The sequence below is a fragment of the Pseudomonas faucium genome, assembly GCF_021602585.1.
In the GTDB taxonomy this organism is placed as follows: domain Bacteria; phylum Pseudomonadota; class Gammaproteobacteria; order Pseudomonadales; family Pseudomonadaceae; genus Aquipseudomonas; species Aquipseudomonas faucium.
The window spans coordinates 1-56030 of the sequence record NZ_BQIP01000001.1 but is presented as its reverse complement, the minus strand read 5'-3'; the positions used below and the strand labels follow the sequence as shown (position 1 = coordinate 56030).

Sequence of the window (56030 nt, the reverse complement as noted above, 5' to 3'; positions counted from 1 at the left end):
GCCAGCCCAGGTGCTCGATGGCCAGCGCAACGAGCGGCCAGGACAAGGTCGAGGCGAAACCGGCGATCAGGGTGATGCCGGTGATGGCCTTGCCGGCGCCCTCCCCGTACAGCCCGCCGAGGGTGGCGAAGAGGGCTTCGTAGAGCCCCATGGCCATGCCCACGCCGATCACCGCCCAGGCCAGCAGGAACAGCGCCAGGTTGTGGCTGGCCGCCATGATCAGCAGGCCCACGGCAACCACGGCGCCGCTGGCGGCCATTTGCGGGCGGCCGCCGTAGCGCGCGGTCAGGCGGCTGCTCAAGGGGGCCAGCAGGGCCGAGACCATCAGGCTCAGCGACAGGGCGCCGTAGACCCATTGGCTGGGCCAGCCGGTGTCGCGGCTGATGGGGTCGGCCATGACGGCCATGAGGAAGAACGAACCGCCCCAGACCAGGATCTGCAGCACGCCCAGGGCGACGATGGCGAGGGGGCTGGGGAATTTTGCGGTGGGGGTCACGGGTGCGGCCTTAGGTCACTTGGGGTGTCTGTGCCGGCCCTTTCGCGGGGCAAGCCCGCTCCCAAAGGTTCAGCTCAGCCTGAAGGGGTGGAGAAACCTGTGGGAGGCGGCTTGCCGGCGATCGGGCCCAGGCAGGCACCCTACCATGCCCGCCATCGATGAAAAATCCCGACATATCATTGCCCGTGATAATAACCTTCGCTGCGTTCGATTCGTGCGTCACGCGCAAGACACTCACACTCCGCCCACTACTAATATCTTGGCGGAGTTCTCCATGGACCACTCACTCAAACCCTTGCGCTTTCCCCTCGCTGCCCTGGCAGTGGTGGTGCTCAGCGCTTGCGGCCGAACCCCAGACGCTGTGCAGGCTCCCGCCGCGCCAAAGGTCAGCGTGGCCAAGGTGATCGAGCAGCCGATCAATGAATGGGACGAGTTCACCGGCCGCCTCGAAGCCCCGGAAACCGTCGAAGTGCGCCCGCGGGTCTCCGGCCAGATCGACCTGGTGGGCTTCACCGAAGGCGCCCAGGTCAAGAAAGGCGACCTGCTGTTCCAGATCGACCCGCGCCCGTTCCAGGCTGAAGTGCGCCGCCTCGAAGCCCAGCTGCAACAAGCCAAGGCCACCGCCGTGCGCAGCGCCAACGAAGCCCGCCGTGGCGAGCGCCTGCGCGACAGCAACGCGATCTCCGCCGAGCTTGCCGAGTCGCGCAGCAGCGCCGCCGCCGAGGCCCGTGCCGGGGTCGATGCGATCCAGGCGCAGCTCGACCTGGCCCGCCTGAACCTCAGCTTCACCCGCGTCACCTCGCCCATCAGCGGCCGTGTCAGCCGCGCCGAGTACACCGCCGGCAACATCGTCAGCGCCGATGTCACGCCGCTGACCAGCGTGGTTTCCACCGACAAGGTCTACGCCTACTTCGACGCCGACGAGCGCGTGTACCTCAAGTACACCCAGCTGGCGCGCGACGGCCAGCGCGGCCAGAGCACCCCGGTGTACCTGGGCCTGACCAGCGAAACCGGCAACCCGCACCTGGGCCAGATGAACTTCGTCGACAACCAGGTCAACCCGCGCACCGGCACCATCCGTGGCCGCGCCGTGTTCGACAACCGCGACGGCCAGTTCACCCCCGGCCTGTACGCGCGCCTGAAACTGGTCGGCAGCGCCCAGTACGACGCCATGCTGATCAACGATGAAGCGGTCGGCACCGACCTTGGCAAGAAGTTCGTGCTGGTGATGGACAAGGACAACAAGGCGACCTACCGCGCCGTGGAACTGGGGCCGAAACTCGAAGGCCTGCGCATCGTGCGCAGCGGCCTGGCCAAGGACGACCGCATCGTGGTCAAGGGCCTGCAGCGGGTTCGCCCAGGCTCGCCGGTGACCCCGGAAGAAACGCCGATGGCCAGCGAACAGACCCTCGCCGCGCTTGCCCAGCAGCGCCAGGCCCTGGAAGCCAGCAACAGCGCGCAGAACGTAGCGGGCTCCACTGAGAAAGTCGCCAGCGCCCAGGCGCCACGCGGTTAAGGGATCACACCGATGAACTTTTCGAAATTCTTCATTACCCGGCCGATCTTCGCCGCCGTGCTGTCGCTGGTGCTGCTGATCGCAGGCTCGATCTCGCTGTTCCAGCTGCCGATCAGCGAATACCCGGAAGTCGTGCCACCCACCGTGGTGGTGCGCGCCAACTTCCCCGGCGCCAACCCCAAGGTCATCGGCGAAACCGTCGCCGCGCCCCTGGAGCAGGCCATCACCGGGGTCGAGAACATGCTCTACATGTCCTCGCAGTCCACCGCCGACGGCAAGCTGACCCTGACCATCACCTTCGCCCTGGGCACTGACCTGGACAACGCGCAGGTGCAGGTGCAAAACCGCGTCACCCGCACCCAGCCCAAGCTGCCCGAAGAAGTGACGCGCATCGGTATCACCGTCGACAAGGCCTCGCCCGACCTGACCATGGTCGTGCACCTGACCTCGCCGGACAACCGCTACGACATGCTCTACCTGTCCAACTACGCCATCCTCAACATCAAGGATGAGCTGGCGCGCCTGGGCGGCGTGGGCGATGTGCAGCTGTTCGGCATGGGCGACTACTCGCTGCGCGTGTGGCTCGACCCGAACAAGACCGCTTCGCGCAACCTCACCGCCAGTGACGTGGTCGCCGCCATCCGCGAGCAGAACCGCCAGGTTGCCGCCGGCCAGCTGGGCGCCCCGCCCGCCCCGGGTTCGACCAGCTTCCAGCTGTCGATCAACACCCAGGGCCGCCTGGTCAACGAGGAAGAGTTCGAGAACATCATCATCCGTGCCGGTGCCGATGGCGAAATCACCCGCCTCAAGGACATCGCCCGGGTCGAGCTGGGCTCCAGCCAGTACGCCCTGCGTTCGCTGCTGAACAACCAGCCGGCGGTCGCCATCCCGATCTTCCAGCGCCCAGGCTCCAATGCCATCGAGATCTCCGACGAAGTGCGGGCGAAGATGGCCGAGCTGAAGAAGGACTTCCCTGAAGGGATGGACTACAGCATCGTCTACGACCCGACCATCTTCGTGCGTGGCTCCATCGAAGCGGTGGTGCACACCCTGTTCGAAGCCCTGGTGCTGGTGGTGCTGGTGGTGATCCTGTTCCTGCAGACCTGGCGTGCCTCGATCATCCCGCTGCTGGCGGTGCCGGTGTCGCTGATCGGTACCTTTGCGGTAATGCACCTGTTCGGCTTCTCGCTCAACGCGCTGTCGCTGTTCGGGCTGGTACTGGCCATCGGTATCGTGGTGGACGACGCCATCGTGGTGGTGGAGAACGTCGAGCGCAACATCGGGCTGGGCCTGAAGCCGCTGGAGGCCACGCAAAAGGCCATGAGCGAGGTGACCGGGCCGATCATCGCCACGGCGCTGGTGCTGTGCGCCGTGTTCGTGCCGGCGGCGTTCATTTCCGGCCTGACCGGGCAGTTCTACAAGCAGTTCGCCCTGACCATCGCCATCTCCACCGTGATCTCGGCGTTCAACTCGCTGACCCTGTCGCCGGCCCTGGCTGCCGTGCTGCTCAAGGACCACCATGCGCCCAAGGACCGTTTCTCGCGGTTCCTCGACAAGCTGCTGGGCAGCTGGCTGTTCGCCCCGTTCAACCGCTTCTTCGACCGTGCCAGCCACCGTTATGTGGGCGGCGTGCGCCGGGTCATCCGCTCCAGCGGCATTGCCCTGTTCGTCTATGCCGGGCTGATGGGCCTGACCTACCTGGGCTTCTCGTCCACCCCGACCGGTTTCGTGCCGGCCCAGGACAAGCAGTACCTGGTGGCCTTCGCCCAGCTGCCTGACGCGGCCAGCCTCGACCGTACCGAGGCGGTGATCAAGCGCATGAGCGAAATTGCCCTGAAGCAGCCTGGCGTTGCCGACTCGGTGGCCTTCCCGGGCCTGTCGATCAACGGCTTCACCAACAGCCCCAACAGCGGCATCGTGTTCACCCCGCTCAAGCCGTTCGACGAACGCAAGGACCCAAGCCAGTCGGCTGCCGCCATTGCCGCCGCGCTCAATGCCCAGTTCGCCGACATCCAGGACGCCTACATCGCGATCTTCCCACCGCCGCCGGTACAGGGCCTGGGCACCATCGGCGGCTTCCGCCTGCAGATCGAGGACCGCGGCAACCTGGGCTACGAAGCGCTGTACAAGGAAACCCAGAACATCATCGCCAAGAGCCACAACGTGCCGGAGCTGGCGGGCCTGTTCACCAGCTATCAGGTCAACGTGCCGCAGGTCGATGCCGCCATCGACCGGGAGAAAGCCAAGACCCACGGCGTGGCCATCACCGATATCTTCGACACCCTGCAGGTCTACCTGGGCTCGCTGTACACCAACGACTTCAACCGCTTTGGCCGCACCTACCAGGTCAACGTCCAGGCCGAGCAGCAGTTCCGCCTCGATGCCGAGCAGATCGGCCAGCTGAAGGTGCGCAACAACCAGGGCGAGATGATCCCGCTGGCAACCTTCCTCAAGGTCAGCGACACCTCCGGGCCTGACCGGGTGATGCACTACAACGGCTTCATCACCGCGGAAATCAATGGCGCGGCGGCACCGGGCTACAGCTCAGGGCAGGCCGAGGCGGCCATCGAGAAACTGCTCAAGGAGGAACTGCCCAACGGCATGACCTTCGAATGGACCGACCTGACCTACCAGCAGATCCTCTCCGGCAACACCGCCCTGCTGGTGTTCCCGCTCTGCGTGCTGCTGGCGTTCCTGGTGCTGGCGGCCCAGTACGAGAGCTGGAGCCTGCCGCTGGCGGTGATCCTGATCGTGCCGATGACCCTGCTGTCGGCCATTACCGGGGTGATCGTCTCCGGTGGCGACAACAACATCTTCACCCAGATCGGCCTGATCGTGCTGGTGGGCCTGGCGTGCAAGAACGCGATCCTGATCGTCGAGTTCGCCAAGGACGAGCAAGCCAAGGGCCTCGACCCGCTGGCTGCGGTGCTGGAAGCCTGCCGCCTGCGCCTGCGGCCGATCCTGATGACCTCGATCGCCTTCATCATGGGTGTGGTACCGCTGGTGTTCTCCTCCGGTGCAGGCTCTGAAATGCGCCATGCCATGGGTGTGGCGGTGTTCTCGGGGATGATCGGCGTGACCGTGTTCGGGCTGTTCCTGACCCCTGTGTTCTTCTTCCTGATCCGCCGTTTCGTCGAGCGTCGCCAGGCCCGCAAGGCCGAACGCGTTCAATCGCTGGAGAGCCATGCATGAACCTGCTCAAACCCCTGACCCCGAGCCTGCTGGCCCTGGCCTTGGCGGCCTGTGCGGTGGGCCCTGACTACCAGGCGCCGGCCACCGAGCATGCCCAGGTGGACACCGCGCTGCAGGCCAAGGCCTTCGACCGCAGCCGCTTCGAGAGCGTGTGGTGGAAGCAGTTCGACGACCCGGTACTGAACCAGCTGGTGCAGGCATCGCTGGAGGGCAACCGCGACCTGCGCGTGGCCTTTGCCCGGCTCAAGTCGGCGCGGGCGATCCGCGATGACGCCGCCAACGACCAGTTGCCGGTGGTCACCAGCCGCGCCAGCAGCGAAATCGGCAAGGGCCAGGTCCCGGGCCAGACCGACCAGCGGGTCAACAGCGAGCGCTACGACCTGGGCCTGGACATGGCCTGGGAGCTCGACCTGTTCGGCCGCATCCAGCGCCAGATCGAAGCCAGCGACGCCCAGGCGGCGGCGGCCCAGGCGGACCTGCAGCAGCTGCAGGTGAGCCTGATCGCCGAGCTGGTCGATGCCTACGGCCAGCTGCGCGGGGCGCAGTTGCGCGAGAAGATCGCCGTGGCCAACCTCAAGACCCAGCAAGAGTCGCGCACCATCACCGTGACCCTGCGCGATGCAGGGGTCGGCAACGAACTCGACGTGGTGCGCGCCGATGCGCGCCTGGCCGGGGTCGAAGCCACCGTGCCGCAACTGCAGGCCGAACAGGCGCGGGCGCGCCATCGCATCGCCACCCTGCTCGGCCAGCGCCCGGACGCGCTGAGCGTGGACCTATCGCCCAAGGCCCTGCCGGCAATTGCCAAGGCCCTGCCGGTGGGCGACCCCGGCGAGCTGCTGCGCCGCCGCCCGGACATCCGCAGCGCCGAGCGCCAGCTGGCAGCGGCCACCGCCAACGTTGGCGTGGCCACCGCCGACCTGTTCCCGCGGGTGAGCCTCAGCGGCTTCCTCGGCTTTACCGCCGCACGCGGCTCGCAGATCGGCTCCTCGGCCGCCAATGCCTGGGCCCTCGGCCCGAGCATCACCTGGGCAGCCTTCGACCTGGGCAGCGTGCGCGCCCGCCTGCGCGGCGCCAAGGCCGATGCCGAAGGGGCGCTGGCCAACTATGAACAGCAGGTGCTGCTGGCCCTGGAAGAATCGGCCAACGCCTTCAGCGACTACGACAAGACCCAGCAGCGGCTGTTGTCGCTGATGCGCCAGAGCGACGCCAGCCGCAAGGCCGCGGAGCTGGCCTCGGTGCGCTACCGCGAAGGCACGGTGGACTACCTGGTGCTGCTCGATGCCGAACGCGAACGCCTGAGCGCCGAAGACGCCCAGGCGGTGGGTGAAGTGGAGCTGTATCGCGGCATCGTGTCGATCTACAAGGCACTGGGTGGCGGCTGGCAGCCCGAGACGGTTGCCAGCGTGCGCTGAACCTTTAACTAGCAACGACTCCTTTGGTTGGTCTCTCCCAACCCTTTGCCCCGCAGGCCTTGGCCCGCGGGGCTTTTTTTATGGGGACCGCGCCGGCGACAAGACCGGTGCAGACACGCCAACGGTGCTTGCAGCCCACGGCATTCTGCCCCAAGCTCTCCCTTCCCACCGCCATGGACCGCACGATGCCCAGACGCCACCGCTACCTGATCGCCTTGCTGCTGCTGATCCTGGTATCGGGCACCATCGGCTACCTGCGCCGGGACACGCCACCGGCCCCCCAGGCGCTGCCGCCGCACAGTTATGGCAAGGCCCTGCGCATGGCCCACGAAGGCCAGCCGGGCGCTGCGCGGGTGCTGTACCAGCAATTGCAACGCGACGACCTGGCGCCGATCCGCCGCGCCGCACTGTTCGCCGAACTTCCCGACTACCCTTCCCCGCAAGCGCTGAAGCTGGCCCGTGCCGGGCTGGAAGACGACGAGCCGCTGGTGCGCCGCGCGGCCATCGCCAGCATCCAGCGCCTGGTCCCGGCGCCGCAGCGCAGCCTGGTGCTGGGGCCGCTGCTGGACGATGACGAACAAAGCGTGCGCTTCGCTGCGGTCGATGCCCTGCTGGGCCTGGACCCCGACGCCATCGGCCTGTACTTCGGCCCGCTGCAGGCCGCGCTCGAGCAATATCAGCAGGTGCTCGAGCAGCAGCCCGACGATGCCGAGGCGCAGGTGCACCTGGCGCGCCTGTACCTGCACGAGAACGACTACACCCAAGCCGCCACGGCCCTGCAGCGTGCCCTGGCGCTGGCACCGGACAGCCCCGACGCGCTGGCGACCCAGGTGCGCCTGCTCGAGCGCCAGGGCCAGCACGACCCATCCCGGCAGGTCCTCGCCAAAGCCCTGGCCTTGCGCCCCGATTCGGCGTTTCTGCAAAACCAGCTGGGCCTCTGGCTGATCCGCCACGACCAGCGCGAGTACGCCCTGCTGGCGCTGTCGCGGGCGGTCGAGCTGGAGCCGGACAACGCCGATTATCGCTACACCCTGGCGGTGACCCTGCACGACCTGGAGCAGACCGATGCGGCGCAAAAGCAGCTGGAAACCCTGCTCAGCCGGCAACCGGCCAACCGCGCGGCGCGGGTGCTGCTGATCCAGTACTGGAAGGAGACCGGGCAGTTGCAGAACGTGCAGGTGCTGCTGGCGGAACTGGAGCGTTTGAACCCGGATGATCCGTTCCTGCAACAAGGCCTGTAGTTTGCGTTGAACCCTTGGCAAGGGGCTGTGGTCCAGTGGGTATCGGACACCTGGTGGCATGACCCGGATCGGCCCTGCCCATTAGTCAAAGGAGATACGCATTGGCCAGTTCTGTGTCACTGGACGAACGTGCCGTGATCCTGGCGCCCACGCAGCTCGCCACGGATACCTCGCGGCTGCTGGCGGCCGCCGGCGTGCAGAGCCAGTGCGCACAGGACATGGCCAACCTGCAGAGCTGCCTGGCTGAAGGTGCGGGGCTGGCAATCATCGCGGAAAACACGCTGGGCGACGGCCCCGGCGCGCTGCTGCAGCGGTTCATCGAGCAGCAGCCCAAATGGTCGGACCTGCCGATCGTGATGCTCACCGCCACCGCCACCACTGCTACCACGCCCGCCAACCACCCGCTGGGCAACCTCACCTTGCTGGTCATGCCGTTCGCCGAAGCGCAACTGCTGCAACTGGCCCAGACCGCCCTGCGCATGCGCCGGCGCCAGTACCTGGCGCGCGACCAGCTGGCTGACCTGCAGCAGCGCCTGGACCAGCACGACGATGCCGAGCAACGCGAAACCCAGGCACGGCATCAGGCTCGCAAGATGGATGCAATCGGCCAGTTGGCAGGCGGCGTGGCGCACGATTTCAACAACCTGCTCACCAGCATTGGCGGCAGTTTCGAGCTGATCGACCGGCGCTTGAAACAGGGGCGCAGCGAGGGCCTGGAAGGCGTGCTGGGCATGGGCCAGCAGGCGGTGTCACGCGCCGCCCGGCTCACCCACCGGCTGCTGGCGTTTTCTGCCCGCCAGTCGTTGAACAGCCAATGCATCGATCTGCCTGAACTGCTGCAGACGCCGCACCTGGAGGCGGTGCTGGCGGGCAAGGCGACCCTGCAATTGAAGCTGGCACGCGATCTCTGGCCGGTGCAGGCCGACCAGGTGCAATTGCAGGAGGCCATCGACAACTTGCTGCAGAACGCCTGTGAAGCCATGCCCAGTGGTGGCGTGCTGCGTATCGAGGCGCGCAACCGCCACATCACCGCGCAGCAGTTGCCCGGCAGCGGCCTGGCCAGCGGCGATTACGCTTGCCTGAGCATCATCGATGAAGGCCAGGGCATGTCGCAAAGCACCCTGGAGCGGGCCTTCGAGCCGTTTTTCAGCACCAAGCCGGTTGGCCAGGGCATTGGCCTGGGCCTGTCGATGGTGTATGGCTTCAGCAAGCAGTCCCATGGCCATGTGATGCTGCACAGCCAGATCGGCCAAGGGACCCGGGTCGATCTGTTCATGCCGCGCCATCATGGCCGAGCGCCGGTCGAAAAAGCCCCGCCTGCTCCGGCAATGCAGACCAAGGGGCGCAACGTGCTGTTGGTCGAAGACGACCCCCACGTGCGCCAATTGCTCTGCCAGACCCTGCAGGAGGACGGTTTCCCTTGCCACAGCGCCAGCAATGCCAGCGAAGCGCTGCAGGTACTGCGCTCCAGCGAAACGATCGACCTGCTGGTCAGCGACGTGGGCTTGCCGGGCATGAACGGCCGGCAGCTGGCTGAAATCGCCCGCACCTTGCGGCCACGCTTGCCGGTGCTGTTCATCACCGGCTACGCCGAAACGGCCACGGCCCGTGAAGGGTTTCTCGCCCCTGGCATGCAACTGATCTGCAAACCGTTCGAACTCAGGCAGTTGCAGCTGCAGGTGGCGCAGATGCTCGGCCGCCGTTGAGCCGCATCACTCGGTAAGCATGAGCAGCGCTTGATCCGCCAGCTCCTCCAGCGGGAAAGGCTTGAGCAACAACGCCGTGCCGGGCGCATCGAGCAGCTGGGGCTCCAGCGTGGTCTGGGTGTAGCCGGTGATGAACAGGATCTTCTGCTCCGGGTTGATCATGCGCATCGCCCGGGCCACCTGGCGGCCACTGAAGCCACCGGGCAGGCCGATATCGGTGATGACCAGGTCGAAGGGCCCCGCGTGGCGGAACCGCTCCAGTGCCGAATTGGCATCGGTCACATCACAGACCTCAAAGCCGCGTTCACGCAGGTATTCGCGCATCAGCATGCGCAGGTTGTTCTCATCGTCCACCAGCAGCAGGCGCTGCCCCTCGGCCAGCCGCGCCGAAGGCACGCGCTGGGGAGGCTCTTGGGGAATGCTCTGGCTGCAGCGTGGAAACAGCATGGAAACGGTGGTGCCGGCATCCAGCGCGGATTCGATCCAGATGTAGCCCCCGGACTGGCCAACGAAGCCGTGCACCATCGGCAACCCCAGCCCTGCCCCACGCCCCACCGGCTTGCTGGTGAAAAACGGCTCGAACGCCCTGGCCACGTCCTGGGCGCTCATGCCATGCCCGTCGTCGCAGACATGCACGGCGACATAGTCGCCCGGCGCCAGGCCGGCCGGGTCCGGGAAGGCGGTGGCCAGGCGCATGTTGGTGGTACGCACCGTCACATTGCCGCGCTGCAGGCAGGCTTCGCGGGCGTTGGCACACAGGTTGACCAGGGTGCTTTCCAGTTGCGTGATGTCCAGGCACACCGGCCAGGGCTCGACTTCCAGTTGCCACTGCAAGTGCATTTCCGCGCCCAGCACCTGGTGCAGCAAAGGCTCCATGGCGGATAGCTGGCGGTTGATATCCAGCGGTTTCGGCGAAAGCGGCTGGTGGCGGGAAAACGCCAGCAGGCGGTGGGTGAGGGTCATGGCGCGCTGGACCGAATCGCGCGCCAGCTCCACGTAGGTGTCGATCCGCTCCAGGCGCCCCTGGCTCAAGCGCCGCTGCAGCATTTCAAGGCTGCCGCCGATCCCCGACAACAGGTTGTTCATCTCGTGGGCCATGCCGCCGGCCATGTGGCTCACCACCTCCAGTTGCTGGTTGCCGCGCAGCAGCGCCTGGGACTGGCGCATCGCCTCTTCGCGGTCATCGGTGATGTCGCGCCCCACGGCGGTGAGCATCGTGCCATCGAACTTGGCCGTCCAGCGGAACGAGCGGTAATGCCCATCCCGATGGCGCAAGCGGGTTTCCAGCTGCTCGGCGCCCTGGTCGCGCACGAAGTCGATCACCGCCACTTCCACTTCGGCGCGATCCGCCGGGTGCACGAGCTGCAGGATCGGGATGTCGTGCACCTCGGCCTGGGTCCAGCCAAGTATGCGCAGCCACGCGGGGTTGGCCGCCTGCAGGCGCAGGTCGCGGGTAACGCTGATCATCGCGTCGCGCGACAGCTGCCACATGGACTCGCGGTCCACCAGGTAGCGCTGGATCTGCTCTTCGAAGGCCTGCGCCTGCTCGCGCCACTTGCCCAACGCCTCGACGCTGGCGGTGGTCTCGATGACGGTGTGCAGGAACCCCGCCACTTCTCGGTGTTCGTCGCAGATGGGCGTGTAACTGAAGGCGTACAGCGCCTGGGCGCCGGTGTTGGCGCAGGTGACCCACAGCGGCTGGTCCTCGACGAAGCTGCCCTGGCCTTGCAGCGCCTTGAACACCCAGGGCCCGACGTCATTCCAGTGGCTGCTCCACAACGCGTCGAAGCCCTTGCCCAACGCATGGCCCGGGCCATGCAGCAACCTCAGGTAGGCCGTGTTGTGGATCACCGTGAGGTCGGGGCCCCAGACCACCGCACTGGGAAACGGCGACAAGAGCATCGCATCGACCGCCAGGCGCAGCGGCGCCTGCCAGCGCGGCAAAGGCCCCAGGGCGGTTTGCCCCCAGTCATGCGCGGCGATCAGCTCGTCCATGCCGAGGGCCGAGGTCGCCACCGGAGGTAATTGAATGCCTGACGCCGAACCTTTGCGCTCAATGCCTTTAGCGACCAATGTCGTGATTCCACCGTGGCTGAGGATTAACAAGCGATCTGCGGCTTGCCCATTTCAGGGCTGCAATACCCGGGATGCAAATCGGTCCTGAGCAAAGGTAGCACAGCGCCATTGCCGGCGTGCGGGGTTGAAACCGCAAGCTATGCTCATTAGGTTTTCCCGCGTCATGGCGCGTCTTCCCCTATGACTACAGACCGGAGGGTGGTGATGAGCAAGAAAATTCTCGTGGTGCTGACCAACACCGCCAAGTACCCAGGCCTGAACCGGGCCACCGGCCTGTGGCTCGGTGAGGCCGTGCACTTCGTCGATGTGGTGCAGAAGGCCGGCTACAGCGTTGATTATGTGAGCCCTGAAGGCGGCTATGTACCCGTTGACCCGCACAGCCTGCAGATGGCGCCGGAACTGGATTGGCAGTGGTACGACGACAAGCACTTCATGAACCGCCTGGGCGCTTCGCTGTCGCCGGGCAAGGTCAAGGCCGAGGACTACGACGTCATCTATTACACCGGCGGGCACGGGGTGATGTACGACTTCCCGGACAACCAGGCGCTGCAGGAGCTGGCGCGCAAGGTCTACGAAAAGAACGGCATCGTCGCGGCGGTGTGCCACGGCGTGGTGGGCCTTCTGAACATCAAGCTCAGCGACAACACGCTGTTGCTCAAGGACCGGCAAGTCACTGGGTTTTCCAACACCGAGGAGAAACTCGCCGAACTGGACAAGGTGGTGCCGTTTCTGACCGAAAACGAGCTGGGTGCCCGCGGCGGTGCCTACAGCAAGCATGATGACCCCTGGGCGCCTTTCGTGGTCGCCGACGGCCGTTTGATCACGGGGCAAAATCCAAAGTCCACGGCGTTGCTGGCAGAAAAGGTGCTGGAGCAGCTCAAGCGATGATGCGTCTTACACGACGATGCCGCGCTTCCGCTGCCAGATACAGCCGCAACTTACAGTAGGCCTACTGCGGTTTTCCTAGGCTCTTCTTCCTCAACTGCCCACCACGGGCGGCGTCGAAGCGGAGGGCCGCCGGCCTATGTCGAGAACCACCACGATCGGCCGCTCCATGCTGGAGCTGCTGTTGATCTTGTCTATCAGCTTGATACCTGTCGCCTCGGGGCTGGCGGTGATGGTCTACCAGCAGGACCGCAAACTCGAGGAGAACGCCCGCGTCTCCGTGCAGGAAGCGATCTTTTCCGTCGACATGTCGCTGGACAGGTTGCATGCCATTGCCAACAACGCCCTGGCTCTGGCAGGCAAGCCCTGTGCACAAGCCAAAGGCAGCCTGATCAAGCAGGTCACCGAAACCCAGTACTTGCGTTCGCTCACGCTGGCCGAGGGCGGCGAAGCCTACTGCAGCTCGATGGCAGGTTTTGCCGACGCGCAAATGAGCCAGGCCGACCTGTCGATGCCGGTGCAACTGGCGTTCATCTCCACCTTGGCGCCAGAAGGCGCCTTGTTGTTGCACCAAGTCGAGCACGAGGCATTCAGCGCCATCGCAACCGCCTATGCCGATCAGCTGCGCAATGAACTTCGTGCCTTCCAGGATGGGCTGACCTTACTGCTGCAGTTTGGTGATGGCTATATCTGGGCTGACGGGGACTCACGCGGCCTGTCACGGCCTTCGCAAGCCGAATACTTTCATAGGGGGGTATCGGAAAAGTATGGCTACACGGTCGAGGCTGGCTATGCAGAGGGCTTTTCCGCCAACGAAGCTCGCCAGTCGATGATCCTGGTGCTGCCTTCTCTGGTGTTGATCGGCGTGGTCACCGGCTCAGTGATCTATTGGGCCTTGTTCAGGCGCGGCCCGCGCAATGAAAACGCCGCCAACTCGCGTTGACGGCGTTGCTCCAACCTTGCTCGAACCTTACTCGGCGTTCAGCACGCCACGGCGAACCTGGTCGCGCTCGATGGACTCGAACAGGGCCTTAAAGTTGCCCTCACCAAAGCCATCGTCACCCTTGCGCTGGATGAACTCGAAGAACACCGGCCCCAGCAGGGTTTCGGAGAAGATCTGCAGCAGCAGGCGCTTGTCGCCGGCCTCGGAAGCCCCATCCAGCAGAATGCCACGGGCCTGCAGTTGGTCGACCGGTTCACCGTGCCCTGGCAGGCGCTCTTCGAGCATCTCGTAGTAAGTCTGCGGCGGCGCAGTCATGAAGCGCATGCCGAAGCCTTTGAGCGCATCCCAGGTCTTGAGCAGGTCGTCGGTAAGGAAGGCCACGTGCTGGATGCCTTCGCCGTTGAACTGCATGAGGAACTCTTCGATCTGCCCGGCGCCCTTGGACGACTCTTCGTTCAGCGGAATGCGGATCATCCCGTCCGGCGCGGTCATGGCCTTGGAGGTCAGGCCGGTGTATTCGCCCTTGATGTCGAAGTAGCGGATTTCGCGGAAGTTGAACAGCTTCTCGTAGAACCCGGCCCAGTACGCCATGCGCCCGCGGTACACGTTGTGGGTCAGGTGGTCGATGATTTTCAGCCCAGCACCCACCGGGTTGCGGTCGACACCTTCGATGAAGTTGAAATCGATGTCGTAGATCGAGCTGCCCTCTTCGAAGCGGTCAATCAAGTACAGAGGGGCACCACCGATGCCTTTGATGGCGGGCAGGCGCAGCTCCATCGGGCCGGTTTCGATTTCCACCGGCTGGGCACCGAGCTCCAGGGCACGGGCATAGGCTTCATGGGCGTTGCGCACACGGAACGCCATGCCACATACCGACGGGCCATGCTCGGCGGCAAAGTACGAAGCGATGCTCTTGGGTTCGTTGTTGAGGATCAGGTTGATGCCGCCCTGACGGTACAGGTGCACATCCTTGGAGCGGTGGGTGGCCACCTTGGTGAAACCGAGCATCTGGAACACTGGCTCCAGAACGCCCGGCGCAGGCGACGCCAGTTCGATGAATTCGAAGCCCATCAGGCCCATTGGATTTTCAAAGATATCAGCCATGTTCGTGTCCTCATCTGCAGCTAAAGATTATTGATTGCGTGGGATGTGGAACGGCGATGGCGGTGAGCACGGGATACCGCGCACGCTGCGGGCGAGGAAGTCACCAATGGTCAGCTTGAACCCAGGATTCGTCATAGGGACCCATTCTCGGCGGGATCGATCCTTCAACAGGGAAGGACCTTATTGTTGTATTCGTAAATCGATTCTACAGTGCGTAAATTCCTTTGTCGCGCATTTGTTCGCCACCTTCACCGACAAACGGCTATCCTCAGCACGTTACCTTCCATGAAGATTAGGCCAGCATGCCCCTTACCGTAAAACGCCCTGCCCGGTGGAGTTGGCGCACCCTCCTCCCCTGGGTGGTCGGCGCATTGCCGCTGGCGTTCGGCCTGATCGTGATGCACTGGCAGGTGGAGCGCGAGCTCGAGGCCAACAGCCAGGCCACCACGCGCCAGGTGGTGGAACAGGTCGAGCACATCCTCGATACCCTCTCCAGCACCGCCCAGGCCCTGCTGCCACTGGCCGGCAGCCCCTGCGAGCAGACCCAGCTGTCGCTGCGTGGCCAAGTCACCCGCAACGCCTACGTGCGCTCGACCAACCTGTTCCAGCACAACAACCTCTATTGCACATCGTTGTTCGGCGAGTTCGACGAGCCGGTCGACCCCCGCGACTACACCGACGGCAGGTTGTGGCTGATGGACGGCAATTCGGTCACCCCAGGCCACGCCCTGCTGGTGTATCGCGCCAGTGAAGGCGAACGTGGCGCCATCGCGACCGTCGATGGCGAGCACCTGGTGACCGCACTGCGCCTGATCGGCCCCGACCAGCAGTTGCAGCTGCGGGTGGGCGATGACTGGATGGGCCAGGACGGCGTGGTGCACCAGGGCCCGTTGCCCAGCGCGCCGGTCGCCGAGGTGACGCAAAGCTCCACCCGCTACCCGTTCAGCGTTCACGGCGGCTACAGCGCGGCAACCCCGGGCGAGCTGCTGCGCAGCCACTACCCGGCGCTGCTGAGCCTGCTGCTGCTTCTGGGTGCGGTGGCCGGCACCGCCTGCCGCTGGCAGATCCGCCGCGCCAACTCGCCGCGCGCCGAACTGCGCCGGGCCCTTGAAGCCGACGAGTTTCTGCCCTATTTCCAGCCCGTGGTGCGCAAGGACGACTACCGCTGGGCCGGCGCCGAGGTATTGATGCGCTGGAACCACCCCCACGAAGGCCTGGTGCGCCCGGATCTGTTCATTCCCTATGCCGAGCACAGCGGCCAGATCGTCGAGATGACCCGGGCGCTGATGCTGCACACCGCGCACAGCCTCGCCCCTTACGCCGCGCTGATGGAGGATGGCTTTCACATCGCCATCAACATCACCGCCGACCATTGCCGCGACCTGAACCTGCTCGACGATTGCCGCACCTTCCTGCAGCACTTCCCGCCGGGGCGGGTGGTGCTGACCCTGGAGCTGACCGAACGCAAGCTGATCGAGGCCACGCCGATCACCCTGGAGTTGTTCGAGAAACTGCATGAAATGGGCGTGATGATCGCCCTGGACGACTTCGGCACCGGCCAGTCCAGCCTCAACTACCTGCGCCAGTTCCAGGTCGACTACCTGAAGATCGACCAGAGCTTCGTGGCCATGATCGGGGGCGATGCGCTGTCGCAGCACATTCTGGACAGCATCATCGAGCTGTCGGGCAAGCTGCACCTGGGCCTGGTGGCAGAAGGCGTGGAAAGCGAAGTCCAGCGTGACTACCTGGCCCGCCATGGCGTCGACTTCCAGCAAGGCTACCTGTTCGGCCGGCCCATGCCGGCGGCCGAGTTTCTCCAGGCGCTGGCCAGCCAGCCGGGCGCCGCGCGGTTGCCGCAGGGCGCGCCCCCTGAGATCATGCGCGGCTGATCCACCCGCTCACTCCCCCCTATCCGAGGCATTCGTGTCAAAAGGCATTTTCTGTTCGGTCACGGCGTCCTGCCTGTTCGCCGTGATGTACTTCTATACCTCCCTGCTGTCACCGCTCGATGGCGAAGAAATCTTCGGCTGGCGCACCCTGCTGACCCTGCCTTGCCTGACCCTGTTCATGCTGGTGAGCAAGGACTTCAAACGCGTCGGCGAGCTGCTCGCCCGCGTGCGCCGCACGCCCGTCCTGCTGCTGGGCATGGTCGGCACCTCGTGGTTGATGGGTGTGCAGCTGTGGCTGTTTCTCTGGGCGCCGCTGCATGGGCGCAGCCTGGAAGTGTCGATGGGTTACTTCCTGCTGCCGCTGGCGATGGTGCTCACCGGCCGGCTGGTGTACGGCGAGCGCCTGTCGCGCCTGCAGAAAGTGGCGGTGAGCTGCGCTGCGCTGGGTGTGGGGCACGAGCTGTACCAGAACGGCAGCTTCGCCTGGGAAACCCTGTTGGTGACGATCGGCTACCCGATCTACTTCGTGCTGCGTCGGCGTTGCCGCACCGACCACCTGGGCGGGCTGTGGTGCGACATGTGCCTGCTACTGCCTTGGGCCCTGTACTTCGTCAGCCAGGGCCCGCTGAGCAGCGCCGACCTGCTGGCGCACCCCGGCCTGTACGGCCTGATCCCGCTGCTTGGGGCGATCAGTGCATCGGCCCTGATCGCCTACGTGCTGGCCAGCCGCATGTTGCCGTTCAGCCTGTTCGGCCTGCTCAGCTACGTCGAACCGGTGCTGCTGGTCGGCGTGGCGCTGCTGCTGGGCGAAACCATCGGCCCGGATCAGTGGCTGACCTACCTGCCGATCTGGGCCGCGGTGCTGGTGCTGGTGGCCGAAGGCTTCAAGCACCTGATGCGTCAGCGCCGGCGTTCGGTGTAAGGCGCACCTGGCGCACCCGGCGCTCCTCCACCGCCACCACGGTCATGCTCCAGCCGTTCCAGGCCAGGTGGTCGCCGACCACCGGCAGCCGGTCGAGCAGGCTCATCACCAGGCCCGCGAGGGTCTGGTAGTCCTCGGTGGCGCGGGCGACGAAACCGGTACGGGCCTGGACCTGGCTGAGGTTCAGGGCACCGCTGACGACAAAGCTGCCGCCCTCCTCGACAATCTCCGGGCCTTCCACTTCGCTGGCGTCGGGCAGCTCACCGGCGATCGACTCGAGGATGTCGGTCATGGTCAGCAGGCCGGTGAAGTCACCGAACTCGTTGACCACGAAGGCAATGTGCGTCGACTGGCTGCGCATCTGCTCCAGGGCGTTGAGGATGCTGAAGCTCTCCAGCAGGTTCAACGGCGCGCGGGCCATGCCTTCAAGGTCAGGGGCATTGCCCGACAGGTACTCCTTGAGCAACTCCTTCTTGTGCACGAAGCCCAGCGGCTCGTCGATGCGGCCCTCGCGAATCAGTGGCAGGCGCGAGTAAGGCGAATGGGCCAGCGCCTCGGTGATCGCCGCCGCCGGCTGCGCCAGGTCGAGCACATCGACCTCGGCACGGGCAGTCATGACGGTACGGATCGGCCGCTCGGCCAGGTTCAGCACGCCGCTGATCATCACCCGCTCGCGGCGGTCGAACAGCACCTGCTCTTCGCCACCCTCGACCAGGTCGGCAATTTCCTCACCCACCTCGTCGGCTTCCACCCGCCGCCCGCCCAGCAGGCGCAGCACGGCATGGGCGGTGCGCTCACGCAGCGGCCGGTGCTGCTGCAGGCTGCGCTTGCGGCGGGCACGGGCCAGCTGGTTGAACAGCTCGATAAGGATCGAGAAGCCGATCGCCGCGTACAGGTAGCCTTTCGGGATGTGGAAGCCCAGGCCTTCGGCGGTCAGGCTGAAACCGATCATCATCAGGAAGCCCAGGCACAGCATGATCACCGTCGGGTGGGCGTTGACGAAGCGGGTCAGCGGCTTGCTGGCGACGATCATGATGCCGATCGAGAAGATCACCGCGATCATCATCACCGACAGGTGCTCCACCATGCCCACCGCGGTAATCACCGCATCGAGCGAGAACACTGCGTCCAGCACCACGATCTGCGCGACGATCGGCCAGAACGCGGCATGGCGCAAGCCGCCGCTGTTCTGCGTGACGTGGCCTTCGAGGCGTTCGTGCAGCTCCATGGTGGCCTTGAACAGCAGGAACACACCACCGAACAGCATGATCAGGTCGCGGCCAGAGAAACTCTTGCCGAACACCTCGAACAGCGGCGCGGTCAGGGTGACCATCCACGAGATGCTCGCCAGCAGGCCCAGGCGCATGATCAATGCCAGGCTCAGGCCGATCACCCGCGCGCGGTCGCGCTGATGCGGCGGCAGCTTGTCGGCCAGGATGGCGATGAACACCAGGTTGTCGATACCCAGCACCAGCTCGAGGACGATAAGCGTCAACAGGCCTAGCCAGGCCGTGGGGTCGGCTAGCCATTCCATTAGCGGGTACTCACGAAGGAAGCGTCACGGGGACGAAGGAAGGATGGCCGGGACGGCCAGGAACTGGGGGGCTCCGCGAAGGTGCTCATGGGGACCTTGATAGCAATTAGGGACGTCGATGCTACAAGCACAGCAGGTTTTTCTGACAGCGCAAAACTATTACAAAACCTGTAACAGGTCATTGGGGGACTTTTCTTCAATACCCCTGGCAGCCCGCACGGCAGGATGACGGCCATCCATCCCCTGCACGGAGTCAACCGATGAGCCTGTCCCTTTCCATGGCCGCCTTCGCCTTGGCCGCGTCCATATCGCCCGGCCCGGTCAATATCGTTGCCCTGGGCAGCGGTGCACGCCACGGGCTGCGCGCCAGCCTGGGGCATGTGGCCGGTGCCACGCTGGGGTTCTGCCTGCTGCTGGTGCTGGTGGGGCTGGGGCTGCACGAGCTGCTGCTGCGCTGGCCGTTGCTGGGCGAGGTGCTGCGCTGGGGCGGCGTGGCATTCTTGTTGTACATGGCCTGGAGGCTGGCTTGCGACAGCGGCCAGTTGACGGGCGAGCAGCGCCAGCATCCACCTTCGGCCTGGCAAGGGGCGGCGATGCAGTGGCTGAACCCCAAGGCCTGGCTGGCGGCGGTGGCGGGTGTTGGGGCCTATACCGGGGGGGAGCAACAATTGCTGTGGTTGTTCAGCTGGATCTACGGGCCGATCTGTTTCGTCTCGGTGGCCTGCTGGGCGTGGGCCGGCAGTGTGATTCGCCACTACTTGAACGAGGCGCGCTACTTGCGGCTGCTCAACCGCAGTCTGGCGGTGTTGCTCGTGGGCAGTGCGGGGTATCTGGTCTATTGATGTTGGCTTTGCCGGCCCTTTCGCGGGGCAAGCCCGCTCCCACAGGCACACTGGACTGCCCTAAGGGTTGGATTGGTGGCGCAGTCCACACTGTGGGAGTCGGCTTGCCCCGCGAAAGGGCCATGACGGACAAACCTCAATGCTCGGCATCGCGATAATGCCCAGGCGTCGCCGCCAGATGCTGCTTGAACGCCCGCTGCAGGTGCGCCTGGTCGGCAAACCCCGCCTCCAGCGCCACCTCGGCAATCGCCCTGCCCCTGCGCAATTGCGCCCGTGCATGCTGCACCCGCTGGTCCAGCAGGTAACCATGGGGCGTCAGGCCAAAGCGCTGGGCAAAGGCGCGAATCAGATAGGACCGGGACAGCCCGCTGGCCGCACAGATATCCGCCAGGCTCAACGGGTCCAGGCGGTGTGCCCGAATGAACGCTGCCGCAGTGTCCAGGCGCGGGTGCGCATCGCGCTGCTCTTGCGCCACGGACTGCAGATAACCGGGCAGGTCATCGAAAAAGCACGCCAGCCGCGCTTCCCGGTCGTCGTTCTCGCCATCGAACAAATCGGCAAACAGCTGCAGCAGCCGCTGGTACAACGCGGGCGAGGTGCTGCAGGCCTGGGCCGGCAGCGCGAAGCCTTGCGCCCGCAACCACGGCATATCGACAAACAGCATCAGGTACGACCAGCCCTGCCCGGCAATCGGGTTGCAGGTGTGCACCACGCCCGGGTTCATCAATACCGTGGTGCCGGCGCTCACCTCGCGCTGGCTGCCGGCACTCAAGTAGGTGCTACGCCCGCCGGTGATCACACCGATGGAAAAGCTTTCATGGGAATGGGCCGCATAGCACACCTTGCGCCCATCCCCCACGCGCCGGGCCTCGACAAAGGGCAACGCCGGATCTCGCCAGAACCGCGACACCTCGATCATCGCACGGCCCTCACTCGCCGCTGTCGTGCACCACCACCAGCAACTGCGCCGGGCGCGGGCCGACCGAACGCAGGCGGTGCGGGGTCTGGGCATTGAAATGCAGCGCATCGCCTTGCGCCAGCAACACCCGCTCGTTCATGAAGTCCACCTCCACCTGCCCCTCGTGCACGAACAGAAACTCTTCGCCCTGGTGCTCCTTGAAGGTCGGGTCGCTGAACTCGGTTGGCGGCTGGATCAGAAACGGCAACAGGCTGCGCTGGCCGACCTGGCTGGTCAGCGCCGCATACCCCGGCCCCTGGCCGTCACCCACCAGCGCCTGGCGCTCGCCCTGGCGCACCAGGCTATAGCGGCCCTGCCCGGCTTGCTCTTCGGCGAACAGCTCCTCGACATTGACGTTCAGTGCCCGCGCCAGCTTCAGCGCAGCGGCAATCGACGGCGTGTTCAGACCCCGTTCGACCTTGGACAGGTAGCTCTTGGTCATGCCTGCCTTGTCGGCCAGCACCTCAAGCGTGATCCCTAGTTTTTTTCTCAGCAATTTCAATCGGATAGACATGTGCAGCGGTTTTCCCAAACGAACGCACTTGCTCATGACACTTTGTGTCATATAGGATAATCTGTGTCATGTGATTGACCGCCTCTCCACCGACCAAAGTATCGAGGCGGGCAAGCACCGACATCCACCATCACGCCACCGAGGACACACCCCCATGGCCAAGACCCTCACACACAGCAAAGACCAGCTGGTGCAAAAAGCCCTGACGCAGATGCAAGGCTCGCTTGCCGATAATACGTGGACTGTACGGGAAAAGCTGGCCCTGACCTGCCGAATTCTCTTCGAGCACGGCCACGATTCTGGCCTTGCCGGGCAGATCAGCGCCCGCGGCCCGCAGCCGGGCACCTTCTACACCCAGCAACTGGGCCTGGGTTTCGACGAAATCAGCGCCAGCAACCTGCTGTTGGTCAACGAGGACCTTGATGTACTCGAAGGCCAGGGCATGCCTAACCCGGCCAACCGCTTCCACAGCTGGGTGTACCGCGCCCGCCCGGACGTGAACTGCATCATCCACACCCACCCCACCCACGTCGCCGCCCTGTCCATGCTCGAAGTGCCGCTGGTGGTGTCGCACATGGACCTGTGCCCGCTCTACGACGATTGCGCCTTCCTCGAAGCCTGGCCCGGCGTGCCGGTGGGCAACGAAGAAGGTGAAATCATCAGCGCCGCCCTGGGCGACAAGCGCGCCATCCTGCTCTCGCACCACGGGCAGCTGTCCACCGGCACCAGCATCGAACAGGCCTGCGTCTACGCCCAGCTGATCGAGCGCGCCGCGCGCCTGCAACTGCTGGCCATGGCCGCCGGCACCGTGAAACCCATCGCCCCGGCGCTGGGCCGCGAAGCGCACGACTGGATCGACCGGCCCAAGCGCCATGCGGCTGCCTTCAACTACTTTGCCCGGCAAAGCCTGCGCGCCCACGCCGACTGCCTGAACTGACCCCTGAATGCCTTGCTTGCGGAGCCCACAATCATGACCACAGAATTCAACGGCATCATCGGCTACACCATCACCCCGTTCAGCGCCGACGGCGAACAGCTCGACCTGCCGGCCCTCGGCCAGTCCATCGAGCGCCTTGTGCACGGCGGCGTGCAGGCCATCGCGCCGCTGGGCAGTACTGGAGAAGGCGCATACCTGAGCGACAGCGAATGGCAACAAGTGGCCGAGTACAGCCTGGCCCAGGTGGCCCGGCGCGTGCCCACCATCGTCAGCGTCTCCGACCTGACCACCGCCGGCGCCGTGCGCCGCGCCCGCTTCGCCCAGGCCCACGGCGCCGATGCGCTGATGGTGCTGCCGGCGGCCTACTGGAAGCTCAGCGAAGCAGAAATCCTCCAGCACTACCGGGCCATCGGCGAGGCCATCGACCTGCCGATCATGCTCTACAACAACCCCGCCACCAGCGGCACCGACATGCCGGTGGAGCTGATCCTGCGGATCGTGCGGGAAGTCGCCAACGTGACCATGGTCAAGGAGAGCACCGGCGACATCCAGCGCATGCACAAGCTGCAGCTGCTCGGTGAAGGCCAGGTGCCGTTCTACAACGGCTGCAACCCCTTGGCGCTGGAGGCGTTCGTGGCCGGGGCCAAAGGCTGGTGCACGGCGGCGCCGAACCTGATCCCGGCGCTCAACCAGCAGCTCTACCAGGCGGTGCTGGCCGGTGAACTGGAGCACGCCCGGGCGCTGTTCTACCGGCAGCTGCCGTTGCTCGAGTTCATTCTCAAAGGCGGGCTGCCTGCGACCATCAAGGCAGGGCTGGCACTGACCGGGCTAGCGGTGGGTGAGCCGCGTCGGCCGGTGTTCGGGTTGGATGAGCAGGGCCGGGCGAAGTTGGCGGCGTTGCTCAACACCCTGCAATAGCGGTAATTGACACAGCACCTGTGGGAGCCGGCTTGCCGGCGATAAGGGTCAAGGCGTTTTTCGCCTGCATAGGCCTCATCGCCGGCAAGCCGGCTCCCACAGGTTCGCTGCCAGTCTATTTAATTCAAGGCATCACCGGCGGCACGTACTGCAAGGTCGTGCCCAGCGCCCAAAGCAGCACCAGCACCAACGGTATATGCACCAGCAGCTGCACGAACGAGAAGCCGATCAAATCGCGCGCCTTGAGCCCCAGCACCCCCAGCAACGGCAGCATGTAGAACGGGTTGATCAGGTTCGGCAGCGCTTCTGCCGCGTTGTAGATCTGCACCGCCCAGCCCAGGTGGTACTGCAGGTCATTGGCCACCATCATCACGTAGGGGGCTTCGATGATCCACTTGCCGCCGCCCGAAGGGATGAAGAAGCCCAGCACCGCCGAATACACGCCCATCAGCAGCGCATAGGTGTCGTGGGTGGCGATCTGGGTGAAGAACAGCGAAATGTGGTGCGCCAGGGTCTGCTCATCCACGCCCTTGACCTGGGTAAGGATGGCCGCGATCGAGCCATACAGCGGGAACTGGATCAGCACCCCGGTGGTGGTCGGCACGGCGCGGGCCACGGCGTCGAGGAAGCTGCGCGGGCGCCAGTGGAGCAAGGCGCCGAGCATGATGAACAGCAGGTTGTAGGTGTTGAGCCCGGAAATCGCGGTGATCGCAGGCTTGGTGGCGAACTCCTGGTACAGCCAGCCGCCGGCCAGGGCCACCAGCAGCAGGATCAGGATCGGGCTGTATTCCAGCCATTCGCCCGGGCGGGTGCGTTGCGGTGCGGGCGGCGCCGTGAAGCTTGGGTCCACGCCGCAGTCTTCGGCGCTGCGCGCGCTACCCGCGCCAGGCGCGGTGGCATAGGCGATCACCAGCGACACCACGACCAGCACCGCCAGCATCACCCCGGACTGCCAGAGGAAGATGGTTTCGGTGAACGGGATCACCCCGGTGATCGACAGGATCGATGGCGGCAGGCTGGCCGGGTTGGCCTGCAATTGCGCCGCCGACGACGACAGGCCCAGCGCCCACACGGCGCCCAGGCCCAGGTAGGCGGCGGCGCCTGCGGCGCGGTAGTCCATCTTCAGCTCCGTGCGGCGCGCCAGCGCCCGCACCAGGAGCCCGCCGAACACCAGCGACAGGCCCCAGTTGAGCAGCGAAGCGAGCATCGAGATCAACGCCACCCAGCAGACGGCGGAACGGCCGTTCTTCGGCAGCCGCGCCAGGCGGTCGATCAGCCGTGCGGCCGGTGGCGAGCTGGCCACCACGTAACCGCCGATGACCACGAAGGCCATCTGCATGGTGAACGGGATCAGGCTCCAGAAGCCATCGCCAAAGGCCTTGGCCGTGTCGGTGGGCTTGGCGCCCATGGCCAGGGCGCCGATGCACACCAGCATCACGGCCAGGGCTGCGAAGACCCAGGAGTCGGGGAACCAGCGTTCGGCCCAGTTGGAGCAGCGCAGGGCAAAGCGGGCGGAGCGGCTGTCTTGAATTTCAGCGGCCACGGGTACTTTCCTTTTATTGGTTTTATCGAATAACGAACACAACGCAAAAACCCCATGGCAGCAGGTTTGCCCGCGAATGCGCTGGCAACTTCGCCAGGGCATTCGCGGGCAGGCCCGCTCCCACAGGGTTGGGAGAGAAATGGCTTAGAAGGTCATTTCTTTCACATCATCCGGCACGATCAGTTTGCCGGCAGTCTTCTCGATGATCTCCTCGACGCTCACCCCAGGCGCGGTTTCGCGCAGGATGAAGGCGCCGTTTTCGATCTCAAGGTACGCAAGGTCAGTCAGCACCTTGCGGATGCAGCCGGCGCCGGTCAGCGGCAGGCTGCACTGGGGCAGCAGCTTGGACTCGCCGTCCTTGGAGGCGTGGGTCATGGTGACGATGATGTTGTCGGCACCGGCCACCAGGTCCATGGCGCCGCCCATGCCCTTGACCAGTTTGCCCGGGATCATCCACGAGGCGATGTTGCCCTGCACGTCCACCTCGAAGGCGCCCAGCACGGTGAGGTCGACGTGGCCGCCACGGATCATGGCGAAGGATTGCGCCGAGTCGAAGATCGAGGCGCCGCGGCGGGCGGTGACGGTCTGTTTGCCGGCGTTGATCATGTCGGCATCGAGGGTGCTTTCGGTCGGAAACTCGCCCATGCCGAGCAGGCCGTTTTCCGATTGCAGCATCACATCCATGTCGGCGGGTACGTAGTTGGCCACCAGGGTCGGGATACCGATGCCCAGGTTGACGTAGTAGCCGTCCTTCAGTTCACGGGCGACGCGTTGCGCCATCTGTTCGCGGGTCAGTGCCATGGTCAGGATCTCTTTGTTGTTCTGATGGACGGCGCTCAGGCCTTGACGGTGCGCTTTTCGATGCGCTTTTCGAAGCTGCCGACGATGACCCGGTCAACGTAGATGCCCGGGGTATGGATTTCGCTGGGCAACAGCACGCCGGGCTCGACGATCTCTTCCACTTCGACCACGGTGATCTTGCCGGCGGTGGCGGCCAGCGGGTTGAAGTTTTGCGCGGTGTTGCGGTACACCACGTTGCCGTAGTGGTCGGCCTTCCAGCCCTTGACGATGGCGAAGTCGCCGGTGATGGATTCTTCGAGGATGTACTTGCGGCCCTTGAACTCGCGCACTTCCTTGCCGTCGGCCACTGGGGTGCCGTAGCCGGTGGCGGTGTAGAAGGCCGGGATGCCGGCGCCGCCGGCGCGCATTTTCTCGGCCAGGGTGCCTTGGGGGGTGAGTTCCACTTCCAGCTCGCCGCTGAGCAGTTGGCGCTCGAACTCGGCGTTTTCGCCCACATAGGAGGCGATCATCTTGCGGATCTGCCGGTCTTCGAGCAGCACGCCCAGGCCAAAGCCGTCGACGCCGCAGTTGTTGGAAACCACGGTCAGGCCCTTGACGCCACGGCGGCGGATTTCGTTGATGAGGTTTTCCGGGATGCCGCACAGGCCGAAGCCGCCCGCCAGCACCGTCATGTTGTCGGTCAGGCCGTCGAGGGCCTCTTCATAGGTTGCTACGCGCTTGTCCAGTCCGGCCATGTTGATCCGCCTTTTGTAGTTGTTGAACCGACGAGGCTGTCGGTGAGCGTGTACCTGCATCTTCACCGCTGGCGACTGATTTGTTAATTTTGTTTTCATCATCGATTGATAATGTTTCCAAAATAAACGTGAGCCTGCCATGAACGTCAAGCAACTGCGCGCCTTCGTCGCCGTCGCCAAGTACCAGAGTTTTGCCCAGGCTGGCGAGCACCTGCACGTTTCCCAGCCGGCCTTGAGCCTGACCATCAAGGCGCTGGAGGACAAGCTCGGCGGCGCCCTGCTCGCCCGCACCACGCGCAGCGTCAGCCTGACCGCCGAGGGCGAAGTGCTGCTGCCGCTGGCCCGGCGCCTGCTGGCGGACTGGGACGACACCGAAGAAATGCTGCGCCAGCGCTTCACCCTGCAACTGGGCCGGGTATCGGTGGCGGCCATTCCGGCCTTTGCCGGCAACCTGCTGCCCCACAGCCTCAAGGTGTTTCGCCAGCGCTACCCCAAGGTCAACGTCACCGTGCACGACGTGATCAACGAGCAGGTGCTGGAACTGGTGCGCCATCGCCGCGTCGAACTGGGCATTGGCTTTGAGCCGGACAATTGCGATGGCCTGGACTTCCATCCGCTGTACCTGGACCGTTTCGTTGCCGTGGTGCCTGCCGACTCGCCGTTGGCCTTGCAACAGCAAGTGGCCTGGACACAATTGCTGGCGGAGGATTTCATCGCCCTGCAACGCCCGTCGGCCGTGCGGCTGCTGCTGGAGCAGAATGTTGCGGCGTTGCACGGCAAGCTGGCGGTGGCGTTCGAAAGCCACCAGCTGTCGACCATTGGCCGCATGGTCGCCAGTGGCCTGGGCGTCAGCGCGGTGCCGGCGCTGTGCATCAACCAGATGCAGGAACTGGGCGCGCGCTGCGTGACGCTGGTCGAGCCCGCCGTGGAGCGGCGCATCGGCGTGATTGCCCTGAGTGACCACAAGCTTTCCACCGCAGCCCAGGCGCTGCTTGAAGTGCTGCTTTCCCACACCCACGCTCCGGAGGTGACATGCGTTACGTGAAACTGGCAGGTTGCAACGTACCGGCCATAGGCCAGGGTACCTGGTACATGGGCGAAGACCCGGCCCAGCGCGCGGCTGAAGTGGCAGCGCTGCAGCAAGGTATCGAGCTGGGCATGAACCTGATCGACACGGCCGAAATGTACGCCGAAGGCGGCGCCGAGAAGGTGGTCGGCCAGGCCATCGCCGGGCGCCGTGACCAGGTGTTTCTGGTCAGCAAGGTGTACCCGCACAATGCCAGCCGGCGCGGCGTGCCCGAGGCCTGTGAGCGCAGCCTGAAACGCCTGGGCACCGACGTGATCGACCTCTACCTGCTGCACTGGCGTGGCCAGTACCCGCTGGAAGAGACCGTCGAGGCGTTCGAGCGCTTGCGCGAGCAAGGCAAGATTCGCCGCTGGGGGGTGTCCAACTTCGATGTCGATGACCTGCGCGAACTGCACAACCCTGACTGCGCCACCAACCAGGTGCTGTACAACCCGGTGCAGCGTGGCATCGAATTCGACCTGCTGCCCTGGAGCCGGCAGCGGGGCCTGCCGACCATGGCTTACTGCCCGCTGGCCCAGGCCGGGCGGCTGTTGCAGCACCCGCTGCTGGCCGAGATTGCCGAGCGCCATGGGGCGACGCCGGCCCAGGTCAGCCTGGCCTGGGTGACTCGTGAAGACGGGGTCGTGGCCATTCCCAAGGCGGTGGCGCCGGAACATGTGAGGCTTAATGCGGCGGCTGGAGAATTGGTGTTGAGCAGCGAGGACCTGCGGGCGATCGATCGTGTATTCCCGGCGCCGACGCGCAAGCAGCATTTGGCGATGGTCTGATCGCATTGCAATGGGGCTGCCTTGCAGCCCAATCGCTGGCAAGCCAGCTCCTACAGGCCTGTTGCGCAGCTTTACTGTGGGAGCCGGCTTGCCGGCGATGAGGCCACTGCTATCAATGAAAATCCCGGCTGCGTACATCCAGCCCCTGCAGCAACACACTGATATCCTCGAGCCGCCGCGCAATCAGGTGCCGCACGCCATTCTCCTGCTCCAGCCGCCCGCTTACCTTGAGCAATTGCGCCCCCACCAGCGCCCGCCGCTGCCGCTCGGCCAGCTCACGCCAGACCACCACATTGACCATGCCGAACTCATCCTCCAGCGTCACGAAGGTCACGCCACTGGCCGTCTGCGGGCGCTGGCGCCCCACCACCAGCCCCGCCACGGCAATCGCATCGCCATGCTCCACCCCCGCAAGCTGCGCCGAACTGCGGCACCCCAGGGCGCGCAAGCGCGGGCGCAACAAGCACAGCGGATGCGGCCCCAAAGTCGTGCCCAAGGTGTCGTAATCGGCCACCAGGTCTTCACCCACGGTCGGCGCAGGCAGGGCTACCGCGGCCTCGGGTGACGCTTCAAGCTCGGCGAACAGCGGCAACTGCGGCTGCACCGCCGCCACCTGCCAGCGCGCCTGATGCCGATCGCTTGCCAAGGCCCGCAACGCCCCCGCATCGGCCAACCGGGCACGGGCGCGGCTGTCGAGGCCCGAGCGCAGGCACAGGTCCTCGACATCGCGCCAGGGCCGTTGCGCCCTCGCCTGCTCAAGCCGCCGGGCATCGGCTTCGGCAAAGCCGCGAATCTGCCGCAAGCCCAGGCGGATGGCCAGGGCGCCCTGGGCGACAGGCTCCAGCGTGCAGTCCCATTCGCTGTGCAGCACATCCACCGGGCGTACCTCGATGCCCTGGCGCCGCGCCTCCTGCAACAGCTGGTCAGGGCTGTAGAAGCCCATCGGCCAGCTGTTGACCAGCGCACAGGTGAAGATCGCCGGCTCGTGGCATTTGAGCCAGCTGCTGGCATAGCACAGCAAGGCGAAGCTGGCCGCGTGCGACTCGGGAAAGCCGTAGCTGCCAAAGCCTTTGATCTGCTCGAAGATGCGCTCGGCAAAGGCCAGGTCGTAACCATTGCGCAGCATCCCCTCGATCAGCCGCACGCGGTGGGGTTCAAGGCCGCCGTGGCGCTTCCAGGCGGCCATGCTGCGGCGCAACTGGTCGGCCTCGCCAGGGCTGTAGTCGGCAGCGACCATGGCCAGTTCCATGACCTGCTCCTGGAACAGCGGCACGCCCAGGGTGCGCCCGAACACTTCCTTGAGCTTGGGCGATGGGTAGGTGATCGGCTCCAGCTTCATGCGCCGGCGCAGGTAGGGGTGCACCATGTCACCTTGAATCGGCCCGGGGCGCACGATGGCCACCTCGATCACCAGGTCGTAGAAGGTGTTGGGCTTGAGCCGCGGCAGCATGGCCATTTGCGCCCGCGACTCGATCTGGAACACGCCCATGGTTTCGGCGCGGCTGATCATGGCGTAGGTGGCCGGGTCTTCGCTGGGGATGGTCGCCAGGGTCAAATGCCGGCCACGGTGGCGTTGCAGCAGGTCGAAACAGCGGCGCAAGGCACTGAGCATACCCAGGGCGAGCACGTCGACCTTGAGCAGGCCGACCATGTCCAGGTCGTCCTTGTCCCACTGGATCACCGTGCGCTCGGCCATGGCCGCATTCTCCACCGGCACCAGGTGGTCCAGGGGCTGTTCGGAAATCACGAAGCCGCCGGGGTGCTGGGACAAATGCCGCGGGAAGCCGATCAACTGCGCAGCCAGGCGCAGGATGCGCTGCAACGACGGGCTGGACGGCTCGAAGCCGGCCTCGGCCAGGCGTTGTTCATCGGGGATGCGGTCGCTCCAGCGGCCGCAGCACTTGGCCAGGGCATCCACCTGGTCGGCCGGCAGGCCCAGCACCCGGGCGACATCACGCACTGCCCCGGCGCCATGGTAGGTATTGACCACCGCCGTGAGTGCGGCGCGGTGCCGGCCATAGCGGCGGAACACGTACTGGATCACTTCCTCGCGCCGGTCGTGCTCGAAGTCCACGTCGATATCGGGGGGCTCGTTGCGCTCGCGAGACAGGAAGCGTTCGAACAGCAGGCGGTGTTCCATCGGGTCCAGTTCGGTGATGCCGAGCACGAAGCACACCACCGAGTTGGCTGCCGAACCCCGCCCCTGGCAGAGGATATGCTGGCTGCGGGCGAAGGCGACGATGTCGTGCACGGTGAGAAAGTAGCTCTCGTAACCCAGCTCTTCGATCAGCGCGAGCTCCTTGTACAGCACCTCGCGAACCCGTTCGCTCGGCCCTGCCGGCCAGCGCAGGGGCAAGCCGCGTTCGCACAGCTCGCCCAGCCAGCTCGCCGGGGTATGACCCTCGGGCACCAGTTCGCGCGGGTACTGGTACTTCAGCTCGCCGAGGTCGAAGCGGCAGCGCTCGGCGATGCGCAGGGTTTCGGCGAGCAGATCGGCCGGGTACAACTCGGCCATTTGCTCGAGGGTGCGCAGGTGGCGCTCGCCATTGGCGTACAGGTAGCGCCCGGCCTCGGCCACGCTGCAGTGCTGGCGGATGGCGGTCATGCAGTCTTGCAAGGCGCGCCGACCGCGCACGTGCATGTGCACGTCGCCACAGGCCACGGCGCGGATGCCCAGCTGCGCCGCCAGGTTGCGCAAGCTGGCCAGCCGGGCCTGGTCATCGCTGCCCCGGTGCAGGTGCACGCCCAGCCACAGGCGCTCGGCGAACAGCGCGTGCAGCCACTGGCCGGGCGCCGGGTCGCTCGGGTCATCGGCCAGCCAGATGGCCAACAGCCCCGCATGGTGCTCAAGCAAGTCGTCGCGCAACAACTGGTAGTCGCCCTTCTCTGCCCGCCGCCGCGCACGGGTGATCAGGGCACAGAGGTTCTGGTAGCCGGCCAGGTTCTCCACCAGCAGCACCAGTTTCGGGCCGTCCCGCAGGCGCACTTCGCTGCCGACGATCAAACGCAGCTGCTGCGCCTTGGCCGCCTGCCAGGCCCGCACGATGCCGGCCAGGGTGCACTCGTCGGTGATCGCCAGCGCCTGGTAGCCCTGTTCGCGGGCGCGGCGAAACAGTTCTTCGGCGCTGGAAGCCCCGCGCTGGAAGCTGAAATTGGACAGGCAATGCAGTTCGGCGTAACCCACGCAGCTCATGCGAACCAGCCCTGCAGCCACAGCGGGCCGGGTTGCGCCAGGTCGCGATAGGCCCAGCCGCGCAGGCCCTCGCGGGTTTCGATACGGTAGTAGTCGCGGCGCACATCGCCGCCGTCCCACCAGCCCGACTCGATGCGCTCGGCCTGGCTCAGCAAGGTGTGGCCATGGGTTTCCAGGGGCACGGGCTGCGCCAGCAACCAGCCCGGGCGGCTGCCCGGCAGGGCCTGCAGGCTGGCGGGCGCGCCTTGTTCGGCGCCTTGCCAGGCGCATTCCGGGCGGTGGTCGGCCTCGGCGCGCAGGCCCTTGACCGCGTCATCGCCCAAGCGGGCGCGCAAGCGCTCGCGCAGTTGCTCCCAGGGCTGGGCCTGTTGCGCCCGCGGGTCGAACAGGGCCTGGTGCTGGGGCACGAAAGGCGGCAGGTCGGTGGCAACCAGGCGCAGGTTGCGCACCGGCGCCGGAATGCGCAGCGGTTCCAGGCGCCCGCGGGCCAGCTCGAAGAGCATTGCTGCATCGCGCTCAGCAGCCAGCAGGCCAACCTGCAGTTGCGTATCCGGCCCCTCGGCGTGCTCCAGGTACAGGCAGAAGCGCTGCACGCCGCAATCGCGCCCGGCGAGAAACGCCGCCAGGTCGTTGAGCATGCGCCGCAGCGGGAACAGCAGGGCCTGGTGCGACTCGACGTCGAAGTTGAGTTCCAGCCGCGTTTCGAAGCGGTCGGGTGGCTGGTAGAAATCCAGGCCCAGGCTGCGCAGGCCAAGCAATTGGTCCAGGTGCAGCTGCACCTGCGCCGAAAAGCGCTTGGCCAAGCCATCGCGCGGCAATGCCAGTACTTGCCCGAGCTGGCGCAAGCCCATGCGGCCAAAGGCTTCGGCGGCGTCCTGGGGCAGGCCCACGCGGGTGATGGGCATGGCTGCCAGTGCGGCTCGGGTGGCTTGCGGGCAGGTCAGCGCCAGGCCGTCATGGCCGTTGGCAAGCATGCGCGCCGCCACCGGGTTGGTCGCCAGCACGATCCGCTGGCGCAGCCCCAGCGCGGCCAGCTCCTCTCGCAAGCGCGCCTCGAACACAGGCCAGGGGCCGAACAGCTGCAGGCTCGAACCCACTTCCAGCAACAGCGCCCGCGGGTAATGCAGGCTGACCTGGGCACTGAAACGGTAGGCCCAGGCGGCCAGCAACTGCTGCAGTTGCTCGATGCGCGCCGCATCGGCTTCGACGCACTGGAAGCCATCGGCCATGGCCCGCGCGGCGGTCAGGCTCTGCCCGGCGCGCAAGCCCAGCGCCGCAGCGGCCGGGTTGACGGCTTGCAGGATGCGGCGCTGGCTCGGGCCGCCGATCAGGGCCAGGGGCGAAGCGGTGTCGTCACGTTCGCGCAGGATCGAGTCCAGCGCCAACTGCGGCAAAAGGATGCAGGCCCAGAGCATGGCGCATCAGCCTCGCCCGATCGGCACAGCCGGGGGCAGGCCACCGCGGCACTTGAGCACGCGCCACTGGGCAGGCTGGGTGTCGATGGCAATGCGCAGCGCCGCGGGTGAAGGGTTGTGCGCCGCCTGTTGCGGCCGGCAGGCAATGGCCAGTGCCTGGCCGGTTTCAGCGGCCACCTGCAAGCGCCGCAAGGCGCGGTCGTCGGCCCGCTGCGGCCAGCACAGCACGGCAGCGCAACTGCCCGAACGCAGGCATTGTTCAGCGGCCCAGAGCGCATCCTGCGCCTCGGCGTCGACCTGCACCAGCCAGCGCAGGTCCACACCCGCCGACTGCCAGGCCGGCGCGTAAGGTATGAAGGGCGGCGCCACCAGCACCACCCTGCCCCCCTCGCCCGTGAGCCGTGCCAAGGAAGGCCACAGCAGCTGCAGTTCACCACAACCGGGGCTGGCCAGCAGCAGTTCGCTCAATGCCGCCGCCGGCCAGCCGCCCTCGGGCAGGCGCTCGTCGAGTGTGGCGTGGCCGGTGGGCTGCAGGCCGACGGGGCGCGTTTGTACCTGCCGCCCACGCCAGACCTGGCGCTGATCCAGCAGCCGATCGAGATCGACTACCGCGCCCATCAGTCGCGCCTCAACAGGCCGCAGAACACGCCTTCGATGAAGAAGTCGCGCTCCGGCCCGACATCGATCGGCGCATACGCCGGGTTGCGGGGCAACAGCCGGTAGCCGCCCGGTTGGCGCTGCAAGCGCTTGATGGTGACTTCGCCGTCCAGGCGGGCGACCACGATCTGGCCGTCACGGGCATCGCCCTGCTGGCGGATACCCACCAGGTCGCCGTCGAAGATGCCGTCGTCGACCATCGAGTCGCCGCGCACCTTGAGCAGGTAGTCCGGAGTGCGGCGGAACAGGCTGGGGTCGAGCAGCAGTTGCTCGTGGATGCCCAGGTCGGGGCCGATCGGGGCACCTGCCGCCACCTGGCCCAGCACCGGCACTTCGAGGATTTCCGGGCGGCGCAGCGGCTCGGCCAGGCGGATGCCGCGCGCCTGGTTGGGGGTGACGTCGATGTAGCCAGCCTGGCACAAGGCGGTGATGTGCTTGCGCGCCACGCTGCGCGAGGCGAAGCCGAAGCGGCTGGCGATGTCGGCCAGGCTCGGGGGCTGGCCGTGGTCGGCAATGCGCTCGCGGATGAAGTCGAGGATTGCCCGGCGTTTTGGGGTGAGATTGTCCATGGAGTACATTTGTACTCTTTTCCCGACACACTGAACAGCCCCCTTCGTCGTCGGCTTTGGTTATCATCCCCGGGCGTGTGTTTTTAACTATCTGGATACCTGATGCTGACTGCCCTGCTGTTCGACCTCGACGGAACCCTGACCGACACCGACACCCTGCATTTGCAGGCGTTTCGCCAGTTGCTGCATGACTACGACGGGCGCGAGCTGACCCAGGCGCAGTTCGATGCCCAGGTCAGTGGCCGGGCCAATGGCGAGTTGTTCGCCGAGCTGTTTCCGCAGGCCAGTGCAGCGCAATGCCAGGCCTTGGCCGAGCGCAAGGAGGCGCTGTTCCGCGAAATGGCCCCGGCACTGCAACCGATGCCGGGTTTGTTGCGCTTGCTGGCCCATGCCCAGGAGCACAGGGTTGGCATGTGCGTGGTGACCAACGCACCGCGGCTCAATGCCGAGCACATGCTGGCGGCCATGGGCCTGGGCGAGCGTTTCGAGCATGTGCTGGTGGCCGAGGAGCTGGCACGGGCCAAGCCCGATCCGCTGCCCTACCTGACCGGGCTCGAGCGGTTGCAGTCGCGGGCCGGGCAAGCGCTGGCGTTTGAGGATTCGTTGCCGGGGGTCAAGGCGGCCAGTGCTGCCGGCATCTTCACCGTGGGGCTGGCGACGACCCAGACGGCCGAGCGGCTGATGGCTGCCGGGGCGAAGCTGGTAGTGGATGATTTCAATGACCCGCGCTTGTGGGCGTTGATCGAAGCGATGCAGGGGTAGGTCCTTTTATCGCCCTGTGTGGAATGCCTGCAAAGTTGATGCGATCCCTTGTGGGAGCCGGCTTGCCGGCGATGAGGCCGGTGCAGGCAAATAGATTGTCGCCTTGATTGCTCTGTCGGGCCCTATCGCCGGCAAGCCGGCTCCCACAAGGGCCTTTCACCGTACCGGCCATTGGCGCCCGTTCGTCGCCCTTCTCGCTTGCCTGTCGAATCAGGCCCCGCTCCTACGACCATGAGTGAATCCCAACGCGCGGAGTCACCGCCATGAGCCATCCAGAAAACGGTCACGAGGTCGTCTCACGCAGCCAATGGCTGGCTGCGCGCCGGCAACTCTGGCTGCACGAAAAAGCCTTCACCCACCAGCGCGACGAACTGGCCGCCGCCCGCCGCGCCCTGCCCTGGGTCAAGGTCGAGCACGACTACCGCTTCCAGGGGCCGGACGGCGAGCTGAGCCTTGCCGACCTGTTCGCCGGGCGCAGCCAGTTGCTGCTCTACCACTTCATGTTCGTCGAAGGCTGGAGCGAAGGCTGCCCCGGCTGCTCGTTCCTCGCCGACCACTTCGACGGCGCCAACCTGCACCTGGCGCATCACGATGTGTCGCTGGTTGCCGTGTCGCGCGCGCCTTACGCCGAGTTCCAGGCGTTCCGCCAGCGCATGGGCTGGCGCTTCCCCTGGTACTCCTCGCAGGGCAGCGGCTTCAATGAAGACTTCGGGGTCAGTGTAGGCAGCCAGGGCGAGCGCCAGTACAACTATGAGCCCTATACCGGCAACGAGGCCGAACTACCGGGCCTGAGCGCCTTCTACCGTGAGCCGGACGGCGCGGTGTACCACACCTACTCCACCTACGCCCGCGGGCTGGACATCCTGGTCAACACCTACAACTTCCTCGACATCGCGCCGCTGGGGCGCAACGAGGCCGGGACCATGGACTGGGTGCGGCATCACGATCGCTACGAGGGGCAACCCGCGAAGCCGCACTGCTGCCATGAGTGAGGGGCTCAGCCACGCACCCCGAGCATGCCGCGCTCGACGATGAAGTCGATCACCGCCTGCAGGCCGTCGCCTTTCTTCAGGTTGCTGAAGGTCCACGGGCGCTCTGGGCGCATGCGCCGGGTGTCGCGCTCCATCACCTCCAGCGAGGCGCCCACGTAGGGCGCAAGGTCGGTCTTGTTGATCACCAGAAAGTCCGACTTGGTGATGCCCGGGCCGCCCTTGCGCGGGATCTTCTCGCCCTCGGCCACGTCGATGACGTAGATGGTCAGGTCGGCCAGCTCCGGGCTGAAGGTGGCGCTGAGGTTGTCGCCGCCACTTTCCACGAAGATCACTTCCAGGTTGCCGAACTTGCGCGCCAACGCCTCGACGGCCGCCAGGTTCATCGAGGCATCCTCGCGGATCGCCGTGTGCGGGCAGCCACCGGTTTCCACGCCAACGATACGCTCGGGCTCCAGCGCGCCGGCCTCGGTGAGGATGCGCTGGTCTTCCTTGGTGTAGATGTCGTTGGTGACCACGGCGATCTGGTAATGCTCGCGCATGGCCTTGCACAGGCATTCGAGCAGCGCGGTCTTGCCAGAGCCGACGGGGCCGCCGACACCGACGCGCAGGGGTTGCTGATAGCTTTGCATGTAGGCAGTCCTCAGGAACGGAACAAACGGGTGTATTGGGTTTCGTGACGCGATGAGGCAATCGCCAGCAGCGGCAGGCCGCCGCCGAGCTGGTCATCTTCCAGGGCCAGGGCCTGGTCGAGCAGCGCGGGCAAGGCGCCGCTCAACTCTCGCAGCAGCGTCTGCGCCGCCTGCTGGCCGAACGGCACCAGCTTGACGCCGGCCATCACCGCGCCTTCCAGCCAGGCGAAGGCCTGCCCCAGGGCAAGCTGGCGCAGCGGGATCGACCAGTGCACGGCCAGCCAGGCCATGCCGCCCAGCTGGCTGAGTTCCAGGCTGGGGCGCCAGGCCGGGGCCTGGCCCAGTTGCCAGCCATCGAGCAACCGGGCGAAGGCCGAGCCGCGTTGCTGCTCTTCAAGGCGCAGCTCGGCGGTTTCGCGGTTGGCCAGCAGAAAACGGCTCCAGTGGGCGAACGCCTCGGCATCATCGGCCTGGCAGGCGCGGTACAGGCGCGCCAGCACCGGCCAGTCCAGGCAGGCCAGGGTGTCGTGCAGCTGTTCGTGCTGCCAGGCGCTGAAGCCGGCAGCATCTGCCACCCAGCCCGCTTCCACGGCCCACTCCAGGCCCTGCGAGTAGGTGAAGCCACCGACCGGCAGGCCGGGGCTGGCCAGCTGCAGCAGGCGCAGCAATGCCAGGTCGCTGTCCATCAACCGGCCAGCACCAGGGCTGCACCGGCCAGCATGCCGCCGCCGAAGGCTTTCTGCAGGCCGCTATGGCGGCGCAGCAGGCAACCGAGCGCAAAGCCCGCCAGCAGCAACAGGCCGCTGACGGTCACAAAGCCTGCGCTGAACAGCCAGAACGCGCTGGGCGTGGCCTCGACGCCGTGCGCCCAGCCATGGAACAGGGCGAACACCGGCATCGCCAGCGCCAGCAGCAACTGGCGGCTGGGCAACAGCACGGCGGCAGCGGCGACCAGCACCGACACCGCGATCAAGGTTTCCATGCCGAGCACATCGCCGAACAGGTGGCCGCACACCGCGCCCGCGAACATCGCCGCCAGGGTCGCCAGCGGCAGGCTCAGGTTGCGCCGGGTCAGCGCGGCCAGCACGCCGGTCCCCAGCAGCATCAGCAGGTGGTCCAGCCCGGTGAGCGGGTGCAGCAGGCCATCGTGCAGCGGGTTGCTGTCGTGGCCGGGGTGGGCGAAGGCCGGCAGCGCGACCAGCAGCAGAACAAGGGCGAAAGTCTTTTTCATGGGTTACTCCATTGGCGAGGTCAGGAATGGGCGGGCAGGCGCACGAACGGGTGATCGTTACCGTGGCTATGGCTGTGGCTGTGGCTGTGTGCCGCGCTCTGGTAGGCACCGGCTTCCGGCTCGAACGGCGCCTGCTCGGTGTGCACCGTCAGGCCCAGGCCGCGCAGCATGTCGTCGAGCACATGGTCGTGCTGGTAGCGCAGCAGGCCGGGCTCGATCTGCAGCGGCACGTGGCGGTTGCCCAGGTGATAAGCCGCGCGGGCCAGCAGGTGCGGGTCTTGGCAACGCACCGTCGACACCCGTTCGGCTGCGGCTAGCACGCGCACCACCTGCTTGCCCTCGGCATCGGCGAGCAGCTCGCCACCGCGCAGCAGGTGGCCGCGTTCGAGCATCAGGCCCGCTTCGCGGCCGTCGTCGAGGGTCACGCGCAGCCGGCTCTTGATGCGGCTGTCGACGTCCAGGGTCAAGGTGCCGGTGACAGTGCCGGCGGCCGCGATGCGGTGGGTCAGGACAATCATCTTCGCTCCTTCAGAACAGGAAATAACGCTGGGCCAGCGGCAGTTCGCGGGCGGGCTCGCACACCAGCAGCTCGCCATCGGCGCGCACCTGGTAGGTCTGCGCGTCAACTTCGATCAGCGGTTGCAAGGTGTTGTGCAGCATGTCGGCCTTGCGCACCCGCCGGCAGCCATGGGCCACGCCGATCAGGCTGTGCAGGCCAAGCTCCTGGGCCAGGCCGCGGTCCATGGCGGCCTGGGGCAGGAACGTCATGCGCGTGGCATGGCGGGCCGCGCCGAGGGCGCCGAACATCGGCCGGTAGTGCACCGGCTGCGGGGTCGGGATCGAGCCATTGATGTCGCCCATGGGCGCGGTGGCGATCATCCCGCCCTTGATCACCAGCGCGGGCTTGACCGCGAAGAAGGCCGGCGCCCACAGCACCAGGTCGGCCAGCTTGCCCACCTCCACCGACCCGACTTCATGGGCGATGCCATGGGTCAGCGCCGGGTTGATGGTGTACTTGGCGATGTAGCGCTTGACCCGGAAGTTGTCGCTGTAGCTGCTGTCTGGCGCCAGTGGCCCGCGGCGCAGCTTCATCTGGTGCGCGACCTGCCAGGTGCGCAATACCACTTCGCCGACCCGGCCCATGGCCTGGGAGTCGGACGAGGTCATGGCGAAGGCGCCCATGTCGTGCAGGATGTCCTCGGCGGCGATGGTTTCGCGGCGGATGCGCGACTCGGCGAACGCCACGTCCTCGGCGATGCTCGGGTCCAGGTGGTGGCAGACCATGAGCATGTCCAGGTGCTCATCGACCGTGTTGACCGTGTACGGCAGGGTCGGGTTGGTCGAGGACGGCAGCACGTTGGCCTGCCCTGCGGCGCGGATGATGTCTGGCGCATGGCCGCCGCCGGCACCTTCGGTGTGGAAGGTGTGGATGGTGCGCTCGCCGATGGCGGCCAGGGTGTCTTCGATGCAGCCGGACTCGTTGAGGGTGTCGGTGTGGATCGCCACCTGGATGTCCATTTCCTCGGCCACGCCCAGGCAACAGTCGATGGCGGCCGGGGTCGAGCCCCAGTCCTCGTGCAGCTTCAGGCCCACCGCGCCGGCAGCGATCTGCTCGCGCAGGGCCGCAGGACGCGAGGCATTGCCCTTGCCCAGCAGGCCGATGTTGATCGGCAGGCAATCGGCGGCCTGCAGCATGCGCGCCAGGTACCACGGCCCCGGGGTGCAGGTGGTGGCGTTGGTGCCGGTGGCAGGCCCGGTGCCGCCACCGATGAAGGTGGTCACGCCGCTGGTCAGGGCTTCCTCGACCTGCTGCGGGCAGATGAAGTGGATGTGCGAATCGATCCCCCCGGCGGTCACGATCTTGCCTTCGGCGGCAATCACTTCGGTGCCCGGGCCCACCGGCACGGTCACGCCCGGCTGCACGTCGGGGTTGCCGGCCTTGCCGATGGCGGCGATACGCCCGTGCTTGACGCCGATATCGGCCTTGACGATGCCCCAGTGGTCGATGATCAGGGCGTTGGTCAGCACCAGGTCCATGGCCTGGGCGGCCAGCATCTGGCCTTGGCCCATGCCGTCGCGGATGACCTTGCCGCCGCCGAACTTGACCTCTTCGCCATAGATCGTGAAGTCCTTCTCCACCTCCACCCACAACGCGGTGTCGGCCAGGCGCACGCGGTCGCCGACGGTGGGGCCGAACATGTCGGCGTAGGCCCTGCGCGAGAGGCGGCTCATGCCCTGCCCTCCAGCGCGCCCATCACCTTGCCCTGGAAGCCGTAGACCTCGCGCTTGCCGGCATAGGCCACCAGCTGCACGGTACGCGACTGCCCCGGCTCGAAGCGCACGGCGGTGCCGGCCGGGATGTCGAGACGAAAGCCGCGGGTCGCTTCGCGCTCGAACACCAGTGCGTCATTGACCTCGTAGAAGTGGTAATGCGAGCCGACCTGCACCGGCCGGTCACCGTGATTGGCCACGCTGACACTGACCGTGGCACGGCCGACGTTGAGCTCGATGTCGCCGGGGGCGACCTGAATTTCACCTGGGGTCATGCGGGGCTCCTGCGCCAGGTCAGACGATGGGGTCATGCACGGTCACCAGCTTGGTGCCGTCGGGAAAGGTGGCCTCGACCTGCACGTCATGGAGCATCTGGGCAACGCCGTCCATGACCTGCTCACGGCCGATCACCTCGCGGCCCAGGCTCATCAGCTCGGCCACCGTGCGGCCATCGCGGGCGCCCTCGAGCACCGCGGCGCTGATCAGCGCCACCGCTTCGGGGTAGTTGAGCTTCAGGCCACGGGCCAGGCGCCGCTCTGCCAGCAGCGCGGCGGTGAACAGCAGCAGTTTGTCTTTCTCTCTTGGGGTCAGCTCCATGGCGCTCTCTCAAGTGGCCCAGATGCGCGGCGGGCACGCGGGCAGGCCGAGAACGGCCGGGCGCAAGACGTGCCATAAGCGTTGCAGGGTGCGTTGCAGGTGTTGGTTGTCGTGGTCGAGCAGGCGGATCACCAGCAGCGAGCCGAGCAAGGTCGCGCCCGCCGGGGTGCCCAGTTGGTCGAGCAAGGCTCGGGCCTGCTCCAGCACCGCCGGGGTTGCCGGGGCTGCGCAGAAGGTGGCCGTCATCGGATGGCCGCCGAGCTTGGCCAGTTGCCCGCCGCTGATGCGCAGGCGCTCGTGCAAGCCGGGTTCGCCTGGCAGTTCGATGCGCAGGCGGCTGTCCAGCGCGCCCTGGTCGAAGCGCTCGTTCATCACCGGGCGGCCCAGGCACAGGGTTTCCCAGGCCAGCAGGCGGGCACCGGGCTGGAGGGTGAAGCGGCTGTCCAGGCTTGCGCGCGCACCGGAAAACAAGATGCTGTCCTGGGGCAGCCATTCCAGCGTGCTGCCGGCTTGCAGGTGAAAGTGCTGAGCCAGGTACGCGGTGGGGCCGATGCTGCGGTAGAACTTGCTGGCGCCGGGCATGGTCAGCAGCGCGTGGCTACCGGGCTCCAGGTGAATGTCCAGCTCCAGCCGGTCACCGGCGACGATGCCGCCGGGTGGGTGCAGCACATAGACGTGGCAAGGCGCGCCCTCCGGATAGAACGGGCGCTGCACCAAAAGGGGTCCGAAATGACGGCGCGCACCAAGGCGGGTCACGCCGTCGCGTTCAATGAAGCGCAAGTGCAAATGAGCGCTCCATCCTGCATCCCTTTCAGATTTATCTACTTGTACGGCGAGCGACATCCTACAGCCCCCGAATTTCTTGGCCTTTCGGCGCTTTGGAAGGATCAGGCCCCTGCGCTAAAAACGCACCGGGCCTGACCACTCGATCAATTTCGATGGCTGGGATATAGCAGGTAGCGGGCCAACTACGCAGGTGAAGGCAGATGAAATCTTCGCGGCGATGGCTCTGGCGTGGGGCATGCACGCCGCCCGTGCACGCTGCGAACGCGCCGCTTGGCCCCGTTTCGGTGCTGCGCTACAGTCAGCGATCGCCTACGGCCAAGGAACCGCCATGCCCCTCGCCCCCGCCATCCCCGTGCTGCGCATCTTCTCGGTCGACAAGGCCAAGGAGTTCTACCTCGACTTCCTCGGCTTCAGCCTGGATTGGGAGCACCGCTTCAGCCCGGACCTGCCGTTGTATGCGCAGATTCACCGTGAGGGTTTGATCCTGCACCTGAGCGAGCACCATGGCGACGCCTGCCCGGGCTCGACCGTGTTCGCCCGCACCGACGATCTTCTTGCCCTTGAGCGCGAGCTGCTGGCCAAACAGTACGGCTACGCCCGCCCTGAGGCCGAACGGGTGGATTGGGGCTTGCAGATGCAGGTCCGCGATCCTTTTGGCAACCTGCTGCGCTTCTGCCAGCAGATTGGCGATGAGGCCGCGCCATGAAAGCCCTGGGCAAACGCGAACTGGCGCGCCTGGAGCGTGAGCTGGTGGCCTGCCTGACCGACGCCTGCGAAACGGCCAAGGCGCAGATCGTCGGCTTCACCTGGCTCACCCACCGCCTGGACCCTGACCAGTTCCCGGCCAGCCTGCGCATCACCTGGGTGTTCGAACGCGAGGCCGACAAGGCGGCTGCCCTGGCGGGCGATGCCAAGGCGTGCATGCTCAAGCTCACCGCCCAGGCGCTCGACGAGGCCGGCGTGCAGCTCGACCACCCCGCCTGGCACGTGCGCTTCGACAGCGAAGAGGCCTGCGCGCGCAGCCACGGCGGTGACTGGAGCAGCCGGCTGGATGCCAGCCGATAGCATGGCCGTGCCCGGGGCGTCTATCGCCGATATGCACCCTGCGCCTCGCCAATTCGTGACTGGCCGTTCCCGATCCGCGGCGGATGTATTATCGTGGCGTGGTGCGCATATAACAGCAGCCCGAGCGATCGGGCATCTGCAAGACAATCGAGGGTGTCATGAGTAACGAGAGCATTAACTGGGACAAGCTGGGTTTCGACTACATCAAGACCGACAAGCGCTACCTGTCCGTCTGGCGCAATGGCGAGTGGGACAAAGGCACCCTGACCGAAGACAACGTGCTGCACATCAGTGAAGGCTCCACCGCCCTGCACTATGGCCAGCAGTGCTTCGAAGGCCTGAAGGCCTACCGTTGCAAGGACGGCTCGATCAACCTGTTCCGCCCGGACCAGAACGCTGCCCGCATGCAGCGCAGCTGCGCGCGCCTGTTGATGCCGCAGGTGCCGACCGATGTGTTCATCGAAGCCTGCAAGCAAGTGGTCAAGGCCAACGAGAAGTTCGTGCCGCCACATGGCAAAGGTGCCCTGTACCTGCGCCCGTTCGTGATCGGTACCGGCGACAACATCGGCGTGCGCACCGCCCCCGAGTTCATCTTCTCGGTCTTCGCCATCCCGGTTGGCTCGTACTTCAAGGGCGGCATGAAGCCGCACAATTTCCAGATTTCCAGCTTCGACCGCGCGGCCCCGCAGGGCACCGGTGCAGCCAAGGTTGGCGGTAACTACGCGGCCAGCCTGCAACCGGGCGCCGAAGCCAAGAAGGCCAACTTCGCCGACGCCATCTACCTCGACCCGCTGACCCACACCAAGATCGAGGAAGTCGGCTCGGCCAACTTCTTCGGCATTACCGCCAACAACGAGTTCGTCACCCCGAAATCGGCCTCGGTACTGCCAGGCATCACCCGCCTGTCGCTGATGGAACTGGCGCAATCGCGCCTGGGCCTGACCGTGATCGAAGGCGATGTCGAGATCAGCAAGCTCGACCGCTTCATCGAAGCGGGTGCGTGCGGCACCGCTGCCGTGATCACCCCGATCGGTGGCATCGAGTACAACGGCAAGCTGCACGTGTTCCACGACCTGGAAAAGGTCGGCCCGGTTACCCAGAAGCTCTACAACGAGCTGACCGGCATCCAGAGCGGTGACGTCGAAGCGCCAGCAGGCTGGATCGTCAAGGTCGCCTGAGCCGTCGCGTCACGCTGAACACGGGGCATGCCAGTCGCTGGCATGCCCCGTTTTTTTTGCGCCGTTGCAGGCAACAGCCGCCAGATGAATTTTTCTTAAATCGCCGTTTGGCTATTCTTTGGCACAATCAAGTCTCTTTTAGACGCCCAGGAACGAGCATGCCACGCGTACTGACCATCGAAGACGACGCCGTCACCGGCCAGGAAATCGTCGCCGAACTCTCCAGCCACGGTCTGGATGTGGAGTGGGCCGACAACGGCCGCGAGGGCCTGGCCAAGGCCATCGCCGGCGGTTACGACCTGATCACCCTGGACCGCATGCTGCCCGAGGTCGATGGCCTGACGATCGTCACTACCCTGCGCAACCTCAAGATCGCCACGCCGATCTTGATGATCAGCGCCCTCTCCGATGTCGACGAACGTGTGCGCGGCCTGCGGGCCGGCGGTGACGACTACCTGACCAAGCCGTTCGCCTCCGACGAGATGGCCGCCCGGGTGGAGGTGCTGCTGCGCCGCAACAGCGTGCCCATGACCCAGACCCGCCTGCAGGTCGCCGACCTGCAACTGGACCTGATCAGCCATGAGGCCCGCCGCGGCGAGCAGACCCTCAACCTGCTGCCGACCGAATACAAGCTGCTGGAATACCTGATGCGCCACAGCGGCCAGGTGATCACCCGGATGATGATTTTCGAGGAAGTCTGGGGCTACCACTTCGACCCCGGCACCAACCTGATCGACGTGCACATCGGCCGCTTGCGCAAGAAGATCGACTCTCCCGGGCAGTCGCCGCTGATCCGTACGGTACGGGGCTCGGGCTATGCCATTGCTGAACCCGTCTAAGGGCTGGAGCTCTTCGACCAGCCGCCTGCTGGCCCTGTACAGCTTCCTCTTCGTGGCCTGGAGCAGCATCCTCATGGGGGTGCTGTACTTCGAGGTGTCCAGCTACCTGAACAAGCTCACCCGCCACTCCCTGCTGCAGCGCCAGCACCTGTTCGCCCACATGAGCGGCAAACAGCTCGACGACGCACTGATCGCCAGCCAGGCGTTCGAGGAGCGCGCGTTCGATGCCTATGGCCTGTTCGATGCCCAGCTCAACCCGGTAGGTGGGCGCATCCGCGCCATCCCGCCCGGCCTTGGCCTGGATGGCAAGGTGCACGAGCTGCAGCGCTGCCTGGACGCCGACGACCCGCACATGCCACGCGACAGCTGCGATGCCGTGGCGATCAAGGTGCAGGACGGCCGCTGGCTCGTGCTGTTCCGCGACAACGGCTCGCTGTTCGTGGTCACCCGCATCATCCTCGATGCGCTGCTGTGGGGCATTTCCCTGACCCTGATTCCAGGCTTTGCCGGCTGGTACCTGCTGCGCCGCCGGCCGCTCAAGCGCATCCGTGCGATCCAGGCCCAGGCCGAGCTGATCGTTGCCGGCGACCTGACCCATCGCTTGCCGCTGTCGGCACGGCGGGACGAGCTGGACATGCTGGCCGCCATCGTCAACGCCATGCTCGACCGCATCGAGCGGCTGATGCATGAGGTCAAAGGGGTCTGCGACAACATTGCCCATGACCTGCGCACCCCCCTCACCCGCCTGCGCGCCCAGCTCTATCGCATCCGCCAGCAGAGCGCTGCGGATTCGCCGCAAGCCGAGGCGCTGGACCAGGCCATCGGCGAGACCGACACCTTGATGGCGCGCTTTCGCGGCCTGCTGCGCATCAGCGAACTGGAAGACCGCCAGCGCCGCGCCGGCTTCGTCGAGCTCGACCCCCATGACCTGCTGGTAGAGCTGCATGACTTCTACCTGCCGCTGGCCGAGGACGGCGGCATTCGCCTGCAACTGCAGCAGCCTGAGCAGTTGCCTGCCCTGCACGGTGATCGCGAACTGCTGTTCGAGGCACTGGCCAATCTGGTTGGCAATGGCATCAAGTTCACCCCTGAAGGCGGCCAGGTGGCCATTCGTGCCTCACAGGACGAACGAGGGGTGCACATTGCCATCGAGGACAGTGGGCCGGGGATTCCCGAGGAAGAGCGCACGGCGGTGTTAAAGCGCTTCTACCGCAGCGATGAAGGCCATCGGCACCCGGGTTTCGGGCTGGGGTTGTCGATCGTTGCGGCGATCGTCGACCTGCACGGGTTCGGGCTGGAGGTGGGGGAAAGCGAAATGGGTGGGGCCAAGCTGGTGTTGCATTGCCCGTTGGCTGCGTTGGCCAAGTAAGGACTGGGGCTGCGTTGCAGCCCATCGCCGGCAAGCCGGCTCCCACAGGTACAGCACCAGCCTTGCAGGTGCTGCACAAGTCTTGATGTGGGAGCCGGCTTGCCGGCGATGGGGCCGCAAAGCGGCCCCTGGTGCATCGATCAGTCAGCCAGACGCCAGGTAGTGGCGCCCTTACTGTCTTCCAGCACCACGCCCATGGCGGTGAGCTGATCGCGAATGCGGTCGGACTCTGCCCAGTTCTTGTCCGTACGCGCCTGCAGGCGCGCCTGGATCAAGGCTTCCACTTCAGCAGCATCGACTTTGCCTTCGGCACCTGCACGCAGGAAGTCATCGGCCTCCAGCTGCAGCACGCCCAACACGTCACCCAGCTCACGCAGACGAGCAGCCAGGCCGGCAGCGGCGTCCAGGTCGCTGTCGCGCAGGCGGTTGATCTCGCGCACCATGTCGAACAGCACCGCGCAGGCTTCGGGCGTGCCGAAGTCGTCGTTCATCGCCACGCTGAAGCGCTCGACGAACGCCTCGCCACCCTTGGCGGCAACCCGCGGCAGGCCACGCAAGGCATGGTAGAAGCGCTCCAGGGCGCCCTTGGCATCGCGCAGGCTGTCTTCGGAGTAGTTGATGGCGCTGCGGTAGTGGCTGGCCACCAGCAGGTAGCGCACCACCTCGGGGTGATACTTGTCGAGCACGTCGCGGATGGTGAAGAAGTTGTTCAACGACTTGGACATCTTCTCGCCATTGATACGGATCATGCCGCAGTGCATCCAGGCATTGGCGTATTGCTTGCCGGTGGCCGCTTCGCTCTGGGCGATCTCGTTCTCGTGGTGCGGGAACTCAAGGTCGCTGCCGCCACCGTGGATGTCGAAGCTCTCGCCCAGGCAGCAGGTGGACATCACCGAGCACTCGATGTGCCAGCCCGGACGGCCCGGGCCCCATGGCGAATCCCAGTACGGCTCGCCCGGCTTGACGCCCTTCCACAGCACGAAGTCCAGTGGGTCCTGCTTGGCTTCGTCGACTTCGATGCGAGCGCCGATGCGCAGGTCTTCGATCTTCTTGCGCGACAGCTTGCCATAGCCGACGAACTTGCCGACCCGGTAGTACACGTCACCGTTGCCCGGCGCGTAGGCGTAGCCCTTGTCGATCAGGGTCTGGATCATCGCGTGCATGCCGGCGATATGGTCGGTGGCACGCGGCTCCTGGTCCGGCGGCAGGATGTTCAGGCGGCGCTCGTCCTCGTGCATCGCGTCGATCATGCGGGCGGTCAGCGCGTCGAACGATTCACCGTTCTCGTTGGCCCGGTTGATGATCTTGTCGTCGATGTCGGTGATGTTGCGCACATAGGTCAGCTCGTAGCCGCTCTTGCGCAGCCAGCGGGTGACCAGGTCGAAGGCCACCATGCTGCGGCCGTGGCCAAGGTGGCAGTAGTCGTACACGGTCATGCCGCACACGTACATGCGCACCTTGTTGCCATCGAGCGGCTTGAAGGCTTCCTTGGTCTTGCTCAGCGTGTTGTAGATGTTAAGCACGGCGGTTCCTTAGCTGCCCCAGGAGTCACGCAGGGTGACGGTGCGGTTGAACACCGGGCGGCCCGGCTGGCTGTCCTTGATGTCGGCGCAGAAGTAGCCTTCGCGCTCGAACTGGAAGCGGTCTTCAGGTTGCGCCTGGCCCAGCGATGGCTCGGCGCGGCAGCCGCTCAGCACTTGCAGCGAATCGGGGTTGATGTTGTCCAGGAAGCTGCCGCCGTCCTCGGTCTTTTCCGGGTTCGGCGAGCGGAACAGGCGATCGTACAGGCGCACTTCGCATTCGACGCTGGCCTCGGCCGGCACCCAGTGGATCACGCCCTTGACCTTGCGCCCTTCCGGGTTCTTGCCCAGGGTGTCCGGGTCGTAGGAGCAGCGCAGCTCGACGATGTTGCCGTCGCCATCCTTGATCGCCTCGTCGGCGCGGATCACGTAGCTGCCACGCAGGCGCACTTCGCCGGCCGGCTCCAGGCGCTTGTAGCCTTTTGGCGGCTCTTCCATGAAGTCGTCGCGGTCGATGTAGATTTCACGGGCGAATGGCAGCACGCGCACGCCCATGTCTTCTTTCGGGTGACGTGGCAGTTCGAGCTGCTCGACCTGGCCCTCAGGGTAGTTGGTGATGACCACCTTCAGTGGGCGCAGCACGCACATGGCGCGCGGTGCGGTGCGGTCCAGGTCGTCGCGGATGCTGAACTCGAGCATCGACATGTCGACCACGCCGTCGGAGCGGTTGGTACCGACCATCTCGCAGAAGTTGCGGATCGAGGCCGGGGTGTAGCCGCGGCGGCGGAAGCCCGACAGGGTCGACATGCGCGGGTCGTCCCAGGCGCTGACGTGCTTCTCGTCGACCAGCTGCTTGAGCTTGCGCTTGGAGGTGATGGTGTAGTTCAGGTTCAGGCGGCTGAACTCGTACTGGCGCGGGTGCGCCGGCACCGGCAGGTTGTCGAGGAACCAGTCGTACAGCGGGCGGTGGCCTTCGAACTCCAGGGTGCAGATCGAGTGGGTGATGCCTTCGATGGCATCGGACTGACCATGGGTGAAGTCGTAGTTGGGGTAGATGCACCACTTGTCACCGGTCTGGTGGTGGTGGGCGTGGCGGATGCGATAGAGGATCGGGTCGCGCAGGTTCATGTTCGGCGAGGCCATGTCGATCTTGGCGCGCAGCACGCGCTCGCCGTCCTTGAACTCGCCGGCCTTCATGCGTGCGAACAGGTCCAGGTTCTCTTCGACGCTGCGCTCGCGGAACGGGCTGTTCTTGCCAGGCTCGGTCAGGCTGCCGCGGTAGGCCTTGGCTTGATCAGGGGTCAGGTCGCAGACATAGGCCTTGCCACGCTTGATCAGTTCCACCGCCCAGTCGTGCAGCTGGTCGAAGTAGTTCGAGGCATAACGCACCTCGCCGGCCCAGTCGAAGCCCAGCCATTTGACGTCGCTCTGGATGGCGTCGATGTATTCCTGGTCTTCCTTGGCCGGGTTGGTGTCGTCGAAGCGCAGGTGACAGACGCCGCCGAACTCCTTGGCCAGGCCGAAGTTGACGCAGATCGACTTGGCGTGGCCGATGTGCAGGTAGCCGTTGGGCTCCGGCGGGAAGCGGGTGACGATGCTGCTGTGCTTGCCCGAGTCCAGGTCGGCCTGGATGATCGGCCGCAGGAAGTTCGCAGGGACGGCGGGAGCGCCTTTGGCAGCGGCGTTGGGCGCGTTGTCGGCAGTGGGCTTGCTCATAGGATCCTTGAATGCACGTGTCCGGCCTGGGTAGGCCGATTGAATCAAAGGGCCTATCATAGCCGAAGCAGTCAAGCTGCTGACAGCCGGGCACCGACAAACTGGTGCGTTTTCTTGCAAGCCGTGCAAAATGGCCGACGCGCACCATGTGTCGCGGCTGCCGGATCCTGCGTCAGGTGTTAACCCGCGCACTGCGCCCCCTATTTCGATTGCCTTGAAAGAGCGAGTTTCAGCATGTCCAAAGTCAAACTGACCACCAACCACGGCGAGATCGTCATTCAACTGAACGCCGAAAAGGCGCCGCTGACCACCGAAAACTTCGTTCAGTACGTCAAGGAAGGCCACTACGACGGCACCGTGTTCCACCGTGTGATCAAGGGCTTCATGATCCAGGGCGGCGGTTTCGAAGCTGGCATGAACCAGAAGAAAACCCGCGCCAGCATCCAGAACGAAGCCGACAACGGCCTGAAGAACACCAAGTACAGCATCGCCATGGCCCGCACCATGGAGCCGCACTCGGCTTCGGCGCAGTTCTTCATCAACGCCTCCGACAACGACTTCCTCAACCACAGCGGCAAGAACGTGCAGGGCTGGGGCTACGCCGTGTTCGGCGAAGTGACCGAAGGCCGTGAAATCGTCGATGCCATCGAAAAAGTCGCCACCGGTTCCAAGGCCGGCCACCAGGACGTACCGAAAGACGACGTGATCATCGAGAAAGCCGAGATCATTGAGTGATCCTGCTGATCTCTGATCTGCACCTGCAAGAAGAACGCCCGGACATTACCCGGGCGTTTCTTGATCTGCTCGACGGCCGCGCGCGGCATGCAACGGCCTTGTACATCCTCGGCGACTTCTTCGAAGCGTGGATCGGCGACGATGCCATGACGCCCTTCCAGCAGTCGATCTGCCAGGCCCTGCGCCAGCTCAGCGACAGCGGCACGGCCATCTACCTGATGCACGGTAACCGGGATTTCCTGATTGGCCAGGACTTCTGCAAGGCGGCCGGCTGCACCCTGCTCGCGGACCCCAGCGTGATCACCCTGGGCGGCGAGCAGGTGCTGCTGATGCATGGCGACACCTTGTGTACCCGCGATGTCGGCTACATGAAGATGCGCCGTTACCTGCGTAACCCGCTGACCCTGTGGGTGCTGCGCCACTTGCCGCTGGCCACGCGCCACAAGCTGGCGCGCAAGCTGCGCAGCGAAAGCCGCGCCAAGGTACAGATGAAGGCCAATGAAATCGTCGACGTCACGCCTGAGGAAGTGCCCAAGGTGATGGCGGCGCACGGTGTGCGCACGCTGGTGCACGGCCATACCCACCGCCCGGCGATCCACAAGCTGGTGGTGGACGGTGAGCCGGCGCGGCGCATCGTGCTGGGGGACTGGGACCGGCGGGGCTGGACCCTGCAGGTGGACGGCCAGGGCTTTGCCCTGGAGCCGTTCGAGTTCTCCTGAAGCCCCCATCGCCGGCAAGCCGGCTCCCACAGATACACCGCATGCCTTGAAGCCTGCGGCGAACCTGTGGGAGCCGGCTTGCCGGCGATGAGGCCAGTGCGGCATTCAGCTCAAGGCTGGCTCGCCACAACCCCCTTGTCCCGCTCGCTGATCACATACTGGCGGTACTCAGGGTCAGCCTTGATCTGCGCCTCGGTAAACGGCATCGGCGCCAGTTGCTTGGCCGAGAAGGCCTTGGTCTGGTCGCTGGCATGCGCCGAACCCGCTTCGCTGGACTGCGAAAACGCCAGCAAACCTCGCGCCTGCGGCCCCTGATCGGTGAAGCTGACCAGCTGCAAGTAGCTGGTACCACTGACCACCAGCCGCTTGCCCGGCCCCTGCGGCACGCTGAAGATCGCGTTGTATACCCCAAGCCCCTGCGGGCCACCCGGCACCGGCGTACCATCGGCCGCCTGCTGGATCTGCCCCCACTGGCTGCCCTGCTCCACCCCGGATTTGGCCACCTGCTGCAGTGAAGCCAGCGCTGCTTCGTGCAGCAACTTGGCCACGGCCGCCTGTTCGAACGCCAGGCCACGCGGGGTGTGTTGCGGGTCTGCCGGGTCGAACGCAACCCGCCAGCTTTGTGGCTGCTTGGCCAGCGCCTCGACCATGTTGCCAAAGTGCACCAGGCCAATGCCGCTGTTCAGGTCAGCCTTGCCATTCCATGCCGCCAGGCTTGCACACACCGCCTGCACATCCGCCTGGGCGTCCTTGCACCACTGCAGCAGGTCGGGCAGCACCAGGCTTGCCAGGTACACCTCGTCATCCAGCACCATGCGCTGCAGGTCGTCGACGCCCAGCTTGGCGTTGCCCTGCAGGCGCTGCAGGGCAAAGCGCCCGCGCATGCCCAGCGGCTGGTCATCGCGGCTGATCAGCGGCGAAAAACCGGTCAGCGGTTGGGCCGGGTTGGCCATGCGCGCGGGGTCGTTGGAGTTCTGCACGAAGTCGCTGCGCTCCAGCTGAGGCAGCATGTGCGCCGGGAAGATACCCGGCTGCGCGGCTTGGGCATCGACCTTCCACTGGCACGCGCTGCGCGAGCCATCGAGCACCACCAGCGGCCCTTGCGCGGCCGGGTTGCTGCACTGGCTCAACAGTTGCTGGTCGACGTAAGGCACCACCGACTGGTTCAGGTACAGCGCCCGGCCGCCCTCATCCACCGCCAGGGTATTGACCCAGGGGATGCCTTGCAGCTGCGAGATGGAACCCTTCAAGGCATCGAGGCTGTCAGCCCGGTTGATGCGGTACCACTGCTGCAGCACGCGGGTGTTGTCCAGGTTGGCATCGCGCAGGCTGTAGGCGGCCTGGGTGTCCCAGTCCAGGCGCCCCGGCCACTGCACCACGGGCCCGAACTGCGAACTGTAGACCTGGCGCTGCACCTGGCTGAGGGTGCCGTCGGCGGCCTTCACGGTCACGCTGACGGCCTGGCGTGCCAGCGGCAGCGACTGGCCATCGAGCAGGTAGCGGGTCGGGTCCTTCGGGTCCAGTTGCAGGCGGTAAAGAGTGAAGTGCTTGGACGTATCGACCGTGTGCGTCCACGCCAGGTGCCGGTTGAAACCGATGTTCACCACCGGCAGGCCGGGCAATGCGGCTCCCATCACGTCCAGCTGGCCGGGAATGGTCAACTGCATCTGGTAGAAACGCATCCCGCCCATCCACGGGAAGTGCGGGTTGGCCAGCAACAGGCCGCGGCCATTGGCCGAGCGTTGCCCACCGACTGCCACGGCATTGCTGCCGCGCTCGGCGGCAAAACGCTGCTGTTGCGCCAAGGCCGCACCAAAGCTGGCCGTTGGCTGCTGGCTGGCCAGCTGTGGCGGCTGCGCTGCCGCCACCGCCTCGGCAAACTGGCCGACGCCGCCCTCGGCCAACAGCCGGCGCGTCAGTTTCACCAGGTCCAGGCTGGTGATGGGCCGCAGCCATTCGCCCGTCCCGCACTCGGCCGGCAGGCCCTGGCTGCGACGCTCGCCCAGAGCCCGGTTGAAGCCGCTGGCATAACCTTCGAGCAAATCACGCACCGGCGCCGGCTGCGCCTGGAGGAAGGCGTTCACGGCAACGGGGCTATTGAGCCAGGTGAAGAACAGGTCACTGGCCAGGTTGTCACGCTGCTCGAGGGTCTTGGCCTGGGCACCGAAAAAGCGCGAGCGCTCGCCGTTGACCGTCAATACCTCGTTGGCCAGCAGGCACAGGTTGTCCTGGCCATAGGCATAGCCGATGCCGTAGCCCAGGCCGCGCTCATCCTTGGCCACGATATGCGGGACGCCGAAACTGGTGCGGCGGATCTGTGCGCTGGCATCGGCGCTGGCTTCCCGCGCTTGGGCGGCAAGGCTGGAGGTGACCAGGGCAGCCGCCAGGCCTGCACAGGTCAAGGGACGCGAAATCGACAACACGGGCATTCCTCGGATTCAGGGGTCATTTCCGATCAGACGAATGGCTGGATGAAAATTTTACGCAGGGCAGGCAGGACAATCGTCTTTATGCAGACGGCAAGGCATCTTTTTTTTCACCAAGGCTGCAGATTTGCCGATCTCATTCGTCCTACTAAGTGAGGCACCCATGTTTCGGGACAGTCCACGAAAAGGAGCATTCACATGTACAACCCGCAACCCTCGATGCACACCGGGCAGGCACCGGCAAAAGCGGCCCTGGGCAAGGACAGCGGCGGCGACGAGCGTGTCGGCAACGAGCTGATTCGCGAGTTGCTGCGTGCCTATGGCCTGCGTACCAGCCTGATCCGCCTGAAGGTCATCGATGCCTTGCACAGCGCCGACCGCACCGGCCGCAGCATTGGTGTACGCGGGGTGCACGCACAGCTCGAGCAACTGGACATCCCGCTGTCGTTTCTCAGCGTGCGCGAGGTGCTCAAGCGCCTTTGCGCGGAAGGAGTGATCAGCCTGGGCAGCGACAAGTGCTACAGCCTCGACCCCCAGGCGCGGGCCATGCTCGAGCAACCCTGCGCGCGCTGATGGCACGGCCGGCCAATGCTGGCCGGCCGGTAGGCGTCAAGGCTTGACCTTGCGCCGCAGAATCCCGTTGATCACCACCACGACCACGGCAATGGCGATGGCCAGCATCTGGAAGGTCTGCTCGCTGATCGTGCCCTGCTTCTGCAGATGGGAGAGGCCCAGCATGAGGCCCAGCACCACCAGGATGATCAGGACTGAGTATTTGAGGCGCTGCACGTGTGTCATTGAAAGGTCCTTGCAACATCGGAGTCAGATGGCTCGCCGCGAGCCGCGGCAATGATACAACGGCCACGGCCACCGGCGCTGCATTTCCTGCTTAGCGTGGCGCGGCCGAGCTGAAAGCATGGGTTTCCCCCTACCCATGCTGGAGCCACCATGCTCAAACCGGCGCTGTTCATCCTGCTGCTGCTCCCCACCCTGCCCGTTCACGCCCTCGACCCCCGACACACCGCGCCCGAGCGACTGCTCAAGCTGGGCGAGCAACTGGCGGCCAGCGCGGGCGCCAGCCAGTGGCAACAGATGTGGCAGCGCACCCGCGCGGCCGGCCACTTCCAGGCGCAGGCCACGCTGGCGCATTTCGTCATTGAGCAGGCGCGGTTGCCGAAACTGGCCCAGCTCACCCTGGCCCGGGCCGACCAGGTCCAGGCCCTGAGCGACAGCGTGGCACGCTATCGACGCCACTTCCCCGATCAGCCCATCGGCTTGCGCGGTGAACAGGTGCTTTACGCCCTTTGCCTGGAGGTCGACTGGCGCACGCTGCCTGTCGCGATGGCCGACCGCCCGCACGCCTACCTCCCCAGCGCACGCCTGCTGGGCAGCTATCCCTGCAGGTAACTAGAGGTTCAGGTACCCATGAGGGTTTTGGCAAAAGCACCTCACGAGAAATCAAGGCTTGCAGCGCCTCTTTGAGGGCATGTCCTACACGCGGAGAAATCGCTGCCTGCAACTTGCGCTCACCAAGGCTACAAGCACCGCACCACTTGGCGCCTAGCGACAGCCTTCGTCGGTCACTGAGAATCAACCCCACGCCAACGGCACGCCGCCGCTGGCGCCACCGACCCGCCATCACGGGCCTTCGAAGCAATCGCGCCCCATCCACCGCGAGGAAGCCTCACATGGAATTTCCAGACCTCTCCGCCATCGACATCAGCCAGCTGCCCCATTCGCTGCAGGCGCTGATCGAATGCATCGGCATCGAGAACGCCTACCAGCTGACCTGCGCCTATGGCGGCAGGCCCAAGTACATCCCCAAGCACCGAGAGCGCAGCAAACTCGCCGAACTGCTGCCAGGCGACGCGCTGGACGCGCTGATCAAGCGTTTTGCCGGCGTGGCCCTGGAAATCCCCAAGGCTGACCATTTCGTGCGCCAGCTGCGCAACCTGCAGATCCAGAAAGAAAGCGCCGATGGCCTGTCCCGCAGCCTGCTGGCCGACAAGTACGGCCTGAGCCTGCGGCAAATCGGCAATATCCGCCGCCAGGAACCTTGCGTTCGCTGAGCGCCCGTCCATGACCGCTATCAGTCGTGCCCAAGCCACTCACAGAGAGAACCCCCACCATGTCCATCGACTCCAGCCTGATCGGTTCCGTCGTCAATGCCCTGCCCATGGACCGGATGATTGCCGGCCCCCTGCAAGCCATGGTCCAGGCCCAGGTGACCGCCAGCAAATCCTATGCAGACTTCCTCATGCAGGTGTGCATCCAGGATGGCAAGGCGGTCGCCATCCAGTTCGACTACGACGAGACCATCGTCAACGAACAGGGCGAATACCAGGGCATTGCCAGCAAGACCCTGAAAGTGCCGCTGGTAGCGGCCATCACCCACCCCAACATCACCATCGAGGAGGGCACTGTCGAGTTCGAGCTGACCATCAGCCAGATGGCCGAAGACGTCAGTGAATCGAACAAGAGCGGCGAGATTGCTGCTTCGCTGGGTTGGGGGCCATTCAAGCTGGATGCCAAAGGCAGCATCAGCCATAAATCGACGCAAACTCGCAAGACCGACACCCGCGCCCGCTACGCCTTCCGCACCACCTTGCGGCGCCAGGACCCACCCGAGGCGATGATGCGGGTGATCGACTTCCTCACCGACGCCGCCGTCAAGCCCACCGTGGTCAAAGGTACGGCCCTGCAGAGCCCGGACACGATCTCATCAGCCGACACCCTCAAAGATGAGGCGGCAAGCAGCAAGCCCGCCGTGAACGCGCCCGAACCAGCGCCGAGCCAGGCGTAAAAGCCATCCCCTTGCGCACCCCACTGGTTTCAGCGGGGTGCCGAAAAGCCAGGAGCCCGTTGATTGGAACAGCCAGCCGCCCCCATGACTGCCATTGACCTGCGCGATATCACCCGCGGCCTGCAAGAGGCTGCTGCCGCTGCCAACAGCCTGATCGCCCAGCAGTACATCAACCTGTTCGACCAGTTCTTCGATTGCGACAGCGAGGCCCTCGGCGCGCCGATGAAAGCCAGGATGGTCGAGGTGGCGATGGACGATCAGCACGTGATGCGCGTGCCCCTGTTCGCCCTGATAGCCCCCAAGGGCCTTGCCCTGGAGCGCATGCAGGTCGACCTCTCGGTGCGCGTCAACGGCACGCAGGCGCGCCAGCAACTGGAAGCCGAGTCGCAAAACGCCAGCAGCGCCAACTTCAAGGTCACCATCGGTGCCCAGGGCCGTCAGGGCGAGGCGCGGGACCCCGATGAAGTGCAGATCCGCATCCAGTTCCAGGCCACCGAACCGCCAGAGGCGCTCAACCGCCTGATCGAGGAATACACCAAGC

General features: G+C 65.7%; 53 protein-coding genes (1 of these 53 running past the window's edge). 28 read left to right on the top strand and 25 right to left on the bottom strand.

Features of this window, described 5'->3' with window-relative positions; translation table 11 throughout:
* Positions 1–445 carry the 5' portion of an MFS transporter gene (locus L6D75_RS00265; RefSeq protein ID WP_176516457.1) on the bottom strand. The gene continues 680 nt to the left of window position 1, outside the view, so the window shows 445 of its 1125 coding nt (coding positions 1–445); it begins with the start codon at positions 443–445; its stop codon lies off the left edge, out of view.
* Between the two features lie 325 nt (positions 446–770).
* On the opposite strand from L6D75_RS00265, the gene mexE reads away from it, so the two are divergent.
* The 5 genes from mexE (at position 771) to L6D75_RS00240 (ending at position 9563) form a co-directional block, all read left to right on the top strand.
* Positions 771–2012, top strand: a complete 1242-nt coding sequence (gene mexE / locus L6D75_RS00260) for a multidrug efflux RND transporter periplasmic adaptor subunit MexE (RefSeq protein WP_176516381.1) — start codon at positions 771–773, stop codon at positions 2010–2012.
* Between the two features lie 12 nt (positions 2013–2024).
* Positions 2025–5204 (top strand): efflux RND transporter permease subunit, encoded by a 3180-nt coding sequence (locus L6D75_RS00255; RefSeq protein WP_176516379.1) that lies wholly within the window; start codon positions 2025–2027, stop codon positions 5202–5204.
* The gene (locus L6D75_RS00250; RefSeq protein WP_176516377.1) at positions 5201–6616 is read left to right on the top strand and encodes an efflux transporter outer membrane subunit; all 1416 of its coding nucleotides are present in this window, start codon (positions 5201–5203) and stop codon (positions 6614–6616) included. Before L6D75_RS00255 ends, L6D75_RS00250 begins: the two co-directional genes overlap by 4 nt.
* A gap of 185 nt (positions 6617–6801) precedes the next feature.
* Positions 6802–7857, top strand: a complete 1056-nt coding sequence (locus L6D75_RS00245) for a tetratricopeptide repeat protein (RefSeq protein WP_176516375.1) — start codon at positions 6802–6804, stop codon at positions 7855–7857.
* Between the two features lie 101 nt (positions 7858–7958).
* The gene (locus L6D75_RS00240; protein WP_176516373.1) at positions 7959–9563 is read left to right on the top strand and encodes a response regulator; all 1605 of its coding nucleotides are present in this window, start codon (positions 7959–7961) and stop codon (positions 9561–9563) included.
* 6 nt (positions 9564–9569) lie between these two features.
* On the opposite strand, the gene L6D75_RS00235 is transcribed toward L6D75_RS00240, so the two are convergent.
* Complete coding sequence (locus L6D75_RS00235) at positions 9570–11558, bottom strand: hybrid sensor histidine kinase/response regulator (RefSeq protein ID WP_236193317.1); 1989 nt, start codon at positions 11556–11558, stop codon at positions 9570–9572.
* Positions 11559–11843: 285 nt separating this feature from the next.
* On the opposite strand from L6D75_RS00235, the gene L6D75_RS00230 reads away from it, so the two are divergent.
* Both L6D75_RS00230 and L6D75_RS00225 read left to right on the top strand, forming a co-directional pair.
* The gene (locus L6D75_RS00230) at positions 11844–12527 is read left to right on the top strand and encodes a type 1 glutamine amidotransferase domain-containing protein (RefSeq protein ID WP_176518236.1); all 684 of its coding nucleotides are present in this window, start codon (positions 11844–11846) and stop codon (positions 12525–12527) included.
* A gap of 166 nt (positions 12528–12693) precedes the next feature.
* Positions 12694–13467 carry a CSS-motif domain-containing protein gene (locus L6D75_RS00225; protein ID WP_236193316.1) on the top strand — a complete coding sequence of 258 codons (774 nt, stop codon included), beginning with the start codon at positions 12694–12696 and terminating at the stop codon, positions 13465–13467.
* A gap of 27 nt (positions 13468–13494) precedes the next feature.
* Here the strand turns inward: L6D75_RS00225 and hppD are convergent, their stop codons facing one another.
* On the bottom strand, positions 13495–14571 hold the full coding sequence (gene hppD / locus L6D75_RS00220; protein WP_176518238.1) for a 4-hydroxyphenylpyruvate dioxygenase: 1077 nt from the start codon (positions 14569–14571) through the stop codon (positions 13495–13497).
* 302 nt (positions 14572–14873) lie between these two features.
* Here hppD and L6D75_RS00215 point away from each other — a divergent pair, with 302 nt between their 5' ends.
* Entirely contained in the window at positions 14874–16460 is a 1587-nt protein-coding gene (locus L6D75_RS00215) for an EAL domain-containing protein (protein ID WP_236193315.1), read from the top strand.
* 34 nt (positions 16461–16494) lie between these two features.
* Positions 16495–17382, top strand: coding sequence for an EamA family transporter RarD (gene rarD / locus L6D75_RS00210; protein WP_176517859.1), 888 nt, complete (start codon positions 16495–16497; stop codon positions 17380–17382).
* On the opposite strand, the gene L6D75_RS00205 is transcribed toward rarD, so the two are convergent.
* Positions 17345–18916, bottom strand: coding sequence for a TerC family protein (locus L6D75_RS00205; protein ID WP_236193314.1), 1572 nt, complete (start codon positions 18914–18916; stop codon positions 17345–17347). The genes rarD and L6D75_RS00205 overlap by 38 nt on opposite strands.
* 260 nt (positions 18917–19176) lie before the next feature.
* On the opposite strand from L6D75_RS00205, the gene L6D75_RS00200 reads away from it, so the two are divergent.
* A complete protein-coding gene (locus L6D75_RS00200) occupies positions 19177–19758 on the top strand; it encodes a LysE family translocator (RefSeq protein ID WP_236193313.1) in 582 nt (193 codons plus the stop codon).
* Positions 19759–19894: 136 nt separating this feature from the next.
* Here the strand turns inward: L6D75_RS00200 and L6D75_RS00195 are convergent, their stop codons facing one another.
* Both L6D75_RS00195 and L6D75_RS00190 read right to left on the bottom strand, forming a co-directional pair.
* Entirely contained in the window at positions 19895–20677 is a 783-nt protein-coding gene (locus tag L6D75_RS00195; RefSeq protein WP_236193312.1) for an AraC family transcriptional regulator, read from the bottom strand.
* A gap of 10 nt (positions 20678–20687) precedes the next feature.
* Positions 20688–21230, bottom strand: a complete 543-nt coding sequence (locus L6D75_RS00190) for a helix-turn-helix domain-containing protein (RefSeq protein WP_236193311.1) — start codon at positions 21228–21230, stop codon at positions 20688–20690.
* A gap of 154 nt (positions 21231–21384) precedes the next feature.
* Between L6D75_RS00190 and L6D75_RS00185 the strand changes: the two genes are divergently transcribed.
* The gene (locus tag L6D75_RS00185; RefSeq protein WP_236193309.1) at positions 21385–22167 is read left to right on the top strand and encodes an aldolase; all 783 of its coding nucleotides are present in this window, start codon (positions 21385–21387) and stop codon (positions 22165–22167) included.
* Between the two features lie 33 nt (positions 22168–22200).
* The gene (locus L6D75_RS00180) at positions 22201–23085 is read left to right on the top strand and encodes a dihydrodipicolinate synthase family protein (RefSeq protein ID WP_236193307.1); all 885 of its coding nucleotides are present in this window, start codon (positions 22201–22203) and stop codon (positions 23083–23085) included.
* A gap of 124 nt (positions 23086–23209) precedes the next feature.
* On the opposite strand, the gene L6D75_RS00175 is transcribed toward L6D75_RS00180, so the two are convergent.
* The 3 genes from L6D75_RS00175 to L6D75_RS00165 form a co-directional block, all read right to left on the bottom strand.
* A complete protein-coding gene (locus L6D75_RS00175) occupies positions 23210–24628 on the bottom strand; it encodes a short-chain fatty acid transporter (protein WP_236193305.1) in 1419 nt (472 codons plus the stop codon).
* Between the two features lie 144 nt (positions 24629–24772).
* Positions 24773–25429: a CoA transferase subunit B gene (locus tag L6D75_RS00170; protein WP_236193303.1), complete on the bottom strand. Its 657-nt coding sequence runs from the start codon at positions 25427–25429 to the stop codon at positions 24773–24775.
* A 35-nt stretch (positions 25430–25464) separates the two neighbouring features.
* Entirely contained in the window at positions 25465–26163 is a 699-nt protein-coding gene (locus L6D75_RS00165) for a CoA transferase subunit A (protein WP_176518303.1), read from the bottom strand.
* Positions 26164–26302: 139 nt separating this feature from the next.
* Between L6D75_RS00165 and L6D75_RS00160 the strand changes: the two genes are divergently transcribed.
* Positions 26303–27208: a LysR family transcriptional regulator gene (locus L6D75_RS00160; RefSeq protein WP_236193300.1), complete on the top strand. Its 906-nt coding sequence runs from the start codon at positions 26303–26305 to the stop codon at positions 27206–27208.
* Positions 27196–28017 carry an aldo/keto reductase gene (locus tag L6D75_RS00155; protein ID WP_236193298.1) on the top strand — a complete coding sequence of 274 codons (822 nt, stop codon included), beginning with the start codon at positions 27196–27198 and terminating at the stop codon, positions 28015–28017. Before L6D75_RS00160 ends, L6D75_RS00155 begins: the two co-directional genes overlap by 13 nt.
* A gap of 112 nt (positions 28018–28129) precedes the next feature.
* Here L6D75_RS00155 and L6D75_RS00150 read toward each other — a convergent pair whose 3' ends face one another.
* From L6D75_RS00150 to lexA, 4 genes are read right to left on the bottom strand one after another with little or no spacing between them, the layout of a single operon-like run.
* Positions 28130–31210: an error-prone DNA polymerase gene (locus L6D75_RS00150; protein WP_236193296.1), complete on the bottom strand. Its 3081-nt coding sequence runs from the start codon at positions 31208–31210 to the stop codon at positions 28130–28132.
* Positions 31207–32625, bottom strand: coding sequence for a Y-family DNA polymerase (locus L6D75_RS00145; RefSeq protein WP_236193295.1), 1419 nt, complete (start codon positions 32623–32625; stop codon positions 31207–31209). Before L6D75_RS00145 ends, L6D75_RS00150 begins: the two co-directional genes overlap by 4 nt.
* A 6-nt stretch (positions 32626–32631) precedes the next feature.
* Positions 32632–33243, bottom strand: coding sequence for a translesion DNA synthesis-associated protein ImuA (gene imuA / locus L6D75_RS00140; protein ID WP_176518357.1), 612 nt, complete (start codon positions 33241–33243; stop codon positions 32632–32634).
* Positions 33243–33860 (bottom strand): transcriptional repressor LexA, encoded by a 618-nt coding sequence (gene lexA / locus L6D75_RS00135; RefSeq protein WP_236193293.1) that lies wholly within the window; start codon positions 33858–33860, stop codon positions 33243–33245. The genes imuA and lexA overlap by 1 nt, the downstream gene beginning before the upstream one ends.
* Positions 33861–33953: 93 nt before the next feature.
* Between lexA and L6D75_RS00130 the strand changes: the two genes are divergently transcribed.
* On the top strand, positions 33954–34613 hold the full coding sequence (locus tag L6D75_RS00130; RefSeq protein WP_236193291.1) for an HAD family hydrolase: 660 nt from the start codon (positions 33954–33956) through the stop codon (positions 34611–34613).
* Positions 34614–34876: 263 nt separating this feature from the next.
* Positions 34877–35605 carry a DUF899 domain-containing protein gene (locus L6D75_RS00125; protein ID WP_236193288.1) on the top strand — a complete coding sequence of 243 codons (729 nt, stop codon included), beginning with the start codon at positions 34877–34879 and terminating at the stop codon, positions 35603–35605.
* Between the two features lie 5 nt (positions 35606–35610).
* Here L6D75_RS00125 and ureG read toward each other — a convergent pair whose 3' ends face one another.
* Genes ureG through L6D75_RS00085 form a run of 8 tightly spaced genes read right to left on the bottom strand, consistent with a single transcriptional unit; the run spans position 35611 to position 41176 of the window.
* Positions 35611–36234 (bottom strand): urease accessory protein UreG, encoded by a 624-nt coding sequence (ureG, locus tag L6D75_RS00120; RefSeq protein WP_236193286.1) that lies wholly within the window; start codon positions 36232–36234, stop codon positions 35611–35613.
* 11 nt (positions 36235–36245) lie between these two features.
* Positions 36246–36920 carry an urease accessory protein UreF gene (locus L6D75_RS00115; RefSeq protein WP_176517962.1) on the bottom strand — a complete coding sequence of 225 codons (675 nt, stop codon included), beginning with the start codon at positions 36918–36920 and terminating at the stop codon, positions 36246–36248.
* Positions 36920–37465: a HupE/UreJ family protein gene (locus L6D75_RS00110; protein ID WP_176517961.1), complete on the bottom strand. Its 546-nt coding sequence runs from the start codon at positions 37463–37465 to the stop codon at positions 36920–36922. The genes L6D75_RS00115 and L6D75_RS00110 overlap by 1 nt, the downstream gene beginning before the upstream one ends.
* Positions 37466–37485: 20 nt before the next feature.
* Complete coding sequence (gene ureE, locus L6D75_RS00105) at positions 37486–37983, bottom strand: urease accessory protein UreE (RefSeq protein ID WP_176517960.1); 498 nt, start codon at positions 37981–37983, stop codon at positions 37486–37488.
* Between the two features lie 10 nt (positions 37984–37993).
* Positions 37994–39697 carry an urease subunit alpha gene (ureC, locus tag L6D75_RS00100; RefSeq protein ID WP_236193284.1) on the bottom strand — a complete coding sequence of 568 codons (1704 nt, stop codon included), beginning with the start codon at positions 39695–39697 and terminating at the stop codon, positions 37994–37996.
* A complete protein-coding gene (locus L6D75_RS00095) occupies positions 39694–40011 on the bottom strand; it encodes an urease subunit beta (RefSeq protein ID WP_176518151.1) in 318 nt (105 codons plus the stop codon). The genes ureC and L6D75_RS00095 overlap by 4 nt, the downstream gene beginning before the upstream one ends.
* Before the next feature lie 19 nt (positions 40012–40030).
* Entirely contained in the window at positions 40031–40333 is a 303-nt protein-coding gene (locus tag L6D75_RS00090) for an urease subunit gamma (RefSeq protein WP_236193281.1), read from the bottom strand.
* A 9-nt stretch (positions 40334–40342) separates the two neighbouring features.
* A complete protein-coding gene (locus L6D75_RS00085; RefSeq protein ID WP_236193280.1) occupies positions 40343–41176 on the bottom strand; it encodes an urease accessory protein UreD in 834 nt (277 codons plus the stop codon).
* A 271-nt stretch (positions 41177–41447) separates the two neighbouring features.
* Here L6D75_RS00085 and L6D75_RS00080 point away from each other — a divergent pair, with 271 nt between their 5' ends.
* From L6D75_RS00080 to L6D75_RS00060, 5 genes are all read left to right on the top strand, one after another.
* Complete coding sequence (locus L6D75_RS00080) at positions 41448–41825, top strand: glyoxalase superfamily protein (RefSeq protein WP_176518163.1); 378 nt, start codon at positions 41448–41450, stop codon at positions 41823–41825.
* A complete protein-coding gene (locus tag L6D75_RS00075) occupies positions 41822–42184 on the top strand; it encodes a hypothetical protein (RefSeq protein ID WP_236193279.1) in 363 nt (120 codons plus the stop codon). The genes L6D75_RS00080 and L6D75_RS00075 overlap by 4 nt, the downstream gene beginning before the upstream one ends.
* A 158-nt stretch (positions 42185–42342) precedes the next feature.
* A complete protein-coding gene (locus L6D75_RS00070) occupies positions 42343–43362 on the top strand; it encodes a branched-chain amino acid aminotransferase (RefSeq protein WP_110747584.1) in 1020 nt (339 codons plus the stop codon).
* Between the two features lie 158 nt (positions 43363–43520).
* Positions 43521–44201 (top strand): response regulator transcription factor, encoded by a 681-nt coding sequence (locus tag L6D75_RS00065; protein ID WP_236193278.1) that lies wholly within the window; start codon positions 43521–43523, stop codon positions 44199–44201.
* Positions 44179–45570, top strand: a complete 1392-nt coding sequence (locus L6D75_RS00060) for a sensor histidine kinase (RefSeq protein ID WP_236193277.1) — start codon at positions 44179–44181, stop codon at positions 45568–45570. Before L6D75_RS00065 ends, L6D75_RS00060 begins: the two co-directional genes overlap by 23 nt.
* A 140-nt stretch (positions 45571–45710) precedes the next feature.
* Here the strand turns inward: L6D75_RS00060 and cysS are convergent, their stop codons facing one another.
* Together cysS and L6D75_RS00050 are read right to left on the bottom strand one after the other, a co-directional pair.
* On the bottom strand, positions 45711–47093 hold the full coding sequence (cysS, locus tag L6D75_RS00055) for a cysteine--tRNA ligase (RefSeq protein ID WP_236193276.1): 1383 nt from the start codon (positions 47091–47093) through the stop codon (positions 45711–45713).
* Positions 47094–47102: 9 nt separating this feature from the next.
* Positions 47103–48806: a glutamine--tRNA ligase/YqeY domain fusion protein gene (locus L6D75_RS00050; protein ID WP_236193275.1), complete on the bottom strand. Its 1704-nt coding sequence runs from the start codon at positions 48804–48806 to the stop codon at positions 47103–47105.
* Positions 48807–49040: 234 nt separating this feature from the next.
* Between L6D75_RS00050 and L6D75_RS00045 the strand changes: the two genes are divergently transcribed.
* Positions 49041–49541, top strand: coding sequence for a peptidylprolyl isomerase (locus L6D75_RS00045; RefSeq protein WP_236193274.1), 501 nt, complete (start codon positions 49041–49043; stop codon positions 49539–49541).
* Positions 49538–50260: a UDP-2,3-diacylglucosamine diphosphatase gene (gene lpxH, locus L6D75_RS00040; protein WP_236193272.1), complete on the top strand. Its 723-nt coding sequence runs from the start codon at positions 49538–49540 to the stop codon at positions 50258–50260. The genes L6D75_RS00045 and lpxH overlap by 4 nt, the downstream gene beginning before the upstream one ends.
* A 110-nt stretch (positions 50261–50370) precedes the next feature.
* On the opposite strand, the gene pvdQ is transcribed toward lpxH, so the two are convergent.
* A complete protein-coding gene (pvdQ, locus tag L6D75_RS00035) occupies positions 50371–52689 on the bottom strand; it encodes a bifunctional acylase PvdQ (RefSeq protein WP_236193269.1) in 2319 nt (772 codons plus the stop codon).
* Positions 52690–52884: 195 nt separating this feature from the next.
* On the opposite strand from pvdQ, the gene L6D75_RS00030 reads away from it, so the two are divergent.
* Positions 52885–53259 (top strand): fe2+ zn2+ uptake regulation protein, encoded by a 375-nt coding sequence (locus L6D75_RS00030; RefSeq protein WP_176518360.1) that lies wholly within the window; start codon positions 52885–52887, stop codon positions 53257–53259.
* A 36-nt stretch (positions 53260–53295) separates the two neighbouring features.
* Here the strand turns inward: L6D75_RS00030 and L6D75_RS00025 are convergent, their stop codons facing one another.
* Positions 53296–53484 carry a hypothetical protein gene (locus L6D75_RS00025; RefSeq protein WP_172229109.1) on the bottom strand — a complete coding sequence of 63 codons (189 nt, stop codon included), beginning with the start codon at positions 53482–53484 and terminating at the stop codon, positions 53296–53298.
* A gap of 150 nt (positions 53485–53634) precedes the next feature.
* Between L6D75_RS00025 and L6D75_RS00020 the strand changes: the two genes are divergently transcribed.
* The 4 genes from L6D75_RS00020 to L6D75_RS00005 form a co-directional block, all read left to right on the top strand.
* Positions 53635–54093 (top strand): hypothetical protein, encoded by a 459-nt coding sequence (locus L6D75_RS00020; RefSeq protein WP_236193266.1) that lies wholly within the window; start codon positions 53635–53637, stop codon positions 54091–54093.
* Positions 54094–54374: 281 nt separating this feature from the next.
* Entirely contained in the window at positions 54375–54755 is a 381-nt protein-coding gene (locus L6D75_RS00015) for a Mor transcription activator family protein (protein ID WP_236193264.1), read from the top strand.
* Between the two features lie 59 nt (positions 54756–54814).
* Positions 54815–55489: a DUF2589 domain-containing protein gene (locus L6D75_RS00010; RefSeq protein ID WP_176518277.1), complete on the top strand. Its 675-nt coding sequence runs from the start codon at positions 54815–54817 to the stop codon at positions 55487–55489.
* An 84-nt stretch (positions 55490–55573) separates the two neighbouring features.
* The coding region (locus L6D75_RS00005; protein ID WP_236193262.1) for a DUF2589 domain-containing protein at positions 55574–56030 on the top strand (457 nt) is incomplete at its 3' end.

What these genes read in the sequence shown, in the direction of transcription:
- mexE (WP_176516381.1), top strand. Translation starts at nt 771, where the DNA reads ATGGACCACTCACTCAAACCCTTGCGCTTTCCCCTCGCTGCCCTGGCA.
- L6D75_RS00255 (WP_176516379.1), top strand. Translation starts at nt 2,025, where the DNA reads ATGAACTTTTCGAAATTCTTCATTACCCGGCCGATCTTCGCCGCCGTG.
- L6D75_RS00250 (WP_176516377.1), top strand. Translation starts at nt 5,201, where the DNA reads ATGAACCTGCTCAAACCCCTGACCCCGAGCCTGCTGGCCCTGGCCTTG.
- L6D75_RS00245 (WP_176516375.1), top strand. Translation starts at nt 6,802, where the DNA reads ATGCCCAGACGCCACCGCTACCTGATCGCCTTGCTGCTGCTGATCCTG.
- L6D75_RS00235 (WP_236193317.1), bottom strand. Translation starts at nt 11,558, where the DNA reads ATGGACGAGCTGATCGCCGCGCATGACTGGGGGCAAACCGCCCTGGGG.
- L6D75_RS00230 (WP_176518236.1), top strand. Translation starts at nt 11,844, where the DNA reads ATGAGCAAGAAAATTCTCGTGGTGCTGACCAACACCGCCAAGTACCCA.
- L6D75_RS00225 (WP_236193316.1), top strand. Translation starts at nt 12,694, where the DNA reads ATGCTGGAGCTGCTGTTGATCTTGTCTATCAGCTTGATACCTGTCGCC.
- hppD (WP_176518238.1), bottom strand. Translation starts at nt 14,571, where the DNA reads ATGGCTGATATCTTTGAAAATCCAATGGGCCTGATGGGCTTCGAATTC.
- L6D75_RS00215 (WP_236193315.1), top strand. Translation starts at nt 14,874, where the DNA reads ATGCCCCTTACCGTAAAACGCCCTGCCCGGTGGAGTTGGCGCACCCTC.
- L6D75_RS00205 (WP_236193314.1), bottom strand. Translation starts at nt 18,916, where the DNA reads ATGGAATGGCTAGCCGACCCCACGGCCTGGCTAGGCCTGTTGACGCTT.
- L6D75_RS00200 (WP_236193313.1), top strand. Translation starts at nt 19,177, where the DNA reads ATGAGCCTGTCCCTTTCCATGGCCGCCTTCGCCTTGGCCGCGTCCATA.
- L6D75_RS00195 (WP_236193312.1), bottom strand. Translation starts at nt 20,677, where the DNA reads ATGATCGAGGTGTCGCGGTTCTGGCGAGATCCGGCGTTGCCCTTTGTC.
- L6D75_RS00190 (WP_236193311.1), bottom strand. Translation starts at nt 21,230, where the DNA reads ATGTCTATCCGATTGAAATTGCTGAGAAAAAAACTAGGGATCACGCTT.
- L6D75_RS00185 (WP_236193309.1), top strand. Translation starts at nt 21,385, where the DNA reads ATGGCCAAGACCCTCACACACAGCAAAGACCAGCTGGTGCAAAAAGCC.
- L6D75_RS00180 (WP_236193307.1), top strand. Translation starts at nt 22,201, where the DNA reads ATGACCACAGAATTCAACGGCATCATCGGCTACACCATCACCCCGTTC.
- L6D75_RS00170 (WP_236193303.1), bottom strand. Translation starts at nt 25,429, where the DNA reads ATGGCACTGACCCGCGAACAGATGGCGCAACGCGTCGCCCGTGAACTG.
- L6D75_RS00165 (WP_176518303.1), bottom strand. Translation starts at nt 26,163, where the DNA reads ATGGCCGGACTGGACAAGCGCGTAGCAACCTATGAAGAGGCCCTCGAC.
- L6D75_RS00160 (WP_236193300.1), top strand. Translation starts at nt 26,303, where the DNA reads ATGAACGTCAAGCAACTGCGCGCCTTCGTCGCCGTCGCCAAGTACCAG.
- L6D75_RS00155 (WP_236193298.1), top strand. Translation starts at nt 27,196, where the DNA reads ATGCGTTACGTGAAACTGGCAGGTTGCAACGTACCGGCCATAGGCCAG.
- L6D75_RS00150 (WP_236193296.1), bottom strand. Translation starts at nt 31,210, where the DNA reads ATGAGCTGCGTGGGTTACGCCGAACTGCATTGCCTGTCCAATTTCAGC.
- L6D75_RS00145 (WP_236193295.1), bottom strand. Translation starts at nt 32,625, where the DNA reads ATGCTCTGGGCCTGCATCCTTTTGCCGCAGTTGGCGCTGGACTCGATC.
- imuA (WP_176518357.1), bottom strand. Translation starts at nt 33,243, where the DNA reads ATGGGCGCGGTAGTCGATCTCGATCGGCTGCTGGATCAGCGCCAGGTC.
- lexA (WP_236193293.1), bottom strand. Translation starts at nt 33,860, where the DNA reads ATGTACTCCATGGACAATCTCACCCCAAAACGCCGGGCAATCCTCGAC.
- L6D75_RS00130 (WP_236193291.1), top strand. Translation starts at nt 33,954, where the DNA reads ATGCTGACTGCCCTGCTGTTCGACCTCGACGGAACCCTGACCGACACC.
- L6D75_RS00125 (WP_236193288.1), top strand. Translation starts at nt 34,877, where the DNA reads ATGAGCCATCCAGAAAACGGTCACGAGGTCGTCTCACGCAGCCAATGG.
- ureG (WP_236193286.1), bottom strand. Translation starts at nt 36,234, where the DNA reads ATGCAAAGCTATCAGCAACCCCTGCGCGTCGGTGTCGGCGGCCCCGTC.
- L6D75_RS00115 (WP_176517962.1), bottom strand. Translation starts at nt 36,920, where the DNA reads ATGGACAGCGACCTGGCATTGCTGCGCCTGCTGCAGCTGGCCAGCCCC.
- L6D75_RS00110 (WP_176517961.1), bottom strand. Translation starts at nt 37,465, where the DNA reads ATGAAAAAGACTTTCGCCCTTGTTCTGCTGCTGGTCGCGCTGCCGGCC.
- ureE (WP_176517960.1), bottom strand. Translation starts at nt 37,983, where the DNA reads ATGATTGTCCTGACCCACCGCATCGCGGCCGCCGGCACTGTCACCGGC.
- ureC (WP_236193284.1), bottom strand. Translation starts at nt 39,697, where the DNA reads ATGAGCCGCCTCTCGCGCAGGGCCTACGCCGACATGTTCGGCCCCACC.
- L6D75_RS00095 (WP_176518151.1), bottom strand. Translation starts at nt 40,011, where the DNA reads ATGACCCCAGGTGAAATTCAGGTCGCCCCCGGCGACATCGAGCTCAAC.
- L6D75_RS00090 (WP_236193281.1), bottom strand. Translation starts at nt 40,333, where the DNA reads ATGGAGCTGACCCCAAGAGAGAAAGACAAACTGCTGCTGTTCACCGCC.
- L6D75_RS00085 (WP_236193280.1), bottom strand. Translation starts at nt 41,176, where the DNA reads ATGTCGCTCGCCGTACAAGTAGATAAATCTGAAAGGGATGCAGGATGG.
- L6D75_RS00080 (WP_176518163.1), top strand. Translation starts at nt 41,448, where the DNA reads ATGCCCCTCGCCCCCGCCATCCCCGTGCTGCGCATCTTCTCGGTCGAC.
- L6D75_RS00075 (WP_236193279.1), top strand. Translation starts at nt 41,822, where the DNA reads ATGAAAGCCCTGGGCAAACGCGAACTGGCGCGCCTGGAGCGTGAGCTG.
- L6D75_RS00070 (WP_110747584.1), top strand. Translation starts at nt 42,343, where the DNA reads ATGAGTAACGAGAGCATTAACTGGGACAAGCTGGGTTTCGACTACATC.
- L6D75_RS00065 (WP_236193278.1), top strand. Translation starts at nt 43,521, where the DNA reads ATGCCACGCGTACTGACCATCGAAGACGACGCCGTCACCGGCCAGGAA.
- L6D75_RS00060 (WP_236193277.1), top strand. Translation starts at nt 44,179, where the DNA reads ATGCCATTGCTGAACCCGTCTAAGGGCTGGAGCTCTTCGACCAGCCGC.
- L6D75_RS00050 (WP_236193275.1), bottom strand. Translation starts at nt 48,806, where the DNA reads ATGAGCAAGCCCACTGCCGACAACGCGCCCAACGCCGCTGCCAAAGGC.
- L6D75_RS00045 (WP_236193274.1), top strand. Translation starts at nt 49,041, where the DNA reads ATGTCCAAAGTCAAACTGACCACCAACCACGGCGAGATCGTCATTCAA.
- pvdQ (WP_236193269.1), bottom strand. Translation starts at nt 52,689, where the DNA reads ATGCCCGTGTTGTCGATTTCGCGTCCCTTGACCTGTGCAGGCCTGGCG.
- L6D75_RS00030 (WP_176518360.1), top strand. Translation starts at nt 52,885, where the DNA reads ATGTACAACCCGCAACCCTCGATGCACACCGGGCAGGCACCGGCAAAA.
- L6D75_RS00025 (WP_172229109.1), bottom strand. Translation starts at nt 53,484, where the DNA reads ATGACACACGTGCAGCGCCTCAAATACTCAGTCCTGATCATCCTGGTG.
- L6D75_RS00020 (WP_236193266.1), top strand. Translation starts at nt 53,635, where the DNA reads ATGCTCAAACCGGCGCTGTTCATCCTGCTGCTGCTCCCCACCCTGCCC.
- L6D75_RS00015 (WP_236193264.1), top strand. Translation starts at nt 54,375, where the DNA reads ATGGAATTTCCAGACCTCTCCGCCATCGACATCAGCCAGCTGCCCCAT.
- L6D75_RS00010 (WP_176518277.1), top strand. Translation starts at nt 54,815, where the DNA reads ATGTCCATCGACTCCAGCCTGATCGGTTCCGTCGTCAATGCCCTGCCC.